Origin of the sequence: Dankookia rubra (assembly GCF_004355005.1) — a bacterium.
In the GTDB taxonomy this organism is placed as follows: Bacteria; Pseudomonadota; Alphaproteobacteria; order Acetobacterales; family Acetobacteraceae; genus Paracraurococcus; species Paracraurococcus ruber_A.
Genome location: NZ_SMSJ01000026.1, coordinates 1 through 56,302 on the forward strand (window position 1 = coordinate 1; position 56,302 = coordinate 56,302).

Here is a 56,302-nt window from a genome sequence, read left to right on the forward strand (position 1 = left end):
CTCGCCGGCCGCGAGCGCCGCACCGCCCGCCGCCGCCGCCGCGGCCACCGCCGGCAGCGCCGCGCCGCCGGTGGCGATCACGATCCCCGCCGCCGCCATCGAGGTCGCGGCCGTGCCGATGCCGACGAAGTTCTGCCGCAGGTTCCGCCGGTCGGCGCCCTTCGGGTTGTCGTCCGGCGCGTCGACCTGGTTTTCGTTGTCGGCGGCACCGGGCTGCGCTTCCTGCGGCGCCACTGCCGCCAGGGACTCGCGGTACCAGCTTTCCGCCTGCAGCCGCTCGGCGACGCGGTCGACCTCCGCGGCTTCGGAGAACTCGCCCCAGACCACGGGGCCGGCCATCGGCGCGTCGTCCTGCTCACCGGTCCACTGGCTACTGTCCACCGTGATAGGCATAGGGGATCCTTTCGCTACACTCTGAGGTGGCAAGGGCAACGCCCGCCGCCCATCACCGTTCCGGAGGCCCGCTTGTTCGACCTGCCCGCGCTCGAGGCTGCCGCCGCACTCGTGCACCAGGCCTTCCCGCCGACGCCGCAATACGCCTGGCCGCTGCTGGCGGCGCGCAGCGGTGCCGAGGTCTGGGTGAAGCACGAGAACCACACGCCGACCGGCGCCTTCAAGGTGCGCGGCGGGCTGGTCTACATGGAGCGCCTGAAGCGCGAACGGCCCGAGGTGCGGGGCGTGATCAGCGCGACCCGCGGCAACCACGGCCAGAGCCTGGCCTATGCCGGCGCGCGGCACGGCGTGCCGGTGACGATCGTGGTCCCCTTCGGCAACAGCGCCGAGAAGAACGCGGCGATGCGGGCGCAGGGCGCGACCCTGGTCGAGCACGGCGAGGATTTCGACGCGGCGCGGCTGCATGCGATGCAACTGGCCGAGGCGCAGGGGTTGGAATTCGCGCCCTCCTTCGCGCCGGACCTGGTGCGTGGCGTCGCCACCTATGCGCTGGAATTCCTCCGTGCCGCGCCGCCGCTCGAGGTGCTCTACGTGCCGATCGGGCTGGGGTCCGGCATCTGCGGCTGCATCATGGCGCGCGACCTGCTGGGGTTGCAGACCCAGGTCGTCGGCGTGCAGAGCACCGAGGCGCCGGCCTATGCGCTCTCCTTCGCCGCCGGCGCGGTGGTGACGGTGCCGACCGCGCATACCCGCGCCGACGGCATGGCGACGCGCATCCCGGACCCGGCGGCGCTGGCGATCATCCGCCGCGGCGCCGCGCGCATCGTCACCGTGACGGATGCGGAAGTGGCGGCGGCGATCCGCGCCTATTGGCAGGACACCCACAACCTGGCGGAGGGCGCCGGCGCCGCACCCCTGGCGGCGCTGCTGCAGGAACGCGGGCGGATGCGGGGAAAGCGCGCCGGCGTCATCCTTTGCGGCGGCAACATCGACCTGGCGCTGTTCCGCGACTGGGTGCTGCCCGGCTGAAACCGCGCGCCGCCGCCACCCGTTGGCCCCCTGCAAACGGAGGGACCGACGATGGCGATGCGCATCCATCATCTCGATTGCGGGCCGGCGCGGCCATTGGGCGGCGCGCTGATGGATGGCGCGAGCCCCGGCGCCATCGGCCGGCTGACCTGTCATTGCCTGGCCGTCGAGACGCCGCGGCACGGCGTGGTGCTGGTCGATACCGGGCTCGGGATGCGCGACATGCTGCGCCCTGGCGGGCGGCTGCCCTACGTCAACAGCGCGCTGCTGCGCTTCCGCTACGACCCCGACCGGACGATGCTGCGGCACATGAAGCGGATCGGCCTGCACCCGAGCGACGTGCGGCACATCATCATGACGCATCTCGACTTCGACCATGCCGGCGGCCTGGTCGACTTCCCGCATGCGACGGTGCACCTGATGGAGGCCGAGGCCGCCGCGGCGCATGCGCGGGAGGGCGTGCTCGGCCGCACCCGCTACCGTCCGGTGCAATGGGGCGACACGCGGCGCTGGCGTACCTACCCGGACCGGCCGGGCGGTCGCTGGTACGGCTTCGACGCGGTGATGAAGCTGGATGGGCTGCCGCAGGAATTCGTCCTGGTGCCGTTGCCCGGGCATTCCGCGGGGCATGCCGGCGTCGCCATCGAGACGCCGCGCGGCTGGGTGCTGCATGCCGGCGACACCTATTTCAACCGCGCCGAGATCTTCGCCGAGCCGCCCCATTGTCCGCCCGGCAGCGCCGCCTACGAGGCCGCGATGGCCTGGTCCGGCCCGCTGGTCCGCGCCCAGCAGCGGCGCGTCCGAACGCTGGCGCATGAGGCAGACTCCCAGGTGCTTGTCTTCTGCACGCATGACCCGGTGGAATACGTCGCCTTCTCCGCCTGGGCCGAGCGCCAGCACGCCCCGGCGAACGAGAACCTCGCGGCCTGACGGGTTCGACAGCGGCGGCCGCACGCGGTAATTCCCAACCCAGCACAAGGGGAAGCATCCATGGCTGACTGGCACCGCGTCGCCGCCGAGGCGGATCTCGCCGAGAACATGCCGCTGGGCATCCGCATCGGCGACCTGCAGGTTGCCGTCGTGAAGCTGGAGGACGGCATCTTCGCGGTGAACGACGTCTGCACGCACGAATATGCGCTGCTGTCGGACGGCTACTGCGAGGAGGGCAAGCTGGAATGCCCGCTGCACCAGGCCTGCTTCGACATCCGCACCGGCGCCGCGCTGAACGAGCCGGCCGAGGTGCCGGTGGCGACCTACAGGGTGAAGGTCGAAGGCGGCGAGGTCTTCGTCGAGGCTTGAGGTGGTAGCGCCGCCGATTCACGCCTGCGGTGCTCGGCTTCGCCAGCGCCCTTCGGCGACCGGCGGCGACTAATCCGGCTTGATCCCGGCGGCCTTCACCACGCGGTCCCATTTCCCGACCTCGGCCGCGAGCTGCGCCTGGAATTCGGCCGGCCCGGTCTCCAGCGGGTCGAGCCCGGCGGCGATCACCCGCTCCCGCACCGCGGGCTGCCGCATCGCCGCCAGGATGTCCGCGTGCAGCCGGGCAACCAGCGGCGGCGGCAACCGGGCGGGGGCGAGCACGCCGTACCAGGACCCTGCCTCTGCCCCGGGATAGCCGAGCTCCGCCAGGGTCGGCAGGTCCGGCACCTCGCGCCAGCGCTTCGCATCGGCGGTGGCGATGCCGCGCAGCCTTCCGTCGCGGATCTGCGGCACGGCGACGGTGGAGTTGAAGAACCCGCCCTGCACCTGGCCCGAGAGCACCGCCGCTTGCGCCGGCGCCGCGCCGCTGAAGGGTACGTGCGTCAGCTCGATCCCGGCGACGGAGGCAAACAGCGCCATGGCGAGATGGCTGGCATTGCCGACCCCGGCCGAGCCCATGGTCAGCCCGCCCGGCCGCGCCCTGGCCGCGGCGATGAAGCCGGGCAGGCCAGAGATCCCGGTCGAGGGATGCACCACCAGCAGCATCGGGTGGAAGGCGCAGTTGAGGATGGCGGTGAAGTCGCGCACCGCGTCGAAGGGCAGATGCGGCATCAGCGCCGGGTTCATCACATGCGCCGTCGCGGCGAACAGCAGGGTGGTGCCGTCGGAGGGCGCGCGTGCCACAACCTCGGTTCCGATGGCGCTGCCGGCGCCGGGCCGGTTCTCCACCACCACCGGCTGGCGCCAGGCCTCGCCCAGCGCCGCGGCCAGCGACCGCGCCAGGATGTCGGTCGGCCCGCCCGGTGCATAGGGCACGACGATGCGCACGGGCCGGTCGGGCCAGGCTTGCGCGCGCGCCGCGAAGGGCGCGGCGAGCCCGGCCGCCAGCACCGCCCGGCGATCCACTAACCGTGCACCCGCGGCGCGCCGCGGCGGCGCCAGGCGCTCATCTGCTCGGCCGAGGTATGGACATGCACCACAACCGGGCGGTCCTTCACCGCGAAGGCGCGGGCGATGGCGCCCTCGACCTCCGCCTCGGTCGAGATGGTGATGCCCTCCGCCCCGAAGACCCGGCCCCAGGCGGCGAAGTCGGGGTTGGTGAGCTTCACCGCGGCCTCGTAGGGGCGGTTCGGGTAGCGCACCTCGTGGTGCATGCCGATGGTGCCGTAGCGCTTGTTGTCGGAGATGATCAGGATCGGCGCGGCACCGTACTGCATGGCGGTGGCGATCTCGTTGCCGCTCATCAGCGCGCCGCCGTCGCCGCAGAAGCCGACGGCCTGCCTGCCCGGCCGGCGGATGGCGGCGGCCACCGCCATCGGCACCCCCGCGCCCATCGCGCCGACGACGGAGGAGAGGAAATTCTGCCCCGGCCGGAAGCCGATGTAGCGGTGGATGAAGGAGGAGAAATTGCCGGCATCCGAGGTGACCGCGGCGTCCGGTGCCAGGTGCTTGCCGATCTCGACGCAGACCGCGGCGAAGTTCACGCCGTCCGACATGCTGTCCCAGTCCGGCGCCATCAGCTTCGTATGGATCGCGTTCAGCCCGGCGACCCAGCCGGCGCGCTTCGCCGCGCCCGCCGGCGCGCCGCGCCGCAGCAGCGCGCGGATCACCGCGGCGGGCTCGGCGGCGATGCCGAGGTCGGGGCGGAAGACGCGGCCGATCTCGTTCGGGTCGGGCCAGACCTGGACCAGGGGAAGCTGCGGGTCGGGCGCGGTGGGGAAGCTGTAGGACTGGCTGACGCTGTCGGTGATGCGCTCGCCGATTGCCACCAGCAGGTCGGCGCGCCGCATCTCGTCCATCAGCTGCTTCGGCACGCGGATGCCCATGTAGCCGCCGCAGTTCGGATGCCCGGCATCGAAGAGCTGCGGCCGGCGATGCGTCGGCGAGACCGGCAGTACCCACTGCTCCGCGAGCTGGCGCAGTTCGTCGAGCGTCGTCGCGTCCGCATTGGTCAGCGCGCCGCCGACCCAGACCAGCGGGCGCTCGGCCTTGGCCAGCATGTCGGCGAGCCGGTCGAGGTCCTCGGCGCGCGGGCCGCCGTAGACGCGCGGGCGGGGCTTGGCCAGCGGCGCCTCGGTCAGCTCGTCGAAGATGTCCTCGGGCAGGATGACGGCGACGGGACCGGGCGTGCCGGACTCGGCCAGATGGAAGGCGCGGGCGATGGATTCGGAGGCCTGCACCACCTCGTTCACCTCGATGACGCCCTTGGTCACGTCCGACAGCAGCTTCGAGTAGTTCTGCTCCTGCAATGCAAGCCGGCCGAAATCCTTCCGCTCCACCTGGCCGCAGAGCACGACCAGCGGCGTCGCGTCGTGGTAGGCGGTGTGCAGCGCGACCATGGCATTGGACAGGCCGGGCCCGCGCGAGACCAGCAGCACGCCGGCGCGGCCGCCCTGCATGCGGCCATCGGCGACGGCCATGAAGCCGGCGCCGCCCTCGTGCCGGCAGACGATGAGGCGGACCTCGGGCGTCTCGGTCAGCGCGTCGGTCAGGCCGAGGAAGCTTTCGCCCGGCACCATCCAGATGGTGTCGATGCCATGCGCGATCAGGCTTTCGGCCAGCACGCGGCCCACGGTCTTGCTCATGCTACGTCTCTCCGGTTGTTCTTGCTTATTCCCCGCGGATGCCGGCTTCCGCCACCACCCGCTGCCATTTCGGCACGTCGCTTTCCAGCAGCCGTTCCAGCGCCGCCGGCCCGGTCAGCAGCGGCACCGTGCCGGCGGCGGCGAAGCGCGCGCGCACCTCCGGCAGGTCGCGCAGCGCGGCGAGCGTCGTCGTCAGCTTCCCGAGGACCAGCGCCGGCAGGCCCTGCGGCGCGGCGATCGCGTACCAGTTCAGCGCGACATAGCCGGGCACGATCTCGTCGATGGCCGGCGTGTCGGGCAGGCTCGGCACGCGGCGTTCCGTCGCCACGCCGAGCAGCCGGGCGCGGCCGGCCTGCACGTGCGGCAGCGTCTCGACCGTGCTGGCGAAGACCATGTCGATCTCGCCGGCCAGCAGCGCGATCATCGCCGGCGCCGCGCCGCGATAGGAGATATGCTCCAGCCTGATGCCGGCCGCCGAGGCGAAGAGCGCGCCGGAGAGGTGGTTGGACGATCCCGCGCCGCCGCTGCCATAGGTCAGCGTCGCCGGGCGCGCCTTCGCCGCCGCGACGATGTCTTGCACGCTGCGCCAGGACCCATCGGCGCGCACCACCATCGCGGTCGGGATGTCCGCCACCAGGCTGACCGGCGTCAGCGCCGCGCGCGGATCCAGGCCCTGTCCGGGATAGAGCGCCGGGACCGAGGCGAGCGAGGCGCTGGTCAGCAGCAGCACCGTGCCGTCGGGCGGCGACTGGATCACCGTGCGGATGCCGATGCTGCCGCCCGCGCCGGGGCGGTTGTCGATCAGAAAGGGCTGGCCGAGCCGGTCGCGCAGCAACTCGGCCAGCAGCCGGCCGACATTGTCGATCGGCCCGCCCGGGCCGAAGGGGATGACGATGCGGACGGGGCGGGCGGGCCAGGCTTCCTCGGCCCGGCTGCGCGCCGCGAGCAGCAGCGCGGGCGAGGCCAGCAGCGCGCGCCGCTCCACCGCGCTCAATCCCGCCAGGAGCTATCGGCCAGGTCGAGCTTCCGCAGCAGCCCCGGCCATTCCAGCAGCCCGTAGCGGCGGGAGTTCGGCGGGTCGTACATGGCGCAGGACTTCGCCACGACCTCGTCCGAGGGCATATTGAGCTCGGTGTTGCAGGCCATCGCCTGGAGCTGCGCCTGGCAGGCGCGCTCCAGGCCCCACATCGCGGTGAAGGCTTCCGGCACGCTTTCGCCGAGCGTGAGCATGCCGTGGTTGCGCAGGATGCAGGTGTTCAGCGGGCCGATGGTCTTCGCCAGCGCGTCGCGCTCGGAGGGGTCGCGCTCCGGCCCGCGGAATTCGTGGTAGGCGATGCGGCCGTAGAAGCGCGTCGCCGTCTGGGTCAGCGGCAGCAGCCCGCATTTGAGGGAGGAAACCGCCATGCCGGCGACGGTGTGCGTGTGCATCGCCGCCATCGCATCCGGCCGCGCGCGGTAGATGGCGCTGTGGATGGTGAAGCCGGCGGGATGCAGGCCATAGGGCAGGTCGGGCTTGTAGAGGACGTCGCCGTCGACGCTGACCTTCAGCAGGGAAGAGGCGGTGATCTCGCCGAACAGCATGCCGTTCGGGTTGATCAGGAAGTGGGCCGGGCTGTCCGGCACCCGCGCGGTGATATGGGTGTAGATCATGTCGGACATGCCATAGCCCTCGCAGAGCCGGTAGCAGGCGGCGAGGTCTAGGCGCGCCTGCCATTCGGCATCCGAGACGGAGGCGCGGATCGGGGCGATCCGCAGCGCGGCATGGGACGTCATCCTCGGACACTCCTCGAGCTTCGTTGCCGCCATTCAACCAGCCTTCCCGCCCGGCTTGAAGGGGGTGTTGCGCGGGGCCGGGTTCGGGCGGAAGCTTCGGGCCAGGAAACGCCCGGAAGCCGCAGCATGAGCGATTACGCCCCCGTCACCGATGCCAGCGCCTGGCGCGGCGCGGAGATCGCCAGCGATCCCGCCTGGATCAGCACCCTGGCCACGGCCGAGGTCGAGGACCTCGCCGCGGCACTGCGTGGGGTGCAGGCGCGCGGCATCCCGACCACCGCCATCACCCGGGCCGACTTCCCGCTGCCGGTCCTCGCCCCGCGGCTGGCGCAATGGCTCGAGCAGGCGCGCAGCGGCCGCGGCTTCTTCGTCGTTCGCGGCCTGCCGGCCAACCGCTTCGACGAGGCCGAGCGGGAGGCGATCTTCTGGGGGCTGGGGACGCATCTCGGCACCGCGGTGTCGCAGAACTCGCATGGCGAGATGCTCGGGCATGTCTTCGACCAGGGCCGCACCTACGGCTCGGCCAATACGCGGGGGTACCAGACCAAGGCACGGCTCGACTTCCACACCGACCGCTGCGACCTGGTCGGGCTGCTCTGCCAGCGACGGGCGAAGCATGGCGGGCTGTCCTCGGTCGTCAGCACCATGGCGGTGCACAACGAGATCCTGCGGACCCGGCCGGACCTCCTGCCCATCCTGTACAGGGGCTTCCACTATTCCGAACGCGAGGCCGCCGACAACCCGAACGGCGTCACGCCGCGGCCGATCCCGGTGTTCAGCAACCATCGCGGCGTCATCTCCTGCCGCTTCATCCGCAACCCGATCGAGACCGGGGCCGAGCGCCGCGGCATTCCCCTGACCGCCTCCGAGCGCGAGGCGCTGGAGTTGATGTCAAGCCTCAGCGCGCGGGAGGACATGCGGCTCGACATGATGCTCGAGCCCGGCGACATGCAGTTCTGCAACAACTACGTCACCACCCATGCGCGGACCGAGTTCGAGGACTGGGAGGACCCGGCGCAGCGCCGGCTGATGGTGCGGCTCTGGCTGACCTTTGATGCGCGCCGGCCGCTGGCGGAGGATTTCGGCGAGCACGACGGCATCCCGGCCCGCCTCGCGCCGGGGACGGCGGTGTTGCCGGGCGGCCCGAACGCCGCGGCGCCGCCGCGGCTTGAATCGGCCCAGCAAGCGTCCTGATGCGGCGGCGGACGCTCCTCGCCGCGACGCTGGCGCCGCTCGCGGCCCGCGCCCAGGGCTTCCCGGCGCGGCCGCTGCGCATCATCGTGCCCTTCGCCCCCGGCGGGTCCGGCGACATCACCGCGCGGCTGGTGGCGAAATACGTCGAGGACACCACCGGCCAGGCCGTGGTGGTGGACAACCGCCCGGGCGCCAACGGCGTCATCGGCACCATGGCGGTGAGGCAGGCGCCGGCGGACGGCCATACGCTGCTGCTGGCCACCACCAGCACGCATTCCGCCAATCCGAGCACCGTGCGCGACCTGCCCTACGACCCCGAGCGCGACTTCGCCACGGTCGGCTTCTTCGGCTCGAACGGCTCCTACCTGCTGGTCCGGGCCGATGCGCCCTGGCGCGACGTCGCGGCGCTGGTCGCGGCGGCGAAGGCGAAGCCGGACGGCATCTTCTTCGGCCATTTCAACGCGTCGTCCCGCGTGCCGGGCGAATTGCTCAACGTCATGGCCGGGACGCGGCTGCAGGGTGTGCCCTACCGCACCATCGGCGCCGCCTTCGCCGACCTGCTGGCGGGCCGGCTGGACCTGATCTTCGCCGATACCACCGCAGGCGACGCCTGGCTGCGGCAGGGCCAGGTGCGCGCCCTGGCGATCACCCGGCAGGGCCGCTGGGACCGCTGGCCGGACTTGCCGGCGCTGTCGGAGACCTGGCCGGACTTCGTCCTCACCGGCTTCCTCGGCATTGCCGTGCCGGCCGCCACGCCGCCCGATGTGGCGCAGCGGCTGAACGCGTTGGTGAATGCCGCCATCCTGGCGGAGCCGGCCCGCAGCCGGCTGGTGGAATTCGGCTTCGTGCCGGAAGCCCTCGACCTGCCGCGCATCGCCGCGCTGGTGCGGATCGAGCGGGAGAAATGGGCCCGCTTCGTCAGGCTGGCCGGGATCGAGCCGGAATAGGCGCGCCGAGCTCGGCATTCGCCTCGCCCAGTGCCGGCGCGCCGGTGCGGACCGGCGGCCGGTCGCCGTCGAAGGAAACCGGCAGCGCCACGCCTTCCAGCGCATAGCCCGGCATCGGCTGCATGATCCGGAGTGCGGCGGTTTGCGGATGCGCCTTCACCGCGGCCAGGTCGTGGATCGGCGAGCAGGGGATGCCGGCGGCTTCCAGCGCCTCGCTCCACTCCTCGCTCGTTCGCTTCAGCATCTCGGCTTCCAGCAGCGGCAGCAGGATCTCGCGGTGGGCGATGCGGTCGGCATTGGTCCTGAAGCGCGCATCGCCGGCCCATTCGGGATGGCCGAGCGCCACGGCGAACTTGGCGAAGAGCCGGTCGTTCGCCGCGGCCACCACGATCTCCCCGTCCTGCGTGTCGAAGGCCTGGAAGACAATCAGCTTCGGGTTGCCGCTGCGGTGCCGCGGCGGCTGCCGCCCGCTTTCGTTGAATCCGGCGAAATGCTGCGCCATCCAGCCGAGCCCGGTCTCGAACAGCGAGGTGTCGACGATGCAGCCCGCCCCGGTATGCCCACGCAATTGCAGCGCGGCGAGGCAGCCGAGCGCCGCCCAGACGCCGGTGCCGAGGTCGAGCACCTGCATGCCCACGCGCGCCGGCGGCGCCTCGGCCGAGCCGTTGACGCTGAACATGCCGGCGAAGGCCTGCATGATCGGCTCGTAGCCCGGCCGCATCGCCAGCGGGCCCTTCGCGCCGAAGGCATGCAGCGAGCAGTAGATCAGCCGGGGATTCAGCGCCCGCAGCGCCTCGGCGCCGAGGCCGAAGGCCTCGAGCGAGCCCGGCCGCATGTTCTGGATGAAGATGTCCTGCGTCGCCATGAAATCCCGCAGCCAGGCCAGCGCCGCCTTGTCGCGCAGGTCGAGCACCACGCTGCGCTTGTTGCGGTTCACCGCGTGGAAGCTGCAGGCGATGCCGGCATGGAAGGGCGGGCCCCAGCCGCGGGCGTCGTCGCCCTCGGGACGCTCGATCTTCACCACCTCGGCGCCGAGCATGCCCAGGATCTCGCTGGCATAGGGGCCTGCGAGGTTCTGGCCGATCTCGAGCACCTTCACGCCTTGCAGCGGCAACATGGGCGCTTATTCCTTCCGGACGTTCCGTGGCAGGCTCGCCCTGCCGAGGGGGCCGGTCAAGCCGTCGTGCATGCCGCCCGGGGCGGGACCCCGTAAGCTCGGCCGCCGAAGCGGGAAGGGGCTGCACATGCGCACCAGCGTCTACTTCATCACCAACCGGGCGCCCGCGGCGGCCGGCGCGTCGCCGGCCGAGGCCTTCAGCCCGCTGATGGTCGGCATGGAAGGCCGGACTCTGTCCTGCGGCGTCGCCTTCGTCAGCAACGTCACGCCCGACCCGGCGACGCTCGGACAGCGTCAGGTCGAGGAGGTCACCGACGTGACGCCGGACATGTTCAGCGCCACGACGCTGGCCGACATCCTCGGCAGCGGGAAGAACCTGCTGTTCTTCGTGCACGGCTTCGCCAACAGCTTCTCGGACGCGATCACCCGCGCCGCCTTCAACCGCGAATGGTTCGCCGCCTCCGGCGTGCCGGAAGCAGACTGCACCGTCATCGCCTTCACCTGGCCTTCCGCGGGCCGCGTCGTGGACGGACGGGACGTCGTCCCCGGTGCCGCCACCGTGCTGCTCTCGCTGCTCGGCTTCGCGCTGAACCGGGAGCTGCGCAGCCCGCTGGCCAACCGCTACAAGCTGGACCAGAGCAATGCCCGCAGCTCCGGCCGCGACCTGGCGCGGACGCTCGATCGGCTGGCGCCGCTGGTGCGGCAGGTGCGCGCCCAGGGCCGCAAGGTCTTCCTGCTGGCGCACAGCATGGGCCATGTCGCGCTGGAAGGCGCCTTCGCCGGCTGGAACACCAGCGGGCAGAATCCGGAGATGCGCTTCGACGAGGCGGTGCTGGCCGCCGCCGACAGCGACTTCGCCTTCGCCGGCCACACGCCGCCCTGGCTGGAGCAGATGCCGCGGCTCGCCGACCGCACCAGCGTCTATGTCAGCGGGGGCGACCAGATCCTCATGGTGAGCGAGGCGGTGAACAGCATCCAGAGGCTGGGCGAGAAGGGGCCGCCGGACGCCGCCGCCCTGCCGGCGGACCGCTTCTGCCTCGTCGATTGCAGCGGCGTGCAGGACCGCGTGGCGGAGCAGGAGATCGATTTCACCCACCAGTACTACCGCCGCATCCCGGAGGTGCGCGACCATATCGCCGAGGCGCTCGGCGGGGCGCCGCGGCCGGGCCAGGTGGCGCTCGGGGGCTGACGCCGGTGCTCAGCCCCGATACGCTGGCCGGCCGCCATGTCCTCGTCACCGGCGGCGGCACCGGGCTCGGCCGCAGCATGGCGCGGCGCTTCGTCGAGCTCGGCGCGCAGGTCACCATCTGCGGCCGGCGCGCGGAGGTGCTTGCCGCGGCGGCGGCCGAACTCGGCCCCGCGGCGACGGCCGAGCGCTGCGACGTGCGCGACCATGCGGCGGTGGAAGCGATGCTGGACCGCATCTGGGCGCGCGCGCCGCTCGACGTGCTGGTCAACAACGCGGCGGGGAATTTCCTGGCGCAGTCGCACCGGCTCTCGCCGCGCGCCGTCGATGCGGTGCTCGACATCGTGCTGAAGGGCAGCGCCTGGTGCACGCTGGGCTGCGGGCGGCGCTGGATCGAGGCCGGGCGCGGCGGCACGGTGCTGTCGGTCCTGACGCTCTCGGCGCTGCAGGGCGGCGCCTTCACCGTGCCCTCCGCCATGGCCAAGGCGGGCGTGCTGGCAATGACCAAGTCGCTGGCGGTGGAATGGGGGCCGCGGGGCATCCGGCTGGTGGCGATCGCGCCCGGCAACTTCCCCACCCCCGATGCCACCGCGCGGCTGCGGACCGAGGGCATGGGCGCGGTCGAGCGCGGCATCCCGCTGCGCCGCGTCGGCGAGCATGCGGAGCTGGCCGAGCTCGCCGCCTTCCTCGTCTCCGACATGGCCGGCTACATCACCGGGGAGGCGGTGGTGATCGATGGCGGCAAGCGCTACCTCGGCGGCGCGCGGTCGGGCAGCGACGCGATGCTGGAATGGAGCGATGCGGACTGGGCGGCCTACCGCGCGGGGCAGGGACGTTAACCGCGGCTTCAGGGCCGACGCCGCATCCTCGATGGCCCGGAGAAGGCGCACGGAGGATGGCGGACACCGATACCCTCGCCGATGAGGCCCGCGAGACGCGGCTGCGGATCGCCCGGCACCTGGCGGACCTGCACCGGCTGCACCTCGCCCTGGCCGAGGACAGCCGGACGCTGAAGCGCTTCACCCTGGCCGGGCGGCCGGGCTTCGAGATCGAGATCGCCACCGAGCTGATCGAGCAGTATCTCGGCAGCAGCGATGCCTTCCTCGAGAACATGCGCGGCCGGTTCGAGGCACGGCTCGGCCTGCTGCGCCGCGGCGAGCCGCGCCCGGGGACGAGCCAGGGCGCGGCGCCCGAGGATGCGCCGGGGCACGGCGCCTTCTGGCTGGGCTTCTCCCGGCTCTGCGCGGTGCTGCGGCGGGCCGGGGGGCGCGGGCTTCAGCCGTAGCCGCGGCCGAGGCTTTCCTCCGTCGCCTTGCGCGCCTCGGGCTTGCCGCCGTCGTCCTGGCCGGGCAGGCCCTCGCTGGCGATGGCCGCGCCGGTCTCGCCGCCCTCGCCGGCCGGGGCACGGGCCTGCATGTCCTGCTGGCTGTCCTGCGGCTTCGCCGGCTGGCCGGACGATCCCGCCTCGCCCTCGGCGATATGGAAGTCGAATTGCCCGTCGCGGGACTGCCAGGACTGCACCGTCAGCACCTGGCAGCCGTCCTGGCTCTCATGCGGGCCATGCACCACGCCGGCCGCCTGGGTCAGGAAGGCACCGGGGCCGAGCCGCTCGCCGCGCTCCACCAGGTCGCCGCTGAGCACGTAGTGCATCTCCGGCCCGGCCTCGTGGAAATGCGCCGGGATGAAGCCGCCGGCGGGAATGTGGACGATGCTGGTGACCACGCCGCGCGAGGTGTCCTCATTCAGGATCTGGATGCGGAAATCGCCGCGCGACCCCGGGATCTCGAATTGCGTCGGTGCGACGCCATCCGCCGCCAGCTTCATCGGCTCCGCCATGCCTGCCTCCCGTGTGATCGGCGGGCCAACGCGGCGGGAAGGGGGGCCGTTCCTGGCCCGTGGCCGTCCCGGGCGGAAACACCCGGGGCGGCCATGGCGGCCTAGAGCCGCGCCTCGCGGAACAGCCCGAGCTTCTCCTGCGCCGCGCGATCGGAATAGCCGAAGAGCACCATCCGGCTGCCGGCCGCCAGCGTCAGCGACTGCCAGGAGGGGACGACGAGCAAGTCGCGCTCCTCCAGCCGGTACTCCGCCTCGCCCACCCGCGCCGTGCCGTGGCCCTCGACCACCACCAGGACGGTGCCGTCGGTGGCCTGGCGCGGCCGCGTCTCGAAGCCGGCCGGCAGGTGGCGGACATGCGCGGCGATGGTCGGCATGACCGGGCCGCCATCGGCCGGGTTGAGGAATTCCATGGCGTGGCCGAGATGCGGGTCGGGCGCCTCGGCCGCGGCGAGCGCCAGCAGGCTCTCGCGCCATTCGGCATAGGGGTAGTGAAACAGCGGCTGGTGCGCCGGCCGGCGGTCGGCCGCGGTGCCGCGCATCGGCCTGAGGTTGCGGCCATAGCGGCGCATGCTGTCGCCGGAAGGGATGGTCTCGGAATGGGCGGGCTCGTGCAGCCGCTCGGCGAAGCTCGCCTCGTAGAAGCGGACGGTCGGGATATCGAGGCCGTCGAGCCAGATCATCGGCGCGCCGCTGGCATTGCCGTGGTCGTGCCATTGCCAGTTCGGCGTGAGGACCAGGTCGAAGGGCCGCATCACCGCCTTCTCCCCGTCCACCGCGGTGAAGGCGTTGTCGCCCTCCATGACGAAGCGGAGCGCGCATTGGGTATGGCGGTGGCAGGGCGCGACCTCCCCCGGCAGGATCAGCTGCAGCCCGGCATAAAGGCTCGGGACGACGGCGGAACTGCCGGCCAGGCCGGGGTTCTCCAGGATCAGCACCCGGCGCTCGGCCTGCTCGGCGCTGATCAGGTCGCCGGCGCGCAGCAGGTAGTCCCGCGCCGGGGCATAGGACCAGCGATGCGGCCGGGCGGCGGAGCGCGGCGAGGGGGTGACGAGGGAGGCGAGGACCTCCCAAAGGGGGTACAGGCTATGCGGCCGCATCTCGGCATAAAGCGCCTGCAGAAGGGCTTGCGGGTCGTTCGGCGTGCGGGTCGCGCTCGCGCTTCCGTCCATGGTTCGTCCCTCCGTCGCTGCCAGCCTGCGATCGTCCCGGGTGGAAACACGCAGGACGTGAGTCGCAGGCTCAACAAAGCCTGGACCGATGCCGTCCTGACACGGTCAGGGCAATATCGGTCTAGCATAGGCGCCCGCCGCCGCCACGGAAGGAGAGATCGCTTGGCCACCATCCCGCCGGATCCCGCCGGCTTCGGCCGCATTGCCCTGGTCCTGCAAGGGGGCGGGGCGCTCGGGTCCTACCAGGCCGGCGTCTACCAGGCGATGCACGAGGCGGGGCTGGAGCCGGACTGGCTGGCCGGCGTCTCGATCGGCGCCATCAATGCGGCGCTGATCGCCGGCAATGCGCGGGCGGACCGGCTGCCGCGGCTGCGGGAGTTCTGGGAGCGGATCACCCACCGCAAGCTCTGGCCCTTTGCCCCGGATGGCGACGACCTGCGGCGCGCGCGCAACGTCCAGAGCGCGCTGGCGACGCTCAGCCTCGGCACGCCGGGCTTCTTCCGGCCCAACCCGATCAATCCCTGGCTGGCGCCGCGCGGCTCGGCCGGGGCGACCGCCTTCTACCAGACCGGGGCGCTGCGGGAGACGCTGGAGGGGCTGGTGGACTGGGCGCTGCTGGACCAGCCGGGCGGGCATCCGCGGCTGGCGGTGGGTGCCGTCAACGTGACGACCGGCAATTTCCAGTATTTCGACAGCGCGATGCTGCCCCTGGTGCCGGAGCACGTCATGGCCTCCGGCGCCCTGCCGCCCGGCCTGCCGGCGGTGCGGATCGGCGGGGAGTGGTTCTGGGACGGCGGCCTGGTGTCCAACACGCCGCTGCAATACCTGCTGGAGGACGAGCTTGACTGCCGCGACGCGCTGGTCTTCCAGGTCGACCTTTTCCCCGCCCGCGGCCCGCTGCCGCGGGACATGGAGGAGGTACTGGGGCGGGAGAAGGACATCCGCTATTCGTCCCGGACCCGGATGAACACGGATGCCTATACCAGGCTGCGGCGCTGGCAACTGCGGCTCAAATCCGCGCTGGACCGGCTGCCGGAGGCGTCGCTGACCGCCGAGGACCGGGCGATGCGCGAACGGCTGGCTCGGCTGCCGCGGCTGTCGATCCTGCAGATGGTCTACCAGGCCAAGGCCTATGAGGGGCAGGCGAAGGACTACGAATTCGGCCCGGAGACGATGCGGGAGCACTGGCAGAGCGGGCTCGAGGACACCCGGCGCACCCTGGCGCGGCCGGACTGGCGGGTGCTGCCGGCGGAGGACCCGGGGATCGTCACGCATGACGTGCACCGGGACTAGGGGGCTTCCTTTGTGCGGCGGGGCGGGCTAGGAAGTGCCGCGCTGGACTCGTAGCTCAGCTGGATAGAGCGCTGCCCTCCGAAGGCAGAGGTCGAAGGTTCGAATCCTTTCGAGTCCGCCAATATGCCACCCCCTGTCCCGCGGCTTGCAGCGCGATCCGCTGTCGCTTGCCCAATCGCGGGCAGACCATACCCCGGCGGTTGATGGGGCTGATGTGGACCCTGAGCTTCGGCGGCCTGCGGTGCCGCCTCGCCGGCTGGTTCTCCGGTATCCCCTTCACCACCCTGCACAGCACCTTCACGCGCTGAACCCGCCTGGGGCTGCGGTGACGGCTGGGCCAACGCCTCGCGCTCGATTGGCGCCTCGCCCGCAGCGACGAGGTTCTGCCTTCGGCGGTGTTGGCCGAGGGCCGTCCCCTGCGGTCGGCCCCAACCGCCTGGGTACGCGGCATCGATGGTGGCGGGCTGGTCAAGGGCGCGGAGCGATTCGCGGTCTGCGACAAGTATGGCTCGCTGCTTGATCCCGAATTGCAGCCCGCCATTACGGAAGGCCATGCAGGCACGGTGGCGATGCTGCCGCGGCTGGCCGCGCTTGGCCTTGAAGGTGACCTCATCGGCGATAGCGGCTTCAAGGGCGCGCCCTTCGCCGCGGCAGCGCTTGAGCATGACATCCACCTCTTCATCTCGCCTGGTCACACGCGGGACGAGCGCTTCCTGCCGAAAGGGACCAGGCGGAATGTTGGGCGGCTTTGCGCCTGGCTCGGTCGCTACCGGCGCCTGAACATCGTCTAGGAGCGCGCCGGCGACCTCTTCGCCGGGCACATCCGGATTGCCATGATCTCCATCATCTCACACCGCGTCGTTGCCTGAACCGAGGCGAGGTAAGGGCTTTTCGCGTGCAGGGTCGCAGCAGATCCAAAATGACATGATTGTTGCGAAATTGAAAATCCCTTTGCATCGAAGGAGGGCGATCATCCTAAGCCCGGACATCGACAAATCGAAACGAAAAAAGTGTAAATAAAAAGTTCGAAAACATACGTTTCTTTATAAATGAATGAAAGATTCAACTTCCATGACGTTCTGAGAACTTCCCCATAAACATACGATGCTGATTGTCTGCTTCAATCCATATGAGGAAAAGAAACTTCAACTGCGTATGGCAACCGACACCCCATCGCTGGTCATCCCGCCTCGCTCATGCTTTCTGAAAGCAACGACAAAGCTTCGGTTCTTCATAGCGGTTTGCATTCAAAGGTGAACGCAGGACCCTTGCCGGTCTTTGTTGCAAGCCAAATCCAGGCTCCACGGCCTTCGCACCCTCCCGCCATCCGCTTCAATCGGTGCGGCGCAATTGCGTGGTGAATCGCTCAAACATAGAAGTACTAACACGCCTCATTACGTGACCGGCATTCGCTTCCCTGTGAGGGGTTTTGGTTGAACGAGGTACATAAAAGTTAATTCACAGAGTTGGCCTGCGCCGCTCTGTGGAGGGATACAGGAATGGCACCGGCGAGTGTGCTGTGTGTGGTTGGAACACGGCCTGAAGCTATCAAGATGGCACCTGTGGTGCAGGCGTTGCGCCGCAAGTCCGGCCTATCAGTCCGGCTGTTGCTGACTGGCCAGCACCGCGACCTGTTGGATCAGGCGCTGGCAAGCTTCGGGCTGCGCGGTGACCTCGACCTCGACCTGATGCGTCCGAACCAAAGCCTCTCCGGCTTGGTCGCGCGCATCCTCGAAGGCATCGATCCACTGCTGGCCGAGGCACCGCCCGGCATGGTGCTGGCGCAAGGCGATACCAGCACCGTCATGGCCACTGCCATCGCCTGTTTCCACCGTCGTATTCCGTTCGGTCATGTCGAGGCGGGGCTGCGCACCGGCGACCTCCAGAACCCTTTCCCGGAAGAGTTCAACCGCGTGGTCGCTGGCCGCGCGGCAGCGCTGAATTTCTGCCCGACGGAGGGCGCCCGCCGCGCCCTGCTGCGGGAAGGCGTGGCGGCCGAGACCATCCACGTCACCGGCAACACGGTCATCGACGCTTTGCTCGATGTCGCTCGCCGCGCGCCGGGCAGTCTCCCCGGCCTGCCGCCCCAGGCCATGGGACGCAATGGCCGGCTGGTGCTGATGACCATGCACCGCCGCGAGAGCTTCGGCAGGCCGGCCGAGCAGGTCCTGACGGCGGTCCGCCGCCTGCTCGCAGCCTTTCCCGACCTGCATCTGCTCTATCCGGTGCATCCCAACCCGAATGTGCGGGACATGGCGCATGCCATGCTCGGCCGTCACCCGCAGGTGACGCTCACCGATCCGCTCGGCTATCCCGAATTGGTCGCCGCGATGCAGCATTGCGCCCTGGTGCTCACCGACAGCGGTGGGTTGCAGGAAGAGGCGCCGGCGCTCGGTAAGCCGGTCCTCGTGCTGCGCGATGTCACCGAAAGGCCCGAAGCGGTGGACCACGGCGTCGCCCGCCTCGTCGGCACGGATCCCGACCACATCCTGGCCGCGGCGAGCGAGCTGCTGACATCTCCCGTGGCTTATGCCGCGATGGCCAAGGGCGTCTCTCCCTACGGCGACGGAAAGGCGGCGGATCGCATCGCCAGGCTGGTCGCCGGCGCCGTCCGCCGCACCGCACCGCTGCCGGCCCATTCTCACCTGATGCCGCCTCCCTCTTTCCCGACCCTCGCCGACGGAGTCCCCGCGCGATGAGCCAGGCCCTTGCCCCCCGCATCGAAGACCTCCAGGATCTGTGCACCGACAGGCTGCGCGACTGCCTGGATCCGCGCAGTGGCCGCTTCGGCCGGCAGATCCGCGACGGCGCCTGGGCCCCGACGCTTGGGACTGAAAGCCTCACCAGCTCCGCCATCTGCCTGATCGGACTGCACCGCGCCGGCATCCCGCTCCGCGCCGTCGTCGCCGATCCGGCCGCGCTCTGCCGCGACCTCGCCGCCGGCGTGCGCGACGAAGCCTATCCGGGCGCGCTCGGCCTGGTGCTTTGGGCCAACAGCGCGGTGCGCGGCGCGGCGCCGCTCGTCCTGCTGGCCGAAGCCGGCTTCAGTCCGGATGAGCTGGAATCGCTCCTGCCCGAGCTTACCACGATGGAGGTGGCCTGGCTTGTCAGCGGCCTGCTGCATGCCAGCGTGCCGGCGCTCCGCCCGGCCACCATCGCTGCCCTGCGCGAGCTGGAAGGCCGGCTCGACCAGCAGACGCTGGTGTTCCGCCACGCTTCCACGGCAGCGCCGCTGCGCCACCGGATGCGGCGGCAGATCGCCAACTTCGCCGACCAGGTCTACCCGCTGCAGGCACTGTCCTTCGCTGCCCTGGTGCTGGGCGACGCGACGGCGCGGCAGCTGGCCGACCATTGCGGCGCCCGGCTCGTCGCGGCGCAGGGGCCGCTCGGCCAGTGGTGGTGGCACCACGATGCCGCCAATGACGCGGTGGCCGAAGCCTATCCGGTCTATTCGGTGCATCAGCACAGCATGGCGCCGATGGCGCTGCGTGCCCTGGCGCTGGCGGGTGGCCAGGCCCATGCCGCTGCCGTCGCCCGCAGCCGCGCCTGGCTGCATGCGAACGAGCTGGGACTGGACCTGGTCGAGCCCGCGTCCGGCATCATCTGGCGGAGCGTCGAGCGGGAGGAAGGCGCCGCGGCGCACCGGCTGCGTCAGGCCTGCCTGCTCGCCGGCCTGCCGACGCCGGAGCCTCCGTCGCCGCGGTTCCGGCTGAACCGGGAGATCCGGCCCTATGAGTGGGGCTGGCTGCTCTATGCCACGGCGATCGAAGGCAGCTCGCCGCCCGCCGGGCATGTCGTATGATGCGCCGGTCCTCCGTTTCCGTCCTTGGCTGCGGCATCGACCCGATGCGGCAGCAGGAGGTGCTGGACTGGTGCCTCGAGACCGCCCGCAGCAGCGCGCGCGCCCGCATCGTCCTGACCGCGAACGCCTCCCACCTCGTCGCCATGCAGGACGACCCGGCGTTGCGGGAGGCGGCGCAGGCCGCCGACCTGGTCACCGCGGACGGCATGTCGCTGGTCTGGGCGGGACGGATGCTGGGCGGCGAGATCCCGGAACGCGTCGCGGGCATCGACCTGCTCGATGGCTTGCTGCGATGCGCACCGAAGGAGGGACTGCGCATCTTCCTGCTCGGGGCGAAGCCGCCGGTCCTGGAGCGCTTCGTCGCCCGGTGTCGGGCCAGCTACCCCGGCATCGAGATCGTCGGCTGGCGCGACGGCTACTTCACGGCCGCGCAGCACCAGGACGTGGTGCGGCAGATCTCCGAGGCACGCGCAGACATGCTCTTCCTCGGCATGCCATCGCCTTTCAAGGACATCTGGTGCGAGCGACACCGGAACGCCCTCGGCGTGAAGCTCATCATGGGCGTCGGCGGTGCCTTCGACGTGCTGGCCGGGGAGGTGCGGCGGGCACCACGCTGGATGCAGACGGCCGGGCTGGAATGGGCATGGCGGCTCGGGCTCGAGCCGCGACGGCTGTGGAAGCGCTACCTGATCGGCAACAGCCGCTTCCTGTGGCTGCTGGCAAAGCAATCCGTCCGCCGGCGAGCGCCCGCGGCGCAGGCGTAGACGGGCCGGACAAGGAACGCATGCATGCCATTCCAGGGAAGGGGCATCCTTGCAGGCCGCCGGCGGACGGGCGCACGCCTGCTGGCCGGCGCGCTCGGCATCGCGCTCGGGCCGATGACCGCCGCCGTGCCGGCCTTGGCGCAACTGCCGTCGGAGCAGCGCGCGGTGCTGCGACGCGGCCTCAACATCACCAACTGGTTCCGCTTTCCTGCGAGCGCCGAGCCGGCGCGGCTGCGCGCTTACCTGCCCGACACGGCCATGGCGGAAATCCGCGCCGCCGGCTTCACCTTTGTCCGGCTCTGCATCCAGCCACAGGTGCTGCTGCGTCCCGACGGAACCCTTGAACCGACGCGGCTCGCCGTCGTGCTGGAGGCGATCGAACGGCTGCACCGCGCCGGCCTCGGCGTCATCGTCGATGCGCACCCGGAAAGCTGGTACCCGGAGGACCATCCCGAGCACCGCCAGGCACTGTTCGACTTTTGGCGGGGCATGGCGCCGGCCATGCGCCGCTTCGATCGGTCCCGGACCTTTGTCGAGGTGCTGAACGAGCCGATCTTCCGCGACCATGCGGTCTGGGCCGCACTGCAGCTCGAGGTGCTGGCGGTGATCCGGACCGTGCTACCGCTGCACACCATCATCCTGACCGGAGCCGACTGGGGCAGCCTGGAGGGTCTGCAGCAGCTTCGCCCGGTGCGCGACCCGAGGGTGATCTACAGCGTGCACGACTACACGCCAGGTGTCCTGGCCGGCCTGGCTTCCTTTGAACCAGGCCTCGATGCCGCCGCCATCGCGCGGCTGCCCTTTCCGGTCACGGACGTCGCGGCATGCCGGGCAACCGTGGCGGACAGCGCGCATGCCCGCAGCCGTGCCATCGGCGAATTCTACTGCGGCGAAGGCTGGAACGCAGCACGGCTGCACGAAAGGCTGGCGACCGCCGCCGCGTGGGGCCGGCGCCACGATGCCCCGGTCATGATCCTGGAATTCGGCGCCCACGCGCACCTGAACCGTCCCGCACGCCTGGCTTACTTCGAAGCGTTCGGGCAAGCCGCAGGGCGCGAGGGGCTTGGCTGGGCACTTTGGGGCTACGGCGACATCATGGGCTTTCCGGCACGGTCTGGTCCTCACCCGGCCCAGCTCGATCCCGCGGTGCTGCGCGCCCTCGGCACTGGCAGCTGATGGCCATCCCTTCGTCGGCCTGAGAATGCGGTGCAGCTCCGCGACCTGCTCCGGTCCTGGCCCGGGCGCGGAACGGCATGCCCGAGACCAGCGCGCCCCGTTCTCTCGCCGTGTCCGAAGTGCCAAGCTTCACCCGCGATGCCCTGCGTCCCGCGACCTACTCGGGGCTTGCCGCAATTACCGCACCGCGCCAGGATCCCGGCGTGATTGCAGGGCAGGGGCATGACCGAGGATGCGGAGGGCGCGGTCCTGGCCGCGCCCTGCCGATAGCCGGCCTTGGCCGCGGCAAGCGGCGAGAGACCTACCCGGTGCACGAGTATGCATCCGGGATCCTGCGACTTTTCGGCAGAGCCTTTGCGTCATCAGGCGAACCGACGCACAGCGCAGGAATGCCAGTCCGGCGCGGTTCAAGCAATGCCGGCCAGATCCCGGCGAGGCTGGTCAGGCCGTGAGATATCCGGTCACCCCGGACGGCCGCTATTTCGCCGTCCGCGGACGCCTTTGGCGCTGCTCAAACCCACACCTGAGCGATGAACGACGCGCCGAGCTGGTGAAAGCGCTCATGGCTGCGCGACGCGCAAAACAGCAGGCCATGCGCGTCGGTGACGATGCCGCTCGTGAGGTCGCTCGTCTGCAAGTGGATGCCGCGAAGACCGCCCTGGGTGAGCGCGGGCCGGTTTGGTGGGATGATGGCGCTCCCGATTTCAACAGGCATCTTGCGCGAACGACACCTTATGCCCAGTGGTTTGCCGATCTCGCAAATGGTACGCGAACCGCGCGTCCCGCGCGTTAGGAGAGGGCTGCCACAATCGCGGGCGACCGCAGGTTTGCGGCGCGCCAGCGCTGAGACCGCAGCGCGCGGGCCTTGTCACAGCGCCGGACGTCGTCGTTCGCCGTGCTCCGCGGCGGCGGGTCTGCCGGCAGCGCCGCTCACCGGCAGCCGGCGCTCAGGATGTGCATCACCCCATTCAGCACCGCGTGCATGTCAATCCTCCGCTTGTCGTCGCCGTCCTTCGCGTCTGGGATCAACGGGCCGATGATCAACCTTTCCTCGTCGGTCAGAGCACCCGGATAGCGCAGCTTGCCGCGGCCGTATCTCGGCTGGTTCCCGGGCGTCCACATGCACGCTCTTCGTCCGGCAGCCGCCGCCTCGAGCCGATCACGACCGGTTCGAATGAACCGCTATGTTCCCGGGCGGTCCTTTGAGCCGGACGGAGCCACTGCCGAGCCGCACACGCATGTATCCGAAGATCGTCGCGTACAATCCGAATGCAATCGCGGCGGCGCGGCCCAGGCCGCCCGCATCACGCCCTAGCGCGGCATCGCGCAGGCCCAGCAGGAACCCGCTCGACAGGGTCCTGAGCACATGATCGCGCCCGGTCCGCAATGCGCTCGGCAAACGTGTGAGCTCGCCGAGGTACGCTCTCGAGCGGCCCTCGGCAACGCAGCGCCGCCAGAAGTAGCCCCATGCAGGCATGACGGCGGCACCTTGTGCCGGACGCACGCCTCCGGGAAGAAGAGGAAGCGCCCCGTCGGGAATCCCTCCTCGACGCGGAGGCAGGGCCCGGTTTCGTCGCAGCCGACGAATGTGCCGGTGGCATTGCGCCCGAGCAGGCCAGCGAAGCCTCCCGCGCCGTCCAGCACGCTCCGCTTGATCAGCATCGCCGCGCCGATCGCGTCGCGCACCGCAAGGCGCAGCTCACACGCGCCGGTGTCGGGCACATGCGCAAACCATCCAAGCTGCCCGACCGCGTCCGCAGCTTCTTCGGACACACGACCTTCCGCCGCGCTGCATGGCTCAGGAATACCCAGGCCGGATCACTAAATCGCGCCGATCTGCCAGAAGTCGGTGTTGCTGGCGAAGGTGGCGCCAACGCCGAGCCACTTTGCCCCGTCCATGAACCACTCGGCATACCAGCCAGACATGTGTTTCCACATCAGGTCGGCTCGGCCGTCGTTGTTGTAGTCGTCAGTCCCGACCAACGACCAGTCGGCCCCGGGATCGGGCAATTCGCCGCCTTGGGCGCCCCAGATCGTGCGCGTGTCGACCTGGCCGGTGGCGTTTGTGTGCTGCCAGAGGATGTCGGTCCGCCCGTCACCATCGAAGTCGGCCAAGCCGAGTACCGCCCAGCTTGGTCCGGGGTCGGCGAAGGTCACCGTCTGGGTCGGCGCCTCCGGACCGCCCGGGGTCACGGCGCGGGGCTCCTCGATGCGGAAGACCCCGACCGTCGCATTGCCGGTACCCCGAAACAGGATGTCGTCGCGGCCATCCCCGTCGAAGTCGCCGACACCGACCAGCTGGAAGTCGATCGAGAATGGCGCCAGCTGGCCGAGGCCGAGAGGTGGGATCTTGCGCGGCTCGGCCGAGGCCGTTGACCAACTGCCGTCCGGGCTGCTGGCGCTCGGCGGGTTGAACCACAGCAGGTCGCTATGGCCGTCACCGCTGAAGTCGCCCGTCATACGGATCTGCCGGGTTGTGCCGAAGCCGCCGAGCGGCGTGACCGTGCCGACCTGATTGTCCTGAATGGCCCAGGTCTCGATCTGTCCGGCCGCATCCTGCCAAATGAGGTCGGTCGTTCCGTTGCCTTGGATGTCGCCGATGCCGCGGAGTTCGAGGCCGGCGGGCGCCGCGATGTAGAGGCCCGGCGTGCCGGAGAGCCCGTCCGGGCGCATGTTCCAGACGGCCAGCGACCCATCGGCGCCGCGCCAGATCAGGTCTGTGAAGCCGTCGCCGTTGAAGTCCGGCTTGGCCGCGTGGTTCGGAAGAATGCTGCGGACCGTGAATGCCATTGCCCTGGATGCCTCGTGCTCTGTACGCGGCAACATCTGCCGTTTTGCGCGGGACGCCACAGTGTGCGGCGCACGACAAGGAGAGGAATGTCAGCCCGCAACAGGCCGGTGACAGCCGCGCCCGATGCCTGACATGGCTCGCTTCTCCAGGCCTGGCGAAACCTGCAACGCCGCAATGCCGGCACCGGGGTCGGTTTGTGGCCACACTGCCCGCCGCTGCCGGCCCGTTGCTCGCCAGCCTCCAACCTCGTGCACCGATCCTGAGTACCCGGACCCTCGGCACCCCTTCGCGCCGTGCAACTGATGGCTGAGCCATCGGTGCTCCTCGCAGACGTCAATCTTCTATGGAAACACTTCCGTATGGATCGACCTTCGCCCTGACTGTTCTGCCCCTTCGAGATGCGTAGCCGGTCCACGACCCATCTGCCTTCGGCGTCGGGGGGTGGATGTTCGTGAAGCCTTCCGCAGCGAGGAGGTTCATCGCCTGCGATTGCGTAATGCCGCCGGGCTGTAGCCCGGATTGCGGCGCCGGAGACGCAGCCCACGGGGCGGGGGGCGGCCGTTGATATACCATGCCGTTCGGCACGGACCACCCGGGCAGGGTCCCCTGACCGCTGATGTCCGGCGACAGCACCTGCCCCCGCGCAGGAATGGAGGCGACCATCGTAGCCACCCCAAAGGCAAAAAGTGTGGAGCCGCGTGACATGCTGTGACCCTCACTGTGGCCCCCTGGGCCGCACCCAAGACAAGCGCAAAAGACCTCTGGATGCGTGTCAATCCTTAGCGAAGCTAATGGTGCGCCACCCGCGCCCGCCGCGTGCCGACACGGCACCCTCGCTCTCAGGATCGCCACCAGAACCGCCTGAAGGCTGGCTTCCCCTCGCATTGATCACCCAACGCCGCGCGCCATCGGGTGATCCCGATATTTCGGGGCGATGTCCCACAGCCTCTGTTCCTGCGCCATTCGGTGGCGGGTGGGCCAGCCGCCACCCGGGGCCACCATTCGTGCATCCGCCGATCCGCCTGGCGGGTGGCGTGCTCACGCTGCGGCTGGGCCGCATCGAGGGGATGGGCCAACGCGGCGAGCTGCATGGGCTGGACGGCGGGGGGGGATCAGCGGAGCCGCCTCCGCGCCCTCGGGCCCGGAGACCGTCACCGGCCCGGCAATCGCCGCCAGCGACCCTCGGCCGCGCTCTGTGCAAGGCGCCCGCTCGGCAATCACGGCTCGGCCGACACGTCATCGCGCCGGACAGGGTGCCCCCCTCTTCATCCACCTGAAGTACCCGATCCGCCGGCCTTCGCCGCGTTCCGATCAGGTGGATCGGCCGGTCAGCACCCGGCGGCGCCGGATCGGCTCACCGTCCCATGGCGTGTCGAGCAGGGCGGCCGTCCGCATCCGGTCTTCGTCGTTGAAGGCAGCGCCGCTAGGACAGCTTGAAGTGGGAGTACCGGGAATGTCGGGTCCGCCATCCCTCCCCGGACAACCCGCCGCCGCCGTCGTGCCGCCCGGACCATGCGCCTGCGCGCACAAAAAACAGCCGCGTGATGCCGGCCCACCACACGATTTCTTTGCCGGCGGAACGTTGCCGCATGTGGTTCAGATGAGGCGTCGCAACATGGGTGGACGGTGATGTCCAAGCACCTCCTGGTCGCAGTGAACATACAGCCCACGCAGCCGCGCTACTTCGTCGGCTACAAGGACGACGGCGCGTTGTGTGAGACGATCTGGACCAACGACTGCTGGAAGGCCCGGTGGTTCGATGCCGAGGATGCGGAGATCGAGGCCCTGCTGCTCTCGACCTGCTGCCCGAGCTACCGGGTCGAGAAACGCCAGGTGAGCGGCGCCGGGGTCTAGCGGCGCCGCGCCTTCCGGCCGCTACCGCCCGGCCGCATCGCCGAGAAACCGGGCGATCTCGCGGTTGAGGAATTCCACGTCCGCAGGGAAGACCCCGCCCGCCGCGGCATGGCCGGTCACGGTGCCGGGGCTGATGGTCGCCAGCCGCGCGCCGGCGATGTGCTTCGCCGCCTCGGCCGGTTCGTATTCCGGGTTCAGCAGGTCCTTGGTGCCGGTCAGGATCAGCGTCCGCGCCCGGATCGTCCCGAGCGCCTTCGCCACGTCGCCGCCCATGCCCGGCGTCGCGCCAAGATCGTGCGTCTCGTAGGCCCAGGTCTGGTAGAGCCAGTCATTGGCATCGAAGATCGTCAGCTGCGCGTCCTCCTGCGCCTTCAGCCAGGGCAGCACCGCCATCGGGTCGGCGGCGAATTGGGCGCCGTACATGTCGGGCGTCCGCGCCGCGAGGAAGGACAGGATGTCGCGCCACAGCCGGATGCCGGCCAGCGGCGGCGCGGTGTAGTTGCCGCCCTGCCAGGCGGGGTCGAGCATGATCGCCTTGCGGCTCGCCTCCAGCACCGCCACGGTCCAGGCCGGCGTGCGCGCCAGCGGCACCATGGCGACCAGGCTGTCCATGAAGCCGGGCTGGCTGACGCCCCATTGCAGCACCTGCATCCCGCCCATCGAGGGCCCGACCACCGCGACGACATGGTTGATGCCGAGCCGGTCGACCAGCAGGCGGCGCTGCGATTCCACCATGTCGCGGATGGCATAGCGCGGGAACTGCATGCGCGGCTGGGCCGTGCTGTTGGACGGCGAGGTCGTGAGCCCGTTGCCGATCGCATCGGTCGCCACGATGAAGTAGCGGTCGGTGTCGAGCGCCTTGCCCGGGCCGATCAGGAAGTCGATACGGTGGTGGTTGCCGCCCACCGCGGTGACCATGAGGATGGCGTTCGACTTCGCCGCGTTCAGCGTGCCGTGGGTGACGTAGGAGATGCCGAAGTCGCGAATGGTCTCGCCGCTTTCCAGCCTGAAGTCGCCCATCCTGTACATCTGGTGCGGCGGCTGGCTCGGCGCGTGCGCCGCGGCCGGGCGCAGCAGCAGCGCCAGGCCGAGCGCGGCCAGCGCGAGTGTCCTGCGGATCATCGGCGTTTCCTCACTGGTTACGCCGCAGGCTAGAGCCGGAAGGCAAGGTCAGGGAGGGGAAAGCGTTCCCTCCCCGAACCCCTCCCTTCCTTTTTGTGGGTCTGGCACCCGCGGCGCGTCGGCTGCCAGACCCACAAGAACGGAGGAGGGTCCAGGGAGGATACCTCCTCCCCGGCCTCAGCCGCGATGCGCCGCCAGCTGCTCCGCATACTCGATCGCCTCCACCAGGCTCCGCTCGCTGGCGATGCCGCGTCCCGCGATGTCGAAGGCGGTGCCGTGGTCGACCGAGGTGCGGATCACCGGCAGGCCGAGCGTGATGTTCACTCCGGAGAGCGCATCCCACTTCCCCGTCGCCGGGTCGACATGGAAGCCCAGCAGCTTCACCGGGATATGTCCCTGGTCGTGGTACATCGCGACCACCGCGTCGAACTGCCCGGCGCGCAGCTTGACGAAAACGGTGTCGCCCGGCACCGGGCCGGTGACGCGCATCCCGTCCGCATTGGCCGCGGCGATGGCCGGCGCCACCACCTCGATGTCCTGCCGGCCGAACAACCCGCCCTCGCCGGCATGCGGGTTCAGCGCGGCGACGGCGATGTGCGGCGCGGCGATGCCGAGGTCGCGCAGCGCCCGGTGCGTCAGGTCGAGCACCAGGCGGATCCGCGCCGGGGTGACGCGCTTCGGCACGTCCTCGAGCGCGCAATGCGTGGTGACGTGGCTGACCCGCATGTTGCCGTGGGCCAGCAGCATCACGCTGCCCTTCACCCCGGTCAGGTCGGCCAGCATCTCGGTGTGGCCGGCATAGTGGTGGCCGGCCTTGTTCAGCGCCTCCTTGTTCAGCGGCGCCGTCACCAGCCCGCCGACCCGCCCGGCCTGGGCCAGGCGGACGCCATGCTCGACGCCCAGGAAGGCGAAGCGCCCGGCCTCCGGGGACAGCACGCCGGGCTCGATCGGGGACGTCTCCGCGCCGGCCTGCAGGAAGGCGAGGGCTGGCCATTCGGCGTCCACGGCGACGGCGGGGATGGACAGCTCCGGCGCGAAGGCGGCGCGGGCGCGCTCAAGCGCGCTGCCATGGCCGATCACCAGCAGCCGCAGCGAGCGGTCGGCAAGGCGCGGCGCCAGGGCCCGGCAGGCCTTGACGATGATCTCGGGGCCGATCCCGGCCGGGTCGCCCATGGTGATGGCCAGATGCCGCGGCGTCATGCGTCGATGCTCCCGAAGAAATGGCCGTTGCCGGCGAGAAGGTCGCGCCAGAGCGCGTCCGGCCCGAAGCCGCCGGACTTGGAGACGACGGGAAGGCCGTCCCAGGCGCCGCCCCGCAGCCGCGACCGCGGCACGCCGGGCGTCACCAGCCCCGCCGCCAGCAGGCCATGCGCGCCGAGCCCGTCGCAGAGCGCGCGGAGCGTCTCCCCGCCGGCGACGATCAGCGTGCCGGGGCGGGGCAGGGCGCGGGCGAGAACAGCGAAGCCCGCGGCGATGCGCCGCGCCGCCGCGCCGCGGTCAAGGCCGCGCGGCAGGTCGAGGCTGACCAGCGCCAGTCCCGTCGCATCCAGCCGCCGCGCGACCGGCGCCGCGCCGGCACCGTCCGGCAGGCGCAGCCAGGCCGTGCCGCAGGCGGCGAGCTGCCGCGCCGTCACGGCGTGGTCCGAGCCGAAGAGGCCGAGCACCGGCGGGTCGAGCCGCGTCTCCGGTGCCAGCACCGCGTCGCCGGCCAGGGCGCGCGCCAGCCCGCCGCTGCCGCACCACAGCACCGGCCCCGGCGCGGCGCGGCCGAGGGCGACGATGCGGGCGAGATCCTCCTCGGTTTCCGCGTCGAACAGGCTGATCCCCGGCGGCAGCGGCGCCTCCGGCCGGCCGGGCCGCACCGCGAGGCCTTCCGCCGCCAGCGCGGCGGCGGGGTCGACCGGCGCCGTTTCCCAGCCGCCATCCGGCCGGCCGAACAGCACCCGGCCACCCCTGGTGATGCGGCGCTGCGCCGGGAAGGCCGGGGCCAGCACGCAATGCGCCCAGGCGCCGGTCGAGAGGCAGGCGGCGAGCTCCGCCGCGGGCTGGCCGCGCCAAAGGCTGTCGAGCTTCTTGCAGGCGATGTCGCCGCCGGCCAGCGCCGGGGCCAGCGCGCGCACCCGGGCGAAGGCGGCGTCCCGCCCGGCTTCCCGCGTCCCGCTGTCGAGCGCCAGGCTGCCCTCGGCTGCCTCCTGCCAGGCGACCGGCACCGGGCCGCAGAGCCCGGCCAGCTCGGCGGCGCTGTCGAGCGCGCCGGTCAGGTCGTCGGCCAGCAGGCGGAGGCGTGGGGGGCCGAAGCCGTGCGGCTGCATCCGGGTCCTCGGGGCGTTGCCCGGCCGATGCCGCCGCCCGCCGGGAGTGTCAAGCCGCGGCCGGGTCAGCGCCCCCTTGCGCGCTCCCACAGCACCAGCGCCGCATCGTAGGGAATCGCCGGCATCTCGCGCAGCCGCCAGTACCAGCGCTGGGCGAGGCCGACATTGCCCGAGGCGCCGATCGGCACCCGCCGCGCCGCCACCCCGGCCAGGCGCAGCAGCAGCAGGCAGCGCGGCAGGTGGTAGCGGCTGGTCGCGGCGAAGACCGGCCCGGCATGGCCCATCCCCCGCAGCAGCGCCCGGCAGGCGAGGACGGAGGAGAAGGTGTCGGTTCCCGTCGGCTCCTCGAGGATCGCCGAGGCCGGCACGCCGGCCGCCCGCAGCTGCGCCGCCATCACCGCGCACTCGGCCTCGCCGAAGCGGCCCTTGGCACCGGTCGGGAGATAGAGCGCGTCCCGGCGGCCGGTGCCGAAGCGCAGCGCGGCCTCGACCCGCCGGCGCAGCGCCGGGCTCGGGCTGCCGTCGGGCCGGACGGCGGCGCCGAAGATGATGATGGGGGTCATGCGGCGCGGACAGGAAGGCCGGGGAGGAAAAGGCATTTCCTCCCCAGGCTCCACCTTTGCTTTTTGTGAGTCGGCTGCCGTCGCGCGGAGGGTGCCAGACCCACAGAAATAGATGAGGGGTCCGGGGAGAATACTTTCTCCCCGGCCTTTCGGCGGCTCATGCCGGCGCCGCGATCAGCAGCCGGTTCATCGCCTCCATCGACCGGCGCAGCGCCGGCAGCTCGCGCCAGAAATGCTCGTGCGACACGCCGTTGGCGGCCAGCTCGTCGGCGATGGCGCCGAAGCTGCGCCGGCCGTCCACCCGCTGCAGGATGGCATTGGCCAGGCGCGGCAGCGGCAGGCTCACCCGGAGGCCGTCGAAGCTGCAGGGCAGGGTGCCGTCCTTCGGCAGGCCGCGGGCGAGGGTCGGCCCGTCCATCTCGCGCAGCACCGGCACCGCCTCGGGGTCCTCCCAGGGCGGCTCCGGCACGGCGTGCCCGGCGCGGACGCAGTAGACGATGTGGATGCCCATGTTGCCGGTGATCGCCTCGGCCAGCGCCGCGCGCTGCACCGGGTCCAGCCCGGCGGTGCGGGCCCGCAGCTTCGGGTCGGGCAGGTACACGTCCGGGTCGTAGCGCACCGGCTCCACCCAGCAGGCAATGCGCAGCCCCGCGGCCCGCACCAGCGCATCCAGCGCCGGGACGGTGAAGGCGGCGTCGCGCGGGTTCAGCAGCAGGTCGTAGAGCCCGGCGTCGCCGCCGGAGATGTGGTCGGTCAGCCAGGGGTTGCGCTTCAGCCAGGCGGTCTCCGGCACCTGCCGCCACAGCCGGCGCGCGGCATCGACGCGCGCGGCCGGAGGCTCCTCGGCCGGGGCCAGCAGCCGCAGCGCGTCCTGCAGCATGTAGACCCCGGTGCGGCCATGCGGCGCATAGACCATCAGCCCCATCCCGCCGCCCGGCGCCAGCACGGATGCGAGCGACTTCAGCCCCGCCAGCGGGTCCGGCAGGTGGTGCAGCACGCCGCAGCAATCGATGTAGTCGAAGGGGCCGAGGCCGGAGCCTTCCAGCTCGAGCAGCGAGCCAGCCTCGAAGCGGATGTTGTCGAGCCGGCGCGCCGCCGCTCGCGCCTCGGCGACCTGGCGCGCCGCGCCGCTGCGGTCGAGCCAGGTGACGCTGCCCGGCCGCCCGGCCCAGGCCATCTGCTGCGCCAGCATGATGGTGCCGTCCCCGGTGCCGCCGCCGGCGACCAGCGCCCGCAGCGGCGTCGAGGCCGGGCGGCGGCCGCCGAAGATCCAGTGGTCGATCTCGCGCAGGTGGCTCGGGCTGCCGACGATCAGGCGCTTTGCCTCTTCCCGCGGGTCGCGCTGGGGATAGGGGAAGGCCTCGTACTGGGCGGCGAGCTGGCGGTCGGCGGCATCGGTCATGGCTGGGGTGCATAAAGCGGGGCAGGCCCGGGGGCCAGACCGGTTGCTGGCGGCCCCCCGGCCCCGTATCTAGCGGGCATGCGCATGCCAAGCCGCCTTGCCCTGCTCGCCGCCCTTCTGCTTGCCCCGGTCGTTGCGGAGGCGCAGCCGCGCCCGCAGAAGCTCGGCGAGTTCCAGTCCTGGACCGCCGCCAGCTTCGCCGAGGGCGGGCAGAAGATTTGCTATGCCTTTGCCCGGCCGAGCAAGTCGGAGCCCGCCCGGCAGGGCGTGCTGCTGACCGTCACCCACCGGCACAATGCGCGGGACACCGTGACCATTTCGGCCGGCTATGCCTTCCCGCGCAATGCCGAGGCGACGGTGAGCGTGGGCGGCACCGACCTCGCCTTCTACACCGCCGGCTCCACCGCCGCGGCGCGCGACGGGGCGGCGGCGGTGCGCGCCTTCCGCAACGGCCGCGACGCCGTGATGAAGGCGCCCGTCGCCAACGGCAAGGGCACGGTGAGCGACAGCTTCCCGCTGGCCGGCTTCAGCGCCGCCTATGACGCGATCTCGAAGGAATGCCCGGCGGCGGGGGCGAAGCGATGAATGCCGTCACCCCCGCCACGCCCGAGCTGACGGCGGCCGAGCGCGACCGGATCCTGGCCAAGACCGCGCTCTTCAACCCGCCGCCGATCACCACGGCGGATGGCCGGCGCGAGCTGGTCGGCCTGTCGCGCGAGGAGCTGGCCGCCGAGATGGTGGCGATGGGCGAGAAGCCCTTCCGCGCCAAGCAGCTCTGGCACTGGATCTACCACCAGGGCGTCACCGACTTCGCGGCCATGTCCTCGATCGCCGGGCCGATGCGGGCGGCGCTGGCGGAGCGCTTCGTCGTCGGCCGGCCGCAGGCGACCGAGGTGCAGACCAGCAGCGACGAGACCCGCAAGTGGCTGTTCCGCTGGCGCGACGGGCAGGAGGTGGAGACGGTCTACATCCCCGACCGCCACGCCGACCGCGGCGCCGTCTGCATCTCGACCCAGGTCGGCTGCACCCTGTCCTGCCGCTTCTGCCACACGGGCACGCAGAAGCTGGTGCGCAACCTCGGCGCCGCCGAGATCGTCGGCCAGTTCATGGCGGCGCGCGACAGCTACGCCGAATGGCCGAGCCCGAAGGACGATCAGCCGCGGCTGCTGTCCACCATCGTCGTGATGGGCATGGGCGAGCCGCTGTACAATTACGAGAACACGGCGAAGGCGCTGCGCATCATCATGGACGGGGAGGGCATCGGCCTTTCGCGCCGGCGCATCACGCTTTCGACCTCCGGCGTCGTGCCGATGATGGACCGCTGCGGCGAGGAGCTCGGGGTGAACCTCGCGGTCTCCCTGCACGCGGTGACCGACGAGCTGCGCAACGAGATCGTGCCGCTGAACCGCAAGTACCCGATCCGCGAGTTGCTCGACGCCTGCCGCCGCTATCCCGGCGCCAGCAACGCCAGGCGGATCACCTTCGAATACGTCATGCTGCGCGGGGTGAACGACTCGGAGGCCGAGGCGCGCGAGCTGGTGCGGCTGCTGGCCGGGCTGCCGGCGAAGATCAACCTGATCCCCTTCAACCCCTGGCCGGGCTCGCCCTACCAGACCAGCACGCACGAGCAGACCGCGCGCTTCGCCGCCATCCTCAACGATGCCGGCTATTCCAGCCCGATCCGCCGGCCGCGCGGGCGGGACATCCTGGCGGCCTGCGGGCAGCTGAAGACGGAGAGCGAGCGCGAGCGGAAGGCCGCGGGCTGAGCGCCGCCCGCGGCCGGCGGCCTCACAGCAGGAAGGCGCTGCCGGTCAGCGCCGCGGCGACGCCGGAAAGCAGCAGCTCCATCTCCGGCGTCGCGTCGGCATCCGTGTTGAGCTGCACCAGCAGCCCGGAGGCGGTGACCGTCATGCGCAGCTGCCCGGGCGCGGTGAAGGTGCCCGTCATCACCACGAAGGCGTCGTCCTCCGGCGTCGCGGCGGCGGCGTCGATCAGCCGGAGGTCGATCAGGTCGCCGGTCGCGAAGTCGGTGATCCGGTCGCGGCTCGCGCCGACGGCGCTCTCGGTGGCGGCGGCGAATTCGAAGCGGTCGTTGCCGGCGCCGCCGGTCAGCACGTCGAGCCCTTCGCCGCCGATCAGCCGGTCGTTGCCGTCGCCGCCGAGCAGGGTGTCCGACCCTGCCTTGCCGTAGAGCTGGTCGTTGCCCGCGAGGCCGGTCAGCAGGTTGCCCAGACCATTGCCGATGAGCGTATTGGCCAGCGCATTGCCGGTGCCGTTCGCGGCGGCGCCGGTCAGCACCAGGCGCTCGACATGGCCGAAGGTGGCATCGGCCGACAGCGTGTAGCTGACGCTCGCGCGCACCTCGTCCGTGCCGCCGAAGGCGCCGGGCAGTTCCCGCACCAGGTCGGCGACATTGTCGACGAGGTAGATGTCGTTGTCCTGCCCGCCCTCGAGCGTGTCGGCGCCGAGGCCGCCGTCGAGCGTGTCCCGGCCGTCGCGGCCGACCAGGAACTCGGCCGCGGCGCCGCCCTTCAGCAGGTCGTTGTGGCGGCTGCCGAGGACGCCCTCGAAATTCGCGATGATGTCGCCACCGTCGAAGCCGCCGACATACTGCAGGGTCGTGCGGGCGAGGTTGACCGAGACGGCGGTGTCGGACTCGCGGAAATCCAGGTAGTCGAAGCCGGCGCCGCCATCCAGGCTGTCGCTGCCCTGGCTGCCGCGGACGGTGTCGGCGCCGTCGCCGCCGAGCACGGTGTCGTTGCCGTCGCCCGGGCGGATCAGGCTGTGCAGGGTGCCGGCATCGACCGTGACGAGGTCGTCGCCGGCGCCGGCGACGACCATGTCCCACAGGCCGCCATTGGTGTGGACGTCGTCGTCCCCCGCGGTGCCCAGGATGACCTCGGGGTTGTCGCCCTGGTTGCTGCCGGTCACGCCCCCGGCGATGGTGAAGGTGACGATGGCGGCGTCGATGCCGTAGGTGGCCAGGTTGAAGGCGGTGTCCACCTGCACCTTGGTCAGGGGCGAGCCGGCGAAGTGGTTCAGCACCCGCACGCTGTTGAGCGGGTCCAGCAGGTAGCCGCCGTTGTCGCTGAAGTGGATGACCAGGTCCTGGCCGTCGCGGGTGATCCAGTCGAGGTCGTAGATCGGGCCGCCCTGCACGACGAGCAGGTCGCCGGCACCGGCATCGGCGATGGCGTCCATGCCCTCGCCGGGGCGGAAGACGAAGATGTCGGCGCCCGCGCCGCCGATCAGGATGTCGTTGCCGAGGCCGCCATCCAGGCGGTCGTCGCCGTCGAGGCCGATCAGCACGTCGTTGCCGGTGGTGCCTAGGAGGATGTCCCGGTTGATGGTCCCGAGCCTATAGGCCATGGAATGCCGCTCCGCCTTCCGCAATCGCAAAGGCGGACAGTATCCGGGGGCGAGTCAAAACGTTCCGTTAAGCGACGCGCCCGGCCGGCCGGGCGAGGGGGGGGGGCACCTGGCCGCGCTACTCCGCGGTCGCGCCGCTTTCCTGCACCACCCGCGCCCAGAGCGCGATCTCGGCCTCGAGGAACCTCGCATAGTCCTCGGCCGTGCCGCCGGTGGCCCAGGCGCCCATCCCGGCCAGCCGCGCCGTCACCTCCTCGTCCCGCAGCGCCGCGTTCACCGCGGCATTCAGCCGGGCGATCGCGGCCGGCGGGGTCTTCGCCGGCGCCAGGATGCCCTGCCAGATCCCGGTGTCGCTGCCCGGCGGCATCAGCCCGCCCTCGGCCATGGTCGGCACCTCCGGCAGTTGCGCCGCGCGCTTCAGCGTGGAGACGGCGATCGGCCGCACCAGCCCGTCGCGGGCCAGCGGCAGGGCGGTGTTGAAGGCGTCCGACATGAACTGCACGTTGCCCGAGGCGGTGTCGGTCAGCGCCGCGGCGGTGCCGCGATAGGGCACGTGCACCGCCTCCGCCCCGATATGCCGCATCACCATGAAGGCCTGCAGGTGGGAGACGTTGCCGACCCCGCCGGAGCCGTAGCTGATCCTGCCCGAATTCGCCCGCGCCCAGGCGATGAACTCGGCCGGGGTCCGCACCGGCAGGCCCGGGTTCACCACAAGCAGGGACGGCGCGGAGGCGGTGAGCGCCACCGGCGCCAGGTCGCGCCGCACGTCGTAGCCGAGCTTGCGGTAGAGCGCCCGGCTGATGGCGATGGAGGAGGTGTTGTAGAGCAGCACGCTGCCATCGGCGTCGGACTTCGCCACCGCGTCGGCGGCGATGTTGCCGTTGGCGCCGCCGCGGTTCTCGATCACCACGACCTGGCCGAGGGCGCGGCCCATCTTCTCCCCCACCAGGCGGCCGATGACGTCGGTCGGCCCGCCGGCGGGGAAGGCGATGACCAGGCGGATCGGCCGGGCGTCCTGGGCGCGCGCCAGGCCGGGGACGGCGAGCGCCGCGCCGAGCAGCATCCGGCGGCGCATCAGGGCCGGCCCGCCAGCAGGCGCTTCACCGTGTAGTCCATCACCGTTTCTCCCCTTTGATTGGTCACCGTGATCTCGCTGGTCACCACGGCGCGGTTGCCGGCCGAGGTCGGGCGGATGCCGGTCACCGCCAGCTCGGCGCCGATCGTGTCGCCGACCCGGACCGGGGCGCGGGCGCGGATGTGCGTTTCCAGCAGGGCGAGGCCGGTGCCATGCGCCATGCCGGCCAGGACGATGCCCTCGATCAGCGCATGGGTCAGCGCCGCCGGCACCGGCCGCGGCCCCAGCGCGCCATCCAGCGTCGCATCGACGAAGAGCGGCTCCTGCATGCCGGTGACGGCGACGAAGCCGACCAGGTCGGCCTCCGCCACGGTGCGGCGGAAGGTCCGGAAGCGCTGGCCTTCCGCCAGGTCCTGCCAGTGGAAGCCCTGGCCGAGCAGGGGCGGCGTCGCGTTCATGCCGGCAGGCTCCCCGGCCGGCGTTGCGCTGTCAATGCGATCCGGTACCGGCTGCCCGCGCCGGGCTCGACGGCCGGCGCCGCCACACGGCGACGCCGATGCCCGATGCCGCCATCCTCGCGGGCGGGCTTGCCGCGCCATGCTCGACCGCCAGCGTCGTGCCGCAGGCCCGGACGGTGATCCGCAGGGGCGACACCGCATCCATCTCCCGCCGGGCGGATGTCATGGCGGTGACCGGGTTCCCGCTCCGGCTGGCCCGTGGGCTGCTGCTCCGGCATTGGCCGCCGATGATCACCAACGGCGCTTGCCTGCTGCTCCCGGCCTCCATCCTGCTGAGGAAGGTGCTGCCGCGGCGCCAGAAGGAACAGGGGGCGGAGGCGCCGGACCCGGCGGCGGGCCGACCCCGGCGGCTTGACGCGGTGCCGCTGGCGCCGCCCTATCGGCCGCGCATGCCCCGCGCCATCCCCATCGCCCTCTTTGCCCTGGCCGGCTTCACCACCGGCGCCGGGATGCGGATGCTCGATCCGCTGCTGCCGCTGATCGCCGCCGATCTCGGCGTGCGGGTGGCGCAGGCGACCATGCTCGTCGCCGCCTTCGTGCTGCCCTATGGGCTGGTGCAGCTGGTCGCCGGGCCGCTCGGCGACCGGCTGGGCAAGGTGCGGATCGCGGTCTTCGCGGTGCTGCTCTTCGGGCTCGGGCTGGTCGCCAGCTACTTCACCGCGCGCTTCGGCGCGCTGGTCGGGCTGCGCGCCTGGTGCGGGGTCTTCGCCGGCGCGGTCATCCCGCTGCTGATGGCGCACGTCGCCGACAGCGTCCCCTATGCCGAGCGCCAGGTGACGATCAGCCGCTTCCTGACCGGCATGGTCATGGCGCAGCTGCTGGCCGGGCCGGTCTCCGGCGTGCTGGCGGAGTTCGCGGGGTGGCGGGTGCCCTTCCTGGTGCTCGGCCTGCTGGCGCTCGGCGTCGGCGGGCTGCTCGGCCGGCGGCTCGGCGCGGCGCTGTGGCGGGGCGACGCGGGCGCGGCGGGCGGGCGCGGGATGGCGGCCTATCTCGACCTGCTGCGCAAGCCCTCGGGCCGTTGGCTGATGGCGGTCGCCTTCCTCGACGGCTTCCTGCTCTTCGGCGGCGCCTTCCCCTTCACCGGGTCCTTCCTGATCGAGGTCTTCGGCCGCAACGCCGCCGAGGCCGGGCTGATCGTCGCCGGCTTCGGGATCGGCGCCTTCGCCTATACCCGCGGCGCCCGGCCGCTGTTGAAGCGGTTCGGCGAGGCGGGGCTGCTGACGGTCGGCGGCATCGGCCTGGCGCTGCTGCTGGCGGGGCTGGCGCTGGCGCCGTCCTGGCCGGTGGTCGCGCTGGTGCAGGTGGCGCTCGGCCTTGCCTTCTACATGTTCCACGGCGTGCTGCAGACCATGTCGACCGAGGCCCTGCCGGAAGCGCGCGGCACCGCGGTGGGGGCCTTCGCGCTGGCCCTGTTCCTCGGCCAGAGCGGCGGGTCGCTCGCCTTCGGGCTCGGGCTCACCGTTATCGGCTATCGCGGCGCCTTCCTGGCGGCGGCGGCCGGGGTGCTGGCCCTGGCGCTTTGGACGCGGCGCGGGGCGAGGGTAGGCTGACCGCCCAAGCCTGGGAGGCCCTGTCCATGGATGCCATGTATCTTGAGGATTTCGCCGCGGGGCAGGTCTTCGGCTCCCCCACCTATGCGGTGACCGAGGCCGAGATCCTGGCCTATGCCCGGCAGTACGACCCGCAGCCCTTCCACCTCGATGCCGAGGCGGCCAAGGCGACGCTGTTCGGCGGCCTGGCGGCCAGCGGCTGGCACACCGCGGCGATGACCATGCGGCTGATCGTCGACAGCGACTTCCGCCCGGCCTGGGGGGTGATCGGCGGGCGGATGGAAAGCGTCGAGTGGCCGCGCCCGGTGCGGCCGGGCGACGTGCTGCGGGTGGAGAGCGAGGTTCTGGAGGTGAAGCCGAGCCGCAGCAAGCCGGAACAGGGGATGCTGCGGGTCCGCTGCACGACACTGAACCAACAGGGCCAGCCGGTGCAGGTGATCGTGCCCAACATCATCGTGCCGCGCCGGGCGGGGTAGCGTTCTCACCGGTCGGCATGCGCGGGCCGGGCCCCGCGCGGACCGGAGGCCAGGAGTGCAAGCATGCGGCTTCCTCGCGTTTCCACGGCCGCAGGCCGGCGGCTTGCAGGCCTTGCCGCGCGTGACCGCGACATCCTGCTTTCGGGACTCTGCCTGGCGGCCTGGGCCGCGCTTGCCGGCCACATGCTGGCGAAGCTGCCGGTCTCGGCGGTCATGACCGATACCGACATCGATACCTACGCCTACATCGCCCTCGCCGCCTACCGGCCGCCGCTCTATGGCTGGGTCGTCAACGCATACCGCGAGGTCACCGGCAGCTTCGATTTCCTGCCCACCGTGCAATACCTGATCTTCGCCGGCGGCCTGCTGGTCTTTGCGCTCGAGCTCGGGCGGCTGCTGGACAGCATCCTGGCTGCCGTGATCGTCCTGCCGCTCGCGCATCTGCATCCTGGAATCCACGACGCACCGGGTTGGATGATGACCGAGAGCGTCTACCTGGGATTTCTGCTCCTCGGGCTTGGCCTGCAATTCCGCCATGCCCGGTCCGGCGACAGGGCCAGCCTGCTGGTCGCCGCGGCCTGCTTCGCCCTGATGACGATCACCCGGAGCACCGGCGCGGCCTTCCTGGCCTTGCCCCTCCTGACCGCGCTGCTCGACCCGCGATGCCGCCTGGCCGCCGCCGCCGGGCAGGCCGGGCGGGCGATGCTGGTGATCGCGCTCGTGCTCGGCCTGGCCATGGCCTGGAACCTGACGCGGCATGGCCGCTTCGAGATCGGGTCCCTGGCCGGCGTCTCCCTGCTCTCGAAGGCGCTGCTCCTGCTGGAGCCGGCGGACGCCGCGGACATGCCGCCGCCCGTCGCGGCCACCATTCCGGCTGCCGTGGAGGCCCGGCAGCTCATCGGCGCGCAACCCGATCTCGCCGCGCGCATCCGGGCCCAGTTCCAGGCCGGATCCGCGGATCTGCGTTGGGCGACCTTCGTCCCGGCAGCGGAGGCCGGCTGGCCGGCATGGGCCGCTGCCGACTGGCGGGAGCGCGATCAGCTCGTGCGCCCGCTCGCTTTCGCCCTGATCCTCCGGCACCCGTCGGGCTTCTTGCGGCTATGGGCGAATGACTGGCTGGGCCTGGTCCTGCAGCCGGCCTACTGGCCTGCCTGGGCTACCGGGGAAGCCGCCGACAAGCGCGCATTCCGGGCTTGCCTGCTGCAGGCCAATTGCTGGGGCCTGGATCGCTACGACCTTCCGGTGCATGGGCTCGTGGCGATGCTGTTGGCATCGATCCTCGGGACCCTGGCGGCGCTGCTCGTCCTGCTGGGCGCCGCGTGGCGCGTGCTGCGGCGCCGCGCGGCCGCCGATACCGTGGTCTTCTGGGCGGTCGCCCTGGTGCTGCATGCCAGCCTCCTGGTGACCGCGTTCTTCGAGGCGGGCCATGTCCGCTTCACGGTGGCGTTCCACATCCTCGACCTCGCGCTGCTGTCCTGGCTGGCCACGGGGTTCGCGCGGAGGCTTGCTCCCCGTCCGGTCACCGACGGCAAGCGGCCATGGGCCCGGTCCTGACCGGGCACGGCTCGCCGGGGAAGGCCCCTGCCGGGATGCGGCGCCCTGCGGAGGCGGCCGGATCACGGGGCGTCCCGGGCTGCGGCCGCGTGCCTCGAGGCATGGCGAGGCCGCCCGGCCCCGCCCGCGGCCCCAGGGCGGCGGGCAGCCCGGTCGCGGCCGCAGGCCGGGCGATGCCGAGGGGCCTGGCCGCAGCCGGCCTCAGGTCCTTGACAGGTCCTCCGCCGGCTTCCGCGCCGGCGGCCCGACCAGCCGCCGCACCGCCGCCAGCATCTGCGGCGTGTCCCAGGCCGCCGCGCCTTCCAGCCGCGCCATCTCCCGCCCCTGCCGGTCCACCACCACCGTGGTCGGCAGGCCGCGCACCCCCATGGCCCGCCCGGCCGCGCCGCGCGGGTCGAGCCAGAGGCCGAGCCGGGTGATCTTCTTGTCCTTCAGGAAAAGCTCCACCACCGCGCGGCCACCGCGGTCCGAGGACAAGGCCAGCACCTGGATCCCGTCCCCCAGCAGCGCCGCCTGGGCGCGGTCCAGCGCCGGCATCTCCTCGACGCAGGGGCCGCACCAGGTGGCCCAGAGATTGATCAGCAGCCCGGTCCCGGCGAAGTCGGCAACGCGGCGCTCCTGCTCCTCGGCATCGGTGAAGCTGAACTCGGGCAGCGGCCTCGGCCCGTCCTCCCGCAACTGGCCGAAGGGGCCCGCGGCCCGGGCTTTGCGCCGGGGTAGGGCGGCGGCTAGGGTTCCGGCCGCCGCCAGCAGCAGCCCCCGCCGGGGCATCGAAAGACCGGAAAGTACCGCCATCGTGTCCAGTAACTCCCAATGGGGTGGCCGCTTCGCCGCCGGGCCGTCCGCGATCATGCAGGCGATCAACGCCTCGATCGGCTTCGACCGCAAGATGTGGCGGCAGGACATCGCCGGCAGCCTCGCCCATGCCGCCATGCTGGCGCATGTGGGGATCATCTCCGCCGCTGACGAGGCCGCCATCCGCGACGGCCTCGGCGCCATCGCCGCGCGGATCGAGGCCGGGGACTTCGCCTGGGACGAGGGCCTCGAGGACATCCACATGAACATCGAGGCCCGTCTGACCCAGGCGATCGGGGAAGCGGGCAAGCGGCTGCATACCGGGCGCAGCCGCAACGACCAGGTGGCGCTCGACGTCCGGCTCTGGGTGCGCGACGCGATCGATGGCCTCTCCGGCCAGGTCGAGGACGTGATGCGCGCCCTCGTCGCCCGGGCCGAGGAGCATGCGGCCACCGTCATGCCCGGCTTCACCCATCTGCAGCCGGCCCAGCCCGTCACCTTCGGCCACCACCTGCTGGCCTATGTCGAGATGCTGTCGCGCGACCTTTCGCGCCTGCGCGACTGCCGCCGCCGCATGAACGAGAGCCCGCTCGGCGCCGCGGCGCTGGCTGGCACCGGCTTTCCGATCGACCGCCACATGACCGCCGCCGCGCTCGGCTTCGACGGCCCGACGCGCAACAGCCTCGACAGCGTGGCGTCGCGCGACTTCGCCGCCGAGTTCCTGTTCGCCTGCGCGATGTGCGCCACGCATCTCTCCCGCTTCGCCGAGGAGATCGTGATCTGGACCAACCCGTATTTCGGCTTCGTCAAGCTGTCGGACGCCTTCACCACAGGCAGCAGCATCATGCCGCAGAAGCGCAACCCGGATGCGGCCGAGCTGGTGCGCGGCAAGACCGGCCGCATCACCGGCGCGCTGGTCGGGCTGCTGACGGTGCTGAAGGGCCTGGCGCTGACCTATTTCAAGGACATGCAGGAGGACAAGGAGGGCATCTTCGACGCCGCCGAGAACCTCACCCTCTCGCTCGCCGCCATCGCCGGCATGGTGCGCGACCTGCAGCCGAACGCGGCACGGCTGGAGCAGGCGGCGGGCGCCGGCTTCTCCACCGCGACCGACCTCGCGGACTGGCTGGTGCGCGAGCTGCGGATGCCCTTCCGCGACGCGCACCACGTGACCGGGCGCCTGGTCGCCAGGGCCGAGGCGAAGGGCTGCGACCTCGCCGGGCTCGGCCTCGCCGAGATGCAGGCGGAGGAGCCGCGCATCACCGATGCGCTCTACGGCGTGCTGACGGTGCAGGCCTCGGTCGCGTCCCGGCAGTCCTATGGCGGCACCGCGCCGGCCAATGTCGCGCGCATGGCGGCCGAGTGGCGGGAGCGCCTGGCATGAGCCCCGGCATGTCCCGCACCCTGCTCGCCCTGCTGGCGCTGGCGACGCTCGCCGCCTGCGGCCGCGCCGGGCCGCCGCGGGTGCCCGGCCCGAAGGAGGAGGTCACCTACCCCCGCGCCTATCCGCGCTACGAGCCATTGCCGAAGCCCGACCCGGCGACCCGGACGGCGCCGGCCTCCCAGCCGCAGGGGGCCTGGTTCAGGTAGCCCCTTGCCAATCGGTAAGGAATTCGTGCCACCCTGGCGACGATGAACGGCGCGAAGCCGTCACGCCGAGGGAGTGCACATGGCTGGGATATCTGGGTTGACGCGGCGGGCCGCGATCGTGGCGGGCGCCGGGTTGCTGGCGGCGCCGGCGATCGCGCAGGAGCAATGGCCGAACGGACCGATCCGCTTCGTCGGCATCTTCCCGCCCGGCGGCGGCACCGACATCCTTTCGCGCATCTGGTGCCAGCGCATGGCCGAGATCACCGGCGAGCAATTCGTCGTCGAGAACCGCAGCGGCTCGGCCGGCAACATCGGCACCGAGGCGATCGCCCGCGCGACGCCGGACGGCCGCACCATCGGCCTCGCCTCGGTCGCCTCGCTGGCCATCGCGCCGACGCTCTACAAGCGGCTGGCCTTCGACGTGAACAAGGATTTCACCTATCTCGGCGGGCTCTGGCAGCTGCCGAACCTGCTGGTGGTGCACCCCTCGGTCCCCGCGCGGACGGTGCCGGAACTGATCGCGCTGGTGAAGGCCGCGCCCGGCAAGCACTCCTACGCCTCCTCCGGCTCCGGCACGACGGTGCACCTTTCCGGCGCGATGTTCGCCGCCATGGCGGGGCTCGAGATGATCCACGTGCCCTATCGCGGCGGGGCGCCGGCGCATGTCGACCTGCTCGCCGGCCGCGTCGACATGATCTTCGACAACATCCCCCAGGCCCTGCAGGAGGCGAAGGAGGGCAGGGTGCGGGCGCTGGCCGTCACCGGGGCGAAGCGCAGCCCGCAGGCGCCCGAGATCCCGGCCATGGCGGAATTCCTGCCGGGCTTCGAGATCACCTCCTGGGGCGGCGTGCTGGCCCCGGCCGGCCTGCCGCCGGCGATGGCCGCGCGCATCGGCGCGCTGACCCGCCAGGCGCTGCAGAGCCCGGAGGTGGCGGCGCGCTACGCCGAGAACGGCGCCACCATCTGGCCGATCGACGGGGAGGAGCTGGCGCGGTTCCGCGCCGCGAACGAGCAGGCTTTCGCGCCGGTCATCCGAGCCTCCGGCGCGCAGGTGGACTGAGGGCATGGCGGCCCTGTTCCGGGACGCGCTGCACGAGGCCTTCGGCAGCTGGCCGCTCGGCTATGTCCCCTATGGCGGGGCCGATGTCGGCGAGGTCCGGGCCGTGGCGGAGGCCATCGGCGACGGCGGCGACGACCGCTACCACGCGGCCTGGACCGCCGCGGCCGCGCGGCTGCAGGCCGAGGCCGACGCGGCGCTGGCGAACGGCCATGCCGGCAGCGCCCGCGAACTCTACCTGCGCGCCAGCGCCTTCCACGCGGCCTCCTATCACCCGCTCTACGGCGCGCCCGCCGACCCGCGCCTGCTGGACGCCTTCCGCAGGCAGGTCGCCGCCTTCGACCGGGGGCTCGCCCTCGGACCCCATCCGGTCCGGCCGCAGCGCATCCCCTTCGGCGACCTCGCCCTGCCCGCCTACCTCATCCCCGCGGCGGGGCACGAGGCCGAGGTCCGGCCGCTGGTCATCCTCACCAACGGCTACGACGGCACGGTCACCGACATGTACTTCGCCTCCGCCGTCGCGGCGTCCCGGCGCGGCTACCACGCCCTGCTGTTCGACGGGCCGGGCCAGGGCGCGATGCTCTACGAGCAGGGCGTGCCCCTGCGGCCGGACTGGGAGACGGTGGTGGCCGCCGTGGTGGACTTCGCCCTCGCGCAGCCGCTGGTCGACCTGCGGCGGATCGCGCTGAGCGGCTGGAGCCTCGGCGGCCACCTCGCGCCGCGCGCCGCCTCGGGCGAGCACCGCATCGCGGCGCTGATCGCCGATCCCGGCACCTGGAGCATCGCGGACGGCTTCCGCGCCGCCTTCCGCCGCATGTTCGGCCTGCCGCCCGAGGCGGTGCGGGACCTCGGTGCGCTCGACCAAGCGATCATCGACCGCGCGGATGCCGCCATCCGGGGCGACCGGGAGCTGAACTGGAAGGTCGTCCAGCGCGGCTTCTGGGTGCATGGCGTCGACACCCTGCGCGACTACCTGGCCTCCGCCGAGCGCTTCACGATGCAAGGCCGCGCGGCGCTCATCCGCTGCCCGACCCTGATCACCCAGGCGGAGGACGACGCCCTCGCGGCCGGGGCCGGCGCCTTCCTCGAGGCGCTGCGCTGCCCGAAGACGCTGCTGCGCTTCACCGCGGCGGAGGGCGCGGGCGGCCATTGCGAGATGCAGAACCGCTCGCTGCTCAACCGGCGCGTCCTGGACTGGCTGGATGAGCAATTCGCGGCGGCCGGATGACCGGCGCTGCCGCGGCGCAGCGCCGCGGCCGGTGGGGCGTCGCGTCCCGCGGGCGGCGCGCCCGGCGGCAACCCGCCCCGCCTTCGGGGCCACCCTGCGCACCGTCGCGGGACGCCGGGCGCCCGCCTGTCGCCCCGGCCGGCGGTGCCCGGCCCCGCCGTGACCATGGCGCCGCGCGACGGGTGGTGGCAGGCTGGCGGCGGCGCCCGGGCACATGGGCGGCCGGGAGGACGACTGATGACCGATAGAGCCGGACCCGGCACCGCCGGGTCCCTGCCGCGGCGTGGCCTGCTGGCCGCCGCGCTTGCCGCCCCGCTCGCCAGCCCGGGCCTTGCTCGCGCCCAGGCGGGACCCGGCGCCGCCACTGGTACCGCCGCGGGCGCCGCCCAGGGCGCGGATTGGCCGAACCAGGCGATCCGCTACATCAACCCCTACCCGCCGGGCGGGTCCACCGACACGCTGTCGCGGCTCTGGTGCCAGAAGATGACGGAGGTCACCGGCCAGCAATTCGTCGTCGAGAACCGCGGCGGCTCGGGCGGCGACATCGGCGTGGAGGCGGTGGCGCGGTCGCGGCCGGACGGGCTGACCGTCGGGCTCGGCGGCATCGCCTCGCACGCCATCTCGCCGACCTTGAAGGCCAGCCTGCCCTTCGACCCCGCCAAGGACTTCACCTTCGCCACCGGGCTCTGGAAGCTGCCCAACCTGCTGGTCGTCAACAACGACCTGCCGGTGCGCACGGTGCCGGAGCTGATCGCGCTGCTGAAGGCGAACCCGGGGAAGTATTCCTACGGCTCGGCCGGGCCTGGGACGACGCTGCACCTTTCGGGCGCCATGCTCGGGCAACTCGCCGGGCTCGACATCCAGCACGTGCCCTATCGCGGCGCGGCGCCGGCGATGATCGACCTGATCGCCGGCCGCGTGCAGTTCATGCTGGACAACATCCCCGGCGCCATCGCCCAGGCGCGGCAGGGCAAGGTCCGCGCGCTGGCCGTGACCAGCGCCAAGCGCAGCCCGGTCGCGCCCGAGCTGCCGAGCCTCGCGGAATTCCTGCCCGGCTTCGACATCGTCTCCTGGACCTGCCTGATCGCGCCCGCCGGCCTGCCGCCGGCGATGGTCGCGCGGATGAACGCGCTCTCGAAGCGGGCGCTCGAGAGCGAGGACCTGAAGCGGTCCTATTTCGAGCAGGGCGCCGAGACCTGGTGGGCGACGCCCGAGGAGGTCGCCGCCTACCGGGTGCAGCAATACGAGAGGCTGCGGCCGCTGATCATCGCCTCCGGCGCGCAGCAGGGCTGAGCGCGCCGATGGCCGGAGCGCCGCCGGGCGCGGAGGGCTGAATCGGCACGCGAGACGCGCGCCGATGGCCGGAGCGCCGCCGGGCGCGGAGGGCTGAATCGGCACGCGAGATGCGCGCCGGTGGCCGGAGCGCCGCCGGGCGCGGAGGGCTGGATCGGCGCGCCGGGTCCCCCTCCCCAAGCGCGTCCCCAGCTGCGATGCTCCCGCCCGGCGCGGAGACGCCGGGAGGAACGCATGCCTGTCATGGACCGCGCCGAGGCCGGCGTGGACAGCCGCTATGCCTGGATGCGGCTCGCCGCCTCCGTCTCGCTCAGCACGCTGGGCGGCGTCGGGCTCTGGTCCATCGTCGTGGCGCTGCCGGCGGTGCAGGCCGAATTCGGCACGGCCCGGGCCGATGCGGCGCTGCCCTATACGCTGACCACGCTGGGCTTCGCCGCCGGCGGCATCCTGATGGGCAAGCTGTCCGACCGCTTCGGCGTGCTGGTCCCCGTGCTGATCGGCATCGTCGCGCTCGCGGCCGGCTACGTGCTCTCGGCCCAGGCGACCAGCATGGTGCAGTTCGCCCTCATTCATGGCGGGCTGATCGGGCTGCTCGGCAGCTGCGCGACCTTCGGGCCGCTGGTCGCCGATACCTCGCTCTGGTTCCGCCGGCGGCGCGGCTTCGCGGTCTCGCTCGCGGCCAGCGGCAACTACTTCGCCGGCGCGGTCTGGCCGCCGCTGGTGCAGGCCGGCATCGCCGCCTATGGCTGGCGCCAGACGCACGTGATGATCGGCCTCGCCTGCCTCGTGCTCATGCTGCCGCTGGTGCTGGTGCTGCGCCGGCCGGCACCGCGGCAGGAGCCGGTGCGGGTCACGGCCGATGCCGCCGCGGCCAGCCCGCTCGGCCTCCGGCCCAATACGCTGCAGGTGCTGCTGGGCATCGCCGGCATCGCCTGCTGCATCGCCATGGCCATGCCGCAGGTCCATATCGTCGCCTATTGCGTCGACCTCGGCTACGGCCCGGCGCGGGGGGCGGAGATGCTCTCGGTCATGCTGGCCTGCGGCGTGGTCAGCCGGCTCGGCTTCGGCGCCATCCTCGACCGCATCGGCAGCACCGCGACGCTGCTGCTCTCGGCCAGCCTGCAGGCGGTGGCGCTGGCGCTCTTCCTGCCCTTCGACGGGCTGGTCTCGCTCTACCTCGTCTCCGGCATCTTCGGCCTGTTCCAGGGCGGCATCGTCTCGACCTACGCGGTCATCGTGCGGGAGAACGTGCCGGCCGCGCAGGTCGGCGTCCGGGTCGGCATCGCGCTGTCGGCGACCTTGGTCGGCATGGCGATCGGCGGCTGGATGTCGGGCCTCGCCTTCGACCTGACCGGGTCCTACCGCGCGGCGGTGGCGAACGGGATCGCCTGGAACCTGGTGACGATCGTGATCGCCGGATGGCTGGTGCTGCGGCGCAGGGGGCGGGTCGCCTACGCCTGAGGCGAAGGCCGGGGGAGAAGGTATTCTCCCCCCGGACCCCCTCATCTGTTTCTCTGGGCCGGGTACTCGCCGCGCGGCGAGTACCTGACCCACAAAAGGGAAGGAAGGGGTTCGGGGAGGGAATACCTGTTTCCCTCCCCGGCCTTGCCTGTCCGCCCCCACGCGCCGCTTGTCCCACCCCCCTCCCGCGCCGCACAATGCGGGATGGCCGCCCCGCTTCCGATCGCCCCCGCCGATCCCGACCCCAGCTTCGCCGAGCTTCTCGCCGCGCGTCCGCACCTCTCCATGAACGCCCTGGACGGGCTGATGGTGGAGGGCGTGCCGCTCGCCCGCATCGCCGCCGCCGCCGGCACCCCCACCTGGGTCTATTCCGCCGGCGCCCTGCGCCGCCGCGCCCGGGCGCTGCAGGCCGCGCTGGTCGGCGACGGGCTGCGCGCCGGCATCCACTACGCGGTGAAGGCCAATACCAGCCTCGCGGTGCTGCGCGTGCTGGCCGCCGAGGGGCTCGGCGCCGACGTCGTCTCGGAAGGCGAGCTGCGTGCCGCCCGCGCCGCCGGGATCCCCGGCTCGGCCATCGTCTTCTCCGGCGTCGGCAAGACCGAGCGCGAGCTCCGCCTCGCCATCGCCGAGGACATCGCCCAGATCAACATCGAATCCGCCGAGGAGGCGGCGATGCTCTCGGCGATCGCCGCCTCGCTCGGCCGCACCGCCCGCGTCGCGCTGCGGGTGAACCCGGACGTCGATGCCAGGACCCACGCCAAGATCACCACCGGCCGGTCCGAGAACAAGTTCGGCGTCGCCATCGACGACGCCCCCGCGCTCTATGCCCGCATCGCCGGCCTGCCGGGGTTGGAGCCCGTCGGCGTCGCCACCCATATCGGCAGCCAGATCACCTCGGGCATGGCCGCCTACCGCGCCGCCTATGCGCGGCTGGCCGAGCTGGTCGAGGCGCTCTGGGCCGCCGGGCTGCCGGTGAAGCACGTCGATTGCGGCGGCGGCCTCGGCATCCCCTACCGGGACGAGCCGGCGCCGATGCCGGAAGCGCTGGCCGGCGCCATCAAGGCCAGCCTCGGCCGCCTGAACCTGCCGGTGATGCTGGAGCCCGGCCGCTGGATCGCCGGTCCCCCCGGCCTGCTGCTGGCCTCCGTGGTGCTGCAGAAGCAGGGGGCGGATCGCCGCTTCCTGGTGCTCGACGCCGCCATGAACGACCTGGTCCGCCCGGCGATGTACGAGGCCTGGCACGGCATCCTGCCGGTCGGCCCGGTCGATTTCGTCTCCCCCGTCGCGCCGGCCGACGTGGTCGGCCCGGTCTGCGAGACCGGCGACACCTTTGCGCGCGGCCGGGCGTTGCCATCTATGACCCCGGGCGCGCTGGTCGCCTTCCTCGATGCGGGAGCCTATGGCGCGGCGATGAGCAGCACCTACAACATGCGGCCCCTGGCCGCCGAGGTCCTGGTGGACGGCACCCGCTTCGCCGTCACCCGCGACCGGCAGTCCTACGAAGCCCTGCTCGCCGGGAACCGCATCCCGGACTGGCTCGAGGAGCGGTCCCCCTGAGCGGCACCGGGCCGGCAGCCCCGGGGGGCAATCCCCCCGCGGGCCTCGCCGCGGCGCTCCGGCGCCGGCGCCGCCTCGCGCGGCTCGCCCTTTTCTGGGAGGCCGCCTGGCCGCGGGCCTGGCCGGTCCTCGGTTTGCTCGGCCTGTTCCTCGTCGTCGCCCTGCTCGACCTGCCGCAGCAACTGCCCGGCCCGCTGCACATCCTGCTGCTGCTGGGCTTCGCCGGGCTGCTCGGCTGGGCCGGCTGGCGCGCCTGGCGCGGCTTCCGCCTGCCCGACGATGCCGGGGCGGAACGGCGGCTGGAACGCATGTCGGGCCTCCGGCACCGGCCGCTGGCGGCGCTGTCCGACCGCCCCTCGGGCACCGACCCGGCCGGCCTCGCGCTCTGGCAGGTGCACCAGCAGCGCGCCGCGGCGCAGATCCGGCGGCTGCGGATCGGCAGCCCGCGCCCCGGCCTGCCGGCGCGCGACCCGCGCGCGCTGCGCGCCGCCGTGCTGCTCGGCGTCGTCGCGGCGCTGACCGTCGCCGGCACCGAGGCGCCCGAGCGGCTGCGCCGCGCCGTCACCCCCGCCTTCGCCGGCCCGCCGCCGACGCCCTCGCTGAAGCTTGAGGCCTGGGTGACCCCGCCGGGCTACACCGGCGCGGCGCCGGTCTTCCTCGACCCCGCCGGCGGCGCCGCCACGGTGCCGGCCGGCAGCAAGCTGCAGGTCAGCGTCTCCGGCGGCCAGGGCGCCGCGCCCGACCTGCTGCTGGACGCGAAGGCCACCCCCTTCCGCGCGCTCGACGCCGCCAGCTTCATCGCCGAGGCGATGCTGGAGCATGGCGGCCGCCTCGCGGTGCGCCGCGACGGCGCCGAGCTCGCGCATTGGGCGCTGGCGGTGCAGGCCGACGCGCCGCCGACCGTCGCCTTCGCCGAGCCGCCGGCCCGGGCGCCGCGCGGCCTCGGCACCCGGCTGCCCTGGAAGGCCGAGGACGACTGGGGCCTCGCCGGGCTGCGCGCCGAGCTGCGGCTGAAGGCGCGGCCGGAGGCGCCGCCGCTGGTGGTCGACCTGCCCTTGCCCTCCGGCCAGGCGAAGCAGGCCAAGGGGGCGGCGACGCCCGACCTGTCCTCGCATCCCTGGGCCGGGCTCGAGGTGCAGGCGCAACTCTTTGCCCGCGACGGCGCGGGGCAGGAGGGGGTGTCGGGGACCGCCGGCCTCGCCCTGCCGGAGCGCAGCTTCAACCATCCCGTGGCGAAGCGCCTGATCGCGGTGCGGAAGGAGCTCTCGCTCGAGCCCGAGCGCCGCGCCCCGGCCCGGCGCGAGCTGGAAGCGGTCGCCGCCGCGCCCGAAGCCTTCGAGCACGACACCACCACCTACCTGGCGCTGCGCGTGGCCCGCAGCCGGCTGATCGTCGACCGCCGGCCGGAGGCGGTGCCGGAGGTGCAGGAGATCCTCTGGCAGGTCGCCATCGCGCTGGAGGAAGGCCGCGACGGCCGCACCGCCCGCGCCCTGCAGCAGGCGCGGGAAGCCCTGCGCCAGGCGCTCGACCAGGCCGAGCAGGACAAGCAGCAGGACCAGCAGCAGCAGCAGGCGACGCCAGAGCAGCAGCAGAAGCAGGCCGAGGAACGCGCCGAGCTGCAGCGCCGCATCCAGGAACTGCGCGACGCCATCCGCCAGCACCTCGACGCGCTGGCCGAGAAGCTGCAGCGCGAGAACGCCGAGGCCATCCCCTTCGACCCGCAATCGAAGATGCTCGACCAGAAGGAGATGGAGCGGAAGACCAGGCGCATGGAGCAGGCGGCGAAGGAGGGCCGCCCCGAGGACGCGAAGAAGGAGCTGGCCGAGCTCGAGGAGATGCTGAAGGCGCTGGAGGAAGGCCGGGTGCAGAAGGCCGAGAACCCGGAGCGGCAGCAGAAGCGCGAGAAGGGCCAGCAGCAGATGGGCGTCGTGCAGGACATGGTGAAGCGCGAGTCCGAGATGCTGGACCGCAGCCACCAGCGCGCCGAGGGCAGCGAGCGCGACCGCGCCGCGCAGAACCGCCAGCAGCGGCTGAACCAGCAGAACTTCCGCTGGCCGCAGGATCCCTCCCAGCAGCAGCAGGGCCAGCAGGGCGAGCCGCAGCAGGACGCACGGTCCCAGGCCGACCGCGAGCAGGACGCCCGCCGCCAGCGCGCCCTGCGCCGAGCGCTCGGCGAGCTGATGCAGCAGTTCGGCGACCTGACCGGCGAGGTTCCGGAAGGCCTCGGCCGCGCCGACCAGGCGATGCGGGAAGCGCAGGAGGCGCTGCGCCAGGGCGGCGACGCGCGGGATGCCCAGCAGCGCGCCCTGAAGGCCCTGCAGGAGGGCGGCAAGCAGATGGCGCAGTCGATGCAGCGCCAGTTCGGCCAGCAGGGCCAGGAGGGCGAGGAGGAGGGCGACCCGCAGGACATGGCCGGGGAGAACCAGCCCGGCGGCCAGGGCCAGGACCAGGCGCAGGGCCAGGGCGAGGGGCGCGACCCGCTGGGACGCCGGTCGCGCGACGTGAACGGCAATGCCGACAACGGCGCCGATACCCGGGTGCCGGAGGAGGCGGAGCTGCTGCGGACCCGGCGGCTGCAGGAGGAACTGCGCAAGCGCGGCGGCGAGCGCGAGCGGCCGGCCGAGGAACTGGAATACATCGACCGGCTGCTGAAGCGGTTCTGAGCCGGGGCGCCGCCGCCTTCACCCTTCCGCAAGCCGCCTTCGCCTAACCCTTCCCGCCGCGGGCCGCCTTCCGGCCCATGCGGGACAAGGGGGGCGGAAGGGACATTGGCGACGCTGACCGGCACCGCGGGGGATGACCTGCTGCAGGGCGCCGCCGGTGCCGATTCGCTGGCGGGCGGCGAGGGCGCGGATACGCTGCGCGGCGGCGGCGGCGATACGCTGGCCGGCGGCGCGGGCGCCGACCTGTTTGTCCTGCAGGGCGTCGCCGGGGTGGAGTCGGGCCTCGCCGCGCCGCTCCGCATCCTCGATCTCGACCTCGCCGCGGGTGACCGCCTGGCGCTGCGGGCACAGCCCGTCGGCGAGGCGCTCTGGCCGATCGCCACCGGCACCTGGGGCCTGCCCGGCCAGGGGACGCTGCCGCTCGGCTGGGGCGGCCGGCTGGCCCCGGTCGCCGCGCCGGTGGCCGGCCTCGCCCTGCCGGACCCGACCGGCGGGCTCGGCGTCCTGCTGCGCTGGCTGCCGGATGCCGCCGGCGGCGGCTGGCTGGTGCTGGATGCCGACCGCGACGGCCTGCTCGGCGCCGCCGACCTCGTGGTGCGGCTCGAGGCCGCGATCGGGCCGGAAGCCTTCCTGCCCGGGACCTTCGCCGGGCTCGGCACCACCGGGGCGGAGAGCCTGGCCGGCACCGCCGCGGCCGACCGGCTGCACGGCTTCGCCGGCAACGACACGCTGTCGGGCGGCGAGGGCAACGACACGCTTTCGGGCGGCGAGGGCCAGGACAGCCTCGCGGGCGGCGACGGCTTCGACAGCCTCGACGGCGGCGCGGGCAACGACCGGCTCGATGGCGGCGCCGGGCCGGACGTGCTGGTCGGGGGCATGGGCGGCGACACCCTGCTGGGCGGCGCGGCCGACGACCTGCTGCAGGGCGGCGAGGGCAACGACAGCCTCGCCGGCGGGGATGGCGACGACAGCCTGGAAGGCGGCCGCGGCGCCGACACCCTGGTGGGCGGCGCCGGGGCCGATGGCATCCTGTTGCAGGCGATGGGGGAGGCCGCCTGGTCCAGCCTGGCCGGGCTCGACCTGCTGCCCGCCTTTTCCCGCGCCGAGGGCGACCGGCTGCGGATCAGCGACGCGCTGGCCGGGGTCGATGCCGGCACCTATGCGGGGGAGGACGGCATCGCCCGCGCCCTGCTCTGGGGCGGCGTCACCCGGCCGCTTGCGGCCCTCGCGCCCGGCACCGCCCTGCCGGCGCTGCCGAACGGCGCGACCGGCGCCTTTCAGGTCTTCTGGGTGCCGGCCCTGGCCGGCGGCACGCAGCCGGCCGGCGGCTGGCTGGTGCTCGACCTCGACCGCAACGGCCGGCTCGATGCGACCGACGCGGTCTGGCGCATCGGCTCCACCAGCCAGCCGCTGGCGATCGGGCCGGAGGATTTCGTCGCCGGCACCTTCCTCTCGGTCCTCGGCCCCGGGGTGCAGCGCGGCGGGACCGCGGGCGACGACAGCCTGGGCGGCGGCAGCGGGACGGAGGCCTTCCAGGGCAGCGCCGGCAGCGACCGCATCGCCGGCGGCGCCGGGGCGGGCAATGCGCTGAGCTATGCCGCGCTGGCCGGCAGCATCGCGTTGAAGCTGACCGGCTACGGCGCCGGCACGGTGGCGAAGTCGGCCGGCGGCATGGATGCCTTCACCGGCATCAATGCCTTCGCCGGCACCGCCGGCGCGGACCGGCTGGACGGCGGCGGCGCCGGCAGCGGCCTCTTCGCCACCAGCCTCGAGGGACGGGCAGGCAACGACACGCTGGTCGGCAGCAACGGCCCCGGCGTGCAGGCCAGCTACGCCTCGAGCCCGGCGGCGGCCTGGATCGACCTCGCCGTCGGCACCGCGCAGGACGGCTGGGGCGGCACCGACACGCTGGTCAATGTCCGCCGGGTGGCGGTCACCTCCGGCTTCGCCGACACGGTGCTGGGCTCGGCGATCAACGACGTCTTCCTCTCCGGCGCCGGCGGCGACAAGGTTTTCGACGGCCGCGCGGGCACGGACGAATGGCGCTATGCCGGCGCCGGCGCGGTGGTCATCGACCTCGCCGCCGGCACCGCCGCCAAGCCCTCCGGCACCGACGGGCTGGCGGGGATCGAGGCCGTGGCGGGCGGCGCCGGCGACGACACGCTGGACGGCGGCGCGGGCCACGACATCGCCGCCTATGACGCCGTCGCCCCAGGGTCGGACCTGCCGCTGCGCGGCGCCGTGGTCGACCTCACGGGCGGCTGGGCGACCGATCCCTGGGGCGGCCGCGACACGCTGCTGAACATCGAGAGCGCCTGGGGCTCCCGCCTCGGGGACGACCTGACCGGCCTGGCCCTGCCGGGCGGCTTTACCTACCTGCGCGGCCTGGCCGGCGACGACACGCTGCGCGGGCCGGCCCTCGGCACCTCGGTGGCGGCCGACCATGCCGGCGACCCGGCCGCGGTCGCGGTCGACCTCGCCGCCGGCAGCGCCCAGGACGGCTGGGGCGGCACCGACCGGCTGCTGCTGATCGATCATGCCCGCGGCAGCCCCTTCGCCGACCTGCTGGCGGGCAGCGCCAGGGCCAACATGCTGCAGGGCGGCGCCGGCGCCGACACGCTCTCGGGCGGCGCCGGCAACGACACGCTGCAGCCCGGGCCGGGGGCCGACCTGCTGCAGGGCGGCGCCGGCAACGACCTGCTGCAGCCCGAGGCCGATGCCCGCTTCACCGGGACCCTCCTGCTCGGCCTCGGCGACGGCACGCAGCGGGCGCTGGCCTTCGCCGACGCCGCGACCTTCGCCGACAGCCTCGACGGCGGCGCCGGGGCCGACCGCTGGGTGGCGCCGGCGGGGGCCAACCTGCTCGACCTCCGCGGCCTGCCGCCGGCCGGGGTGGAGCGCTTCGAGGGCGGCACCGGCGCCGATGCGCTGCTGTTGCCCGCAGCGCTGACCGAGGCGGCGACGCTGGTCGGCGCGGCCGGCGACGACACGCTCTCGGGCGGCGCCCTCGGGGACATCCTGGATGGCGGCGCGGGCAATGACCTGTTGCTCGGCCAGGATGGCCGCGACACGCTGCGCGGCGGCGCGGGCAGCGACACGCTGACGGGCGGCGACGGCAACGACGCGATGGATGGCAATCTCGGGCGCGACGTGCTGCTCGGCGGCGCCGGCGACGACACGCTGATCTCCGCCGACTGGGCCGCGTTGCTGGACGGCGGGGCGGGGGCGGATTTCGCCTCGGTCAGCCGGGCCGGCGCGACCCGGGCGCTGCGGCTGGACCTGGACGGCGCCGGCTTCCTGCTGTCCGACGGCACCGACACCACCCGTCTGCAGGGGATCGAGCGGGAATCGGTGACCGGGGGCGCCGGCGACGACTGGCTGCTCGGCCTCGCCGGGGCGGATACGCTGCGCGGCGGCGCCGGCGGCGACACGCTGCTCGGCGGTGCCGGCAACGACCTGCTGGATGGCGGCGCGGGCAGCGACATGGCCGTCTTCGGCGTGGCGCGCGCCGGCACGGTGCTGAGGCACATGGCGGATGGCAGCTGGCTGGCGGTGGGGCCGGAGGGGACGGACCGGCTGGTCGGGATCGAGCTGGTGCGGTTCATCGACCGGGACGTGGTGCTGGCCTAGCGCAAGCTCCGACCGGCGGGATCATCCGGTCGGAGCGGCTTGCCCGTCCGAACACGGGGATGCAGCGGTTTCCGCCGGCCGGCGCGAAGCGGAGCCGCTCGAGCGCGGCGCGCGGCAGGCGCGGCCGGCCGGTCGCGGGGGACTCACAGGGAAGGGGTCGCGCTGCCGCAGATCGGCATGGCCGGGATCGGCCCTCGCGCGGGAGGGCCGGGGCGGATCGGGCACCCCGGTTCCGCGCCCCGGTTCCGCGCCCTGGTCCCGGCGCATCGCCCGCGCCGCGGGCCCGCTGCCCGGCGGCGACCCGCATGGCCGGGCTGGCGCGGCCGCTGGCCGTCGGACCGGCGGATCAACGGCCGATGCCAGTCAAGCGGCACGCCAATTCTCCGGATGACTTGCGGTCCGCACACAGGTCGAAGTCCTGCCGGCAGAGTGTTGCGGTCAATAACAATAACAAATTAATTTCTATTAACACGCTGTGCCGGTATGGCAGATTGTTTCGGCTCGGCATGGGGGTGGGGCCAGGTGTGGTGGAACCGGTTGTTCGGCACGGGGGCGGCGCGGAAGCCGGCGACGACGCAGGGCGCGGCCGCGGCCCCGAGGCCGTATCCAGAACCGTCCGCCCCGCACGCCCGGCGCGGCTTCGGCGAGGCCAGCAGGCCCGGCCTCGTCGAGCGCCGCGCGCCGTCCGACCCGTTCGGGCCGGAACTGGTCCCGGCCAGCGTCGCGGACCCCATGGCGAACCCCGCGCTGCCCTTCCCG

At 72.5% G+C, this 56,302-nt stretch carries 50 protein-coding genes and 1 tRNA gene (1 of these 51 cut by a window edge); 31 read left to right on the forward strand and 20 right to left on the reverse strand.

Annotated elements, in window-relative coordinates:
* Positions 1-393: hypothetical protein (locus tag E2C06_RS18360; RefSeq protein ID WP_133290072.1), on the reverse strand; the 393-nt coding region annotated here is incomplete at its 3' end.
* A gap of 72 nt (positions 394-465) precedes the next feature.
* Between E2C06_RS18360 and E2C06_RS18365 the strand changes: the two genes are divergently transcribed.
* From E2C06_RS18365 to E2C06_RS18375, 3 genes are read left to right on the forward strand one after another with little or no spacing between them, the layout of a single operon-like run.
* On the forward strand, positions 466-1,422 hold the full coding sequence (locus tag E2C06_RS18365; protein ID WP_133290073.1) for a threonine dehydratase: 957 nt from the start codon (positions 466-468) through the stop codon (positions 1,420-1,422).
* A 51-nt stretch (positions 1,423-1,473) separates the two neighbouring features.
* Positions 1,474-2,352: an MBL fold metallo-hydrolase gene (locus E2C06_RS18370; protein WP_206664583.1), complete on the forward strand. Its 879-nt coding sequence runs from the start codon at positions 1,474-1,476 to the stop codon at positions 2,350-2,352.
* Positions 2,353-2,412: 60 nt separating this feature from the next.
* Positions 2,413-2,721 carry a non-heme iron oxygenase ferredoxin subunit gene (locus E2C06_RS18375; protein ID WP_133290074.1) on the forward strand — a complete coding sequence of 103 codons (309 nt, stop codon included), beginning with the start codon at positions 2,413-2,415 and terminating at the stop codon, positions 2,719-2,721.
* Positions 2,722-2,790: 69 nt separating this feature from the next.
* Here E2C06_RS18375 and E2C06_RS18380 read toward each other — a convergent pair whose 3' ends face one another.
* Genes E2C06_RS18380 through E2C06_RS18395 form a run of 4 tightly spaced genes read right to left on the reverse strand, consistent with a single transcriptional unit; the run spans position 2,791 to position 7,199 of the window.
* Positions 2,791-3,747, reverse strand: a complete 957-nt coding sequence (locus E2C06_RS18380) for a tripartite tricarboxylate transporter substrate binding protein (RefSeq protein ID WP_165982476.1) — start codon at positions 3,745-3,747, stop codon at positions 2,791-2,793.
* On the reverse strand, positions 3,747-5,426 hold the full coding sequence (locus E2C06_RS18385; RefSeq protein ID WP_133290075.1) for a thiamine pyrophosphate-dependent enzyme: 1,680 nt from the start codon (positions 5,424-5,426) through the stop codon (positions 3,747-3,749). Before E2C06_RS18385 ends, E2C06_RS18380 begins: the two co-directional genes overlap by 1 nt.
* Before the next feature lie 25 nt (positions 5,427-5,451).
* The gene (locus tag E2C06_RS18390) at positions 5,452-6,411 is read right to left on the reverse strand and encodes a Bug family tripartite tricarboxylate transporter substrate binding protein (RefSeq protein ID WP_165982477.1); all 960 of its coding nucleotides are present in this window, start codon (positions 6,409-6,411) and stop codon (positions 5,452-5,454) included.
* 5 nt (positions 6,412-6,416) lie between these two features.
* The gene (locus E2C06_RS18395; protein WP_133290077.1) at positions 6,417-7,199 is read right to left on the reverse strand and encodes a class II aldolase/adducin family protein; all 783 of its coding nucleotides are present in this window, start codon (positions 7,197-7,199) and stop codon (positions 6,417-6,419) included.
* Positions 7,200-7,325: 126 nt separating this feature from the next.
* On the opposite strand from E2C06_RS18395, the gene E2C06_RS18400 reads away from it, so the two are divergent.
* Together E2C06_RS18400 and E2C06_RS18405 are read left to right on the forward strand one after the other, a co-directional pair.
* Positions 7,326-8,393, forward strand: a complete 1,068-nt coding sequence (locus tag E2C06_RS18400; RefSeq protein ID WP_165982478.1) for a TauD/TfdA family dioxygenase — start codon at positions 7,326-7,328, stop codon at positions 8,391-8,393.
* Entirely contained in the window at positions 8,393-9,340 is a 948-nt protein-coding gene (locus E2C06_RS18405) for a Bug family tripartite tricarboxylate transporter substrate binding protein (protein ID WP_133290079.1), read from the forward strand. Before E2C06_RS18400 ends, E2C06_RS18405 begins: the two co-directional genes overlap by 1 nt.
* On the opposite strand, the gene E2C06_RS18410 is transcribed toward E2C06_RS18405, so the two are convergent.
* Positions 9,312-10,457, reverse strand: coding sequence for a CaiB/BaiF CoA transferase family protein (locus E2C06_RS18410; protein ID WP_133290080.1), 1,146 nt, complete (start codon positions 10,455-10,457; stop codon positions 9,312-9,314). The two genes, E2C06_RS18405 and E2C06_RS18410, sit on opposite strands and share 29 nt — an antisense overlap.
* A gap of 127 nt (positions 10,458-10,584) precedes the next feature.
* On the opposite strand from E2C06_RS18410, the gene E2C06_RS18415 reads away from it, so the two are divergent.
* The 3 genes from E2C06_RS18415 to E2C06_RS18425 are packed head-to-tail and all read left to right on the forward strand — an operon-like array spanning position 10,585 to position 12,928.
* Positions 10,585-11,646 carry an alpha/beta fold hydrolase gene (locus tag E2C06_RS18415; RefSeq protein WP_165982479.1) on the forward strand — a complete coding sequence of 354 codons (1,062 nt, stop codon included), beginning with the start codon at positions 10,585-10,587 and terminating at the stop codon, positions 11,644-11,646.
* A gap of 5 nt (positions 11,647-11,651) precedes the next feature.
* Positions 11,652-12,482 (forward strand): SDR family oxidoreductase, encoded by an 831-nt coding sequence (locus tag E2C06_RS18420; protein ID WP_133290082.1) that lies wholly within the window; start codon positions 11,652-11,654, stop codon positions 12,480-12,482.
* Positions 12,483-12,538: 56 nt separating this feature from the next.
* On the forward strand, positions 12,539-12,928 hold the full coding sequence (locus tag E2C06_RS18425; RefSeq protein WP_133290083.1) for a hypothetical protein: 390 nt from the start codon (positions 12,539-12,541) through the stop codon (positions 12,926-12,928).
* On the opposite strand, the gene E2C06_RS18430 is transcribed toward E2C06_RS18425, so the two are convergent.
* On the reverse strand, positions 12,919-13,479 hold the full coding sequence (locus E2C06_RS18430; protein ID WP_133290084.1) for a cupin domain-containing protein: 561 nt from the start codon (positions 13,477-13,479) through the stop codon (positions 12,919-12,921). The genes E2C06_RS18425 and E2C06_RS18430 overlap by 10 nt on opposite strands.
* Before the next feature lie 101 nt (positions 13,480-13,580).
* A complete protein-coding gene (gtdA, locus tag E2C06_RS18435) occupies positions 13,581-14,648 on the reverse strand; it encodes a gentisate 1,2-dioxygenase (protein ID WP_133290085.1) in 1,068 nt (355 codons plus the stop codon).
* Between the two features lie 162 nt (positions 14,649-14,810).
* Here gtdA and E2C06_RS18440 point away from each other — a divergent pair, with 162 nt between their 5' ends.
* From E2C06_RS18440 to E2C06_RS18470, 7 genes are all read left to right on the forward strand, one after another.
* Positions 14,811-15,941: a patatin-like phospholipase family protein gene (locus E2C06_RS18440; protein ID WP_241671351.1), complete on the forward strand. Its 1,131-nt coding sequence runs from the start codon at positions 14,811-14,813 to the stop codon at positions 15,939-15,941.
* A gap of 44 nt (positions 15,942-15,985) precedes the next feature.
* Positions 15,986-16,062: transfer RNA gene (locus E2C06_RS18445), tRNA-Arg, on the forward strand.
* A 277-nt stretch (positions 16,063-16,339) separates the two neighbouring features.
* Positions 16,340-16,732 (forward strand): hypothetical protein, encoded by a 393-nt coding sequence (locus E2C06_RS38760; RefSeq protein ID WP_206664584.1) that lies wholly within the window; start codon positions 16,340-16,342, stop codon positions 16,730-16,732.
* Positions 16,733-17,440: 708 nt separating this feature from the next.
* On the forward strand, positions 17,441-18,640 hold the full coding sequence (wecB, locus tag E2C06_RS18455; RefSeq protein ID WP_133290087.1) for a non-hydrolyzing UDP-N-acetylglucosamine 2-epimerase: 1,200 nt from the start codon (positions 17,441-17,443) through the stop codon (positions 18,638-18,640).
* Positions 18,637-19,743: a hypothetical protein gene (locus tag E2C06_RS18460; RefSeq protein WP_133290088.1), complete on the forward strand. Its 1,107-nt coding sequence runs from the start codon at positions 18,637-18,639 to the stop codon at positions 19,741-19,743. The genes wecB and E2C06_RS18460 overlap by 4 nt, the downstream gene beginning before the upstream one ends.
* Entirely contained in the window at positions 19,740-20,507 is a 768-nt protein-coding gene (locus E2C06_RS18465) for a WecB/TagA/CpsF family glycosyltransferase (protein ID WP_133290089.1), read from the forward strand. Before E2C06_RS18460 ends, E2C06_RS18465 begins: the two co-directional genes overlap by 4 nt.
* A 24-nt stretch (positions 20,508-20,531) precedes the next feature.
* The gene (locus E2C06_RS18470; RefSeq protein ID WP_133290090.1) at positions 20,532-21,683 is read left to right on the forward strand and encodes a glycoside hydrolase family 5 protein; all 1,152 of its coding nucleotides are present in this window, start codon (positions 20,532-20,534) and stop codon (positions 21,681-21,683) included.
* 511 nt (positions 21,684-22,194) lie between these two features.
* Here E2C06_RS18470 and E2C06_RS38505 read toward each other — a convergent pair.
* The 3 genes from E2C06_RS38505 to E2C06_RS18485 all read right to left on the reverse strand — a co-directional run bounded on the left by E2C06_RS38505 (position 22,195) and on the right by E2C06_RS18485 (position 24,473).
* Entirely contained in the window at positions 22,195-22,398 is a 204-nt protein-coding gene (locus E2C06_RS38505; RefSeq protein WP_193560475.1) for a hypothetical protein, read from the reverse strand.
* A 215-nt stretch (positions 22,399-22,613) separates the two neighbouring features.
* Entirely contained in the window at positions 22,614-22,805 is a 192-nt protein-coding gene (locus E2C06_RS18480) for a transposase (RefSeq protein ID WP_133290092.1), read from the reverse strand.
* A 699-nt stretch (positions 22,806-23,504) separates the two neighbouring features.
* Entirely contained in the window at positions 23,505-24,473 is a 969-nt protein-coding gene (locus E2C06_RS18485) for an FG-GAP repeat domain-containing protein (protein ID WP_133290093.1), read from the reverse strand.
* Positions 24,474-26,103: 1,630 nt separating this feature from the next.
* On the opposite strand from E2C06_RS18485, the gene E2C06_RS18490 reads away from it, so the two are divergent.
* The gene (locus E2C06_RS18490) at positions 26,104-26,328 is read left to right on the forward strand and encodes a hypothetical protein (RefSeq protein ID WP_133290094.1); all 225 of its coding nucleotides are present in this window, start codon (positions 26,104-26,106) and stop codon (positions 26,326-26,328) included.
* Positions 26,329-26,349: 21 nt separating this feature from the next.
* On the opposite strand, the gene E2C06_RS18495 is transcribed toward E2C06_RS18490, so the two are convergent.
* From E2C06_RS18495 to E2C06_RS18515, 5 genes are all read right to left on the reverse strand, one after another.
* Entirely contained in the window at positions 26,350-27,450 is a 1,101-nt protein-coding gene (locus E2C06_RS18495; RefSeq protein ID WP_133290095.1) for an alpha/beta fold hydrolase, read from the reverse strand.
* A gap of 177 nt (positions 27,451-27,627) precedes the next feature.
* Positions 27,628-28,650 carry a 4-hydroxythreonine-4-phosphate dehydrogenase PdxA gene (gene pdxA / locus E2C06_RS18500; RefSeq protein WP_133290096.1) on the reverse strand — a complete coding sequence of 341 codons (1,023 nt, stop codon included), beginning with the start codon at positions 28,648-28,650 and terminating at the stop codon, positions 27,628-27,630.
* Positions 28,647-29,762, reverse strand: a complete 1,116-nt coding sequence (locus tag E2C06_RS18505; RefSeq protein ID WP_133290097.1) for a four-carbon acid sugar kinase family protein — start codon at positions 29,760-29,762, stop codon at positions 28,647-28,649. Before E2C06_RS18505 ends, pdxA begins: the two co-directional genes overlap by 4 nt.
* Positions 29,763-29,827: 65 nt before the next feature.
* The gene (locus E2C06_RS18510) at positions 29,828-30,325 is read right to left on the reverse strand and encodes a YdcF family protein (protein ID WP_133290098.1); all 498 of its coding nucleotides are present in this window, start codon (positions 30,323-30,325) and stop codon (positions 29,828-29,830) included.
* Positions 30,326-30,482: 157 nt separating this feature from the next.
* Complete coding sequence (locus E2C06_RS18515; protein WP_133290099.1) at positions 30,483-31,727, reverse strand: class I SAM-dependent methyltransferase; 1,245 nt, start codon at positions 31,725-31,727, stop codon at positions 30,483-30,485.
* Positions 31,728-31,811: 84 nt separating this feature from the next.
* Between E2C06_RS18515 and E2C06_RS18520 the strand changes: the two genes are divergently transcribed.
* Entirely contained in the window at positions 31,812-32,312 is a 501-nt protein-coding gene (locus E2C06_RS18520; protein ID WP_241671353.1) for an invasion associated locus B family protein, read from the forward strand.
* Complete coding sequence (gene rlmN, locus E2C06_RS18525) at positions 32,309-33,493, forward strand: 23S rRNA (adenine(2503)-C(2))-methyltransferase RlmN (protein ID WP_241671354.1); 1,185 nt, start codon at positions 32,309-32,311, stop codon at positions 33,491-33,493. The genes E2C06_RS18520 and rlmN overlap by 4 nt, the downstream gene beginning before the upstream one ends.
* A gap of 22 nt (positions 33,494-33,515) precedes the next feature.
* On the opposite strand, the gene E2C06_RS18530 is transcribed toward rlmN, so the two are convergent.
* From E2C06_RS18530 to E2C06_RS18540, 3 genes are all read right to left on the reverse strand, one after another.
* Complete coding sequence (locus E2C06_RS18530) at positions 33,516-35,096, reverse strand: calcium-binding protein (RefSeq protein WP_133290102.1); 1,581 nt, start codon at positions 35,094-35,096, stop codon at positions 33,516-33,518.
* A 118-nt stretch (positions 35,097-35,214) separates the two neighbouring features.
* Positions 35,215-36,171 carry a Bug family tripartite tricarboxylate transporter substrate binding protein gene (locus E2C06_RS18535; RefSeq protein WP_133290103.1) on the reverse strand — a complete coding sequence of 319 codons (957 nt, stop codon included), beginning with the start codon at positions 36,169-36,171 and terminating at the stop codon, positions 35,215-35,217.
* A complete protein-coding gene (locus tag E2C06_RS18540; RefSeq protein ID WP_133290104.1) occupies positions 36,171-36,629 on the reverse strand; it encodes a MaoC family dehydratase in 459 nt (152 codons plus the stop codon). Before E2C06_RS18540 ends, E2C06_RS18535 begins: the two co-directional genes overlap by 1 nt.
* 98 nt (positions 36,630-36,727) lie before the next feature.
* Here E2C06_RS18540 and E2C06_RS18545 point away from each other — a divergent pair, with 98 nt between their 5' ends.
* From E2C06_RS18545 to E2C06_RS18555, 3 genes are all read left to right on the forward strand, one after another.
* Entirely contained in the window at positions 36,728-38,239 is a 1,512-nt protein-coding gene (locus E2C06_RS18545; RefSeq protein WP_133290105.1) for an MFS transporter, read from the forward strand.
* Positions 38,240-38,265: 26 nt separating this feature from the next.
* The gene (locus E2C06_RS18550; RefSeq protein ID WP_133290106.1) at positions 38,266-38,715 is read left to right on the forward strand and encodes a MaoC family dehydratase; all 450 of its coding nucleotides are present in this window, start codon (positions 38,266-38,268) and stop codon (positions 38,713-38,715) included.
* 63 nt (positions 38,716-38,778) lie between these two features.
* Positions 38,779-40,269 carry a hypothetical protein gene (locus E2C06_RS18555; RefSeq protein ID WP_133290107.1) on the forward strand — a complete coding sequence of 497 codons (1,491 nt, stop codon included), beginning with the start codon at positions 38,779-38,781 and terminating at the stop codon, positions 40,267-40,269.
* A gap of 201 nt (positions 40,270-40,470) precedes the next feature.
* On the opposite strand, the gene E2C06_RS18560 is transcribed toward E2C06_RS18555, so the two are convergent.
* Positions 40,471-41,064, reverse strand: a complete 594-nt coding sequence (locus E2C06_RS18560) for a TlpA family protein disulfide reductase (protein ID WP_241671355.1) — start codon at positions 41,062-41,064, stop codon at positions 40,471-40,473.
* A 1-nt stretch (position 41,065) separates the two neighbouring features.
* Between E2C06_RS18560 and argH the strand changes: the two genes are divergently transcribed.
* From argH to radC, 10 genes are all read left to right on the forward strand, one after another.
* Complete coding sequence (gene argH, locus E2C06_RS18565) at positions 41,066-42,448, forward strand: argininosuccinate lyase (RefSeq protein ID WP_456305185.1); 1,383 nt, start codon at positions 41,066-41,068, stop codon at positions 42,446-42,448.
* A complete protein-coding gene (locus E2C06_RS40615; protein ID WP_133290108.1) occupies positions 42,445-42,654 on the forward strand; it encodes a hypothetical protein in 210 nt (69 codons plus the stop codon). Before argH ends, E2C06_RS40615 begins: the two co-directional genes overlap by 4 nt.
* A 97-nt stretch (positions 42,655-42,751) precedes the next feature.
* Positions 42,752-43,714, forward strand: a complete 963-nt coding sequence (locus E2C06_RS18575) for a Bug family tripartite tricarboxylate transporter substrate binding protein (RefSeq protein WP_165982480.1) — start codon at positions 42,752-42,754, stop codon at positions 43,712-43,714.
* Positions 43,715-43,718: 4 nt separating this feature from the next.
* The gene (locus tag E2C06_RS18580) at positions 43,719-44,939 is read left to right on the forward strand and encodes an alpha/beta hydrolase family protein (protein WP_133290110.1); all 1,221 of its coding nucleotides are present in this window, start codon (positions 43,719-43,721) and stop codon (positions 44,937-44,939) included.
* 237 nt (positions 44,940-45,176) lie between these two features.
* Complete coding sequence (locus E2C06_RS18585) at positions 45,177-46,232, forward strand: Bug family tripartite tricarboxylate transporter substrate binding protein (RefSeq protein WP_133290111.1); 1,056 nt, start codon at positions 45,177-45,179, stop codon at positions 46,230-46,232.
* Positions 46,233-46,466: 234 nt separating this feature from the next.
* Positions 46,467-47,693: an MFS transporter gene (locus tag E2C06_RS18590; RefSeq protein ID WP_206664585.1), complete on the forward strand. Its 1,227-nt coding sequence runs from the start codon at positions 46,467-46,469 to the stop codon at positions 47,691-47,693.
* Positions 47,694-47,897: 204 nt separating this feature from the next.
* Complete coding sequence (lysA, locus tag E2C06_RS18595) at positions 47,898-49,250, forward strand: diaminopimelate decarboxylase (RefSeq protein ID WP_133290112.1); 1,353 nt, start codon at positions 47,898-47,900, stop codon at positions 49,248-49,250.
* Positions 49,247-51,913, forward strand: coding sequence for a DUF4175 domain-containing protein (locus E2C06_RS18600; RefSeq protein WP_277751847.1), 2,667 nt, complete (start codon positions 49,247-49,249; stop codon positions 51,911-51,913). The genes lysA and E2C06_RS18600 overlap by 4 nt, the downstream gene beginning before the upstream one ends.
* 105 nt (positions 51,914-52,018) lie before the next feature.
* On the forward strand, positions 52,019-55,543 hold the full coding sequence (locus E2C06_RS18605) for a calcium-binding protein (RefSeq protein ID WP_133290114.1): 3,525 nt from the start codon (positions 52,019-52,021) through the stop codon (positions 55,541-55,543).
* A 522-nt stretch (positions 55,544-56,065) separates the two neighbouring features.
* Positions 56,066-56,302, forward strand: partial view of a RadC family protein gene (gene radC / locus E2C06_RS18610; protein WP_370451447.1) — the 5' end (the start) only. 672 nt of this gene lie beyond the right edge of the window; only the first 237 of its 909 coding nucleotides appear in the window; it begins with the start codon at positions 56,066-56,068; its stop codon lies off the right edge, out of view.

Bases quoted from the DNA above. Each gene is read 5' to 3' on its own strand.
- E2C06_RS18465 (WP_133290089.1), top strand. From the start codon at position 19,740: ATGATGCGCCGGTCCTCCGTTTCCGTCCTTGGCTGCGGCATCGACCCG.
- E2C06_RS18490 (WP_133290094.1), top strand. From the start codon at position 26,104: ATGTCCAAGCACCTCCTGGTCGCAGTGAACATACAGCCCACGCAGCCG.
- E2C06_RS18560 (WP_241671355.1), bottom strand. From the start codon at position 41,064: ATGGCGGTACTTTCCGGTCTTTCGATGCCCCGGCGGGGGCTGCTGCTG.
- gtdA (WP_133290085.1), bottom strand. From the start codon at position 14,648: ATGGACGGAAGCGCGAGCGCGACCCGCACGCCGAACGACCCGCAAGCC.
- E2C06_RS18550 (WP_133290106.1), top strand. From the start codon at position 38,266: ATGGATGCCATGTATCTTGAGGATTTCGCCGCGGGGCAGGTCTTCGGC.
- E2C06_RS40615 (WP_133290108.1), top strand. From the start codon at position 42,445: ATGAGCCCCGGCATGTCCCGCACCCTGCTCGCCCTGCTGGCGCTGGCG.
- E2C06_RS18385 (WP_133290075.1), bottom strand. From the start codon at position 5,426: ATGAGCAAGACCGTGGGCCGCGTGCTGGCCGAAAGCCTGATCGCGCAT.
- E2C06_RS18515 (WP_133290099.1), bottom strand. From the start codon at position 31,727: ATGACCGATGCCGCCGACCGCCAGCTCGCCGCCCAGTACGAGGCCTTC.
- E2C06_RS18415 (WP_165982479.1), top strand. From the start codon at position 10,585: ATGCGCACCAGCGTCTACTTCATCACCAACCGGGCGCCCGCGGCGGCC.
- E2C06_RS18410 (WP_133290080.1), bottom strand. From the start codon at position 10,457: ATGTTGCCGCTGCAAGGCGTGAAGGTGCTCGAGATCGGCCAGAACCTC.
- E2C06_RS18505 (WP_133290097.1), bottom strand. From the start codon at position 29,762: ATGCAGCCGCACGGCTTCGGCCCCCCACGCCTCCGCCTGCTGGCCGAC.
- E2C06_RS18400 (WP_165982478.1), top strand. From the start codon at position 7,326: ATGAGCGATTACGCCCCCGTCACCGATGCCAGCGCCTGGCGCGGCGCG.
- E2C06_RS18430 (WP_133290084.1), bottom strand. From the start codon at position 13,479: ATGGCGGAGCCGATGAAGCTGGCGGCGGATGGCGTCGCACCGACGCAA.
- E2C06_RS18545 (WP_133290105.1), top strand. From the start codon at position 36,728: ATGCCCGATGCCGCCATCCTCGCGGGCGGGCTTGCCGCGCCATGCTCG.
- E2C06_RS18405 (WP_133290079.1), top strand. From the start codon at position 8,393: ATGCGGCGGCGGACGCTCCTCGCCGCGACGCTGGCGCCGCTCGCGGCC.
- E2C06_RS18530 (WP_133290102.1), bottom strand. From the start codon at position 35,096: ATGGCCTATAGGCTCGGGACCATCAACCGGGACATCCTCCTAGGCACC.
- E2C06_RS18590 (WP_206664585.1), top strand. From the start codon at position 46,467: ATGCCTGTCATGGACCGCGCCGAGGCCGGCGTGGACAGCCGCTATGCC.
- pdxA (WP_133290096.1), bottom strand. From the start codon at position 28,650: ATGACGCCGCGGCATCTGGCCATCACCATGGGCGACCCGGCCGGGATC.
- E2C06_RS18535 (WP_133290103.1), bottom strand. From the start codon at position 36,171: ATGCGCCGCCGGATGCTGCTCGGCGCGGCGCTCGCCGTCCCCGGCCTG.
- E2C06_RS18510 (WP_133290098.1), bottom strand. From the start codon at position 30,325: ATGACCCCCATCATCATCTTCGGCGCCGCCGTCCGGCCCGACGGCAGC.
- E2C06_RS38505 (WP_193560475.1), bottom strand. From the start codon at position 22,398: ATGCCTGTTGAAATCGGGAGCGCCATCATCCCACCAAACCGGCCCGCG.
- wecB (WP_133290087.1), top strand. From the start codon at position 17,441: ATGGCACCGGCGAGTGTGCTGTGTGTGGTTGGAACACGGCCTGAAGCT.
- lysA (WP_133290112.1), top strand. From the start codon at position 47,898: ATGGCCGCCCCGCTTCCGATCGCCCCCGCCGATCCCGACCCCAGCTTC.
- E2C06_RS18370 (WP_206664583.1), top strand. From the start codon at position 1,474: ATGGCGATGCGCATCCATCATCTCGATTGCGGGCCGGCGCGGCCATTG.
- E2C06_RS18425 (WP_133290083.1), top strand. From the start codon at position 12,539: ATGGCGGACACCGATACCCTCGCCGATGAGGCCCGCGAGACGCGGCTG.
- E2C06_RS18395 (WP_133290077.1), bottom strand. From the start codon at position 7,199: ATGACGTCCCATGCCGCGCTGCGGATCGCCCCGATCCGCGCCTCCGTC.
- rlmN (WP_241671354.1), top strand. From the start codon at position 32,309: ATGAATGCCGTCACCCCCGCCACGCCCGAGCTGACGGCGGCCGAGCGC.
- E2C06_RS18520 (WP_241671353.1), top strand. From the start codon at position 31,812: ATGCCAAGCCGCCTTGCCCTGCTCGCCGCCCTTCTGCTTGCCCCGGTC.
- E2C06_RS18555 (WP_133290107.1), top strand. From the start codon at position 38,779: ATGCGGCTTCCTCGCGTTTCCACGGCCGCAGGCCGGCGGCTTGCAGGC.
- E2C06_RS18470 (WP_133290090.1), top strand. From the start codon at position 20,532: ATGCCATTCCAGGGAAGGGGCATCCTTGCAGGCCGCCGGCGGACGGGC.
- E2C06_RS18585 (WP_133290111.1), top strand. From the start codon at position 45,177: ATGACCGATAGAGCCGGACCCGGCACCGCCGGGTCCCTGCCGCGGCGT.
- E2C06_RS18580 (WP_133290110.1), top strand. From the start codon at position 43,719: ATGGCGGCCCTGTTCCGGGACGCGCTGCACGAGGCCTTCGGCAGCTGG.
- E2C06_RS18495 (WP_133290095.1), bottom strand. From the start codon at position 27,450: ATGATCCGCAGGACACTCGCGCTGGCCGCGCTCGGCCTGGCGCTGCTG.
- E2C06_RS18480 (WP_133290092.1), bottom strand. From the start codon at position 22,805: ATGTGGACGCCCGGGAACCAGCCGAGATACGGCCGCGGCAAGCTGCGC.
- E2C06_RS18375 (WP_133290074.1), top strand. From the start codon at position 2,413: ATGGCTGACTGGCACCGCGTCGCCGCCGAGGCGGATCTCGCCGAGAAC.
- E2C06_RS18485 (WP_133290093.1), bottom strand. From the start codon at position 24,473: ATGGCATTCACGGTCCGCAGCATTCTTCCGAACCACGCGGCCAAGCCG.
- E2C06_RS18460 (WP_133290088.1), top strand. From the start codon at position 18,637: ATGAGCCAGGCCCTTGCCCCCCGCATCGAAGACCTCCAGGATCTGTGC.
- E2C06_RS18540 (WP_133290104.1), bottom strand. From the start codon at position 36,629: ATGAACGCGACGCCGCCCCTGCTCGGCCAGGGCTTCCACTGGCAGGAC.